Genomic DNA, 57,671 nt, shown 5'->3' with positions numbered 1-57,671 from the left:
CCGCTGAGGGTGCCGCCGCCGAGGGGGAAGAACATCGGGGGCTGGCGCATGCTGTACGACTTGTCGTAGCCGCCGTTGTGGGAGGCGGGCACCGAGCCGGAGATCTCGAAGACCCAGACGAACCGGCCGTCGTACTCCTCGCCCCAGCGGATGTCATGCAGTGTGGTGGCCGGGTCGAGGCCCATCGCGGTCCAGATGCGGTTGGTGACCAGGGAGTCGACGGCGACGCCCTCGTCCACCTCGTTGAAGTGCGGCAGCGGCGCGCCGGGGTAGAGCTCGCGGGCGCCGTCACGGCTGCGCACCGGCGGGCGCTGGACGTTGTTGAGCAGGCCCTCGGCGAGGTCGCTCGCCGGGACGGTGTCCTTCAGGCCCTGCTGGTACTGGATGCCGACCGCGTCGAGCCCGAAGTCGTCGGCGATGCGCACCGCGGCGATGTACATCGTGAACTGGCTGAGCAGCTGTGCGTCGGTGAGTTCGGTGGCCTCGTCGGTGCCGGTGTGGAAGGTCATCCCGGCCCGGTCGAGCCAGCCGCGTACCTCCCGGGCCTCCTCGTCGGACACGTTCCTCATCTCGGCGACCAGGGCGCTCTGCGACAGCCGCTCCTTGTAGATGCCGAGCGGGTTGAGGAACTCGTCGTCGATGATGGCGTTGTACATGCCCATGCAGCCCTCGTCGAAGACACCGATGATCGCCTTCTCCGCGCGCAGTTGGCGGGCGAGTGCCGTGCCCAGTTCGGTCTCGGGGTCCTCGCGCGGCAGGGGCGGCAGGGGCCGGACATGGCTGGTGTCGTGGGTGAGCGTGCCGGTCTCCAGCCAGGTGCGCAAGGACTCGCGCGCCCAGTCGTCGGTGAAGTCGGCGCTCCACAGCACCGAGTAGTCACATCCCGCCTTGGTGAGGCTGCCGGCGAGGTTCAGCAGGCCGACCAGCCCGGGGAACTCACCGCTCCAGTTGGCCACGACCAGGATCGGGCCCCGGTGGTCGCGCAGACCGGAGAGTACGTGGTGGCTGTACTGCCAGACGGCCTCGACGACGATGAGCGGGGCGTCCTCGGGTATCCGCTTGAAGATCTCGATCCCGGCGCGCTGGCTGTCGATGAACCCGTGCCCCTTGGCCTGGTCGACCGGGTGGCCGCGGCGCACCTTCCGCCCGAGGTCGGTGAGGGCCGCGGCGAGGTCGCCCTCCAGCTTCTCCTGGGTGGGCCAGCAGGTGACGTTGGCGGCGGGGCGCAGATCGCCGCTGGCCACGGTGTAGACGGTGTTGGGCTCGGCGGCGGGCGGCCGGTGGAGCTCGGGCAGGGTGTACGCGGTCATGCGGTCTCCGTTGGTGGTGCGTCGATGGTGCGTGCGGTCCGTGGCGGGGCCGACGCGGGTCGAGCGGAGTCGGTCACCGGTGTCACGCTCGGCGGGAAGGCGGCTGTGGCCTCCGGCCGGGGCGCATCGGGGTGTGGCCTCTCGGGTGGCGCCCTTCTGGAGGGCACCATTCGAAAGGGGGGCGCTCGGCGCTCCTGAAGTGCGAGTGCTTCAACGCTCCTGAAGTACGAGTGCTTCAGCGCTCCTGGAGTGCGGCCAGGGCGTGGACGGTGGCGGCGGTGTCCGGGTACAGCCGCCGGTAGAGGGTGTACAGCTCGTCGTAGCGCCCGGTGTGCTCGGCGCGGGGCATCACCGTCTCGCGCACTGGATTCCAGTCCTCGATGGAGGCGTCGCCGACGAGTTGGGCGGCCAGCAGAGCGTCGCCGTAGCCGGCGCCGATGGTGATGGTGCGCAACTCCTGTGGGCGGCCGGTGATATCGGAGACGATCTGTGTCCACAGGGCGCCCTGGGTGCCGCCGCCCACGGCGACCACGCGGCGGATGTCGCCGCCGACCGCCTCGATGACCTCGATGTTCTGGCGGACCGCGAACCCGGTGGCTTCGAGTGCGGCCCGGTAGAGGTCTCCGCGGGTGTGGGACAGGGTCAGTCCGGCGATCACTCCACGGGCGTCCGGGTCCATGATCGGGGTGCGCTCGCCGGAGAAGTACGGGAGCATCAGCAGGCCATTGGCTCCGGGGCCCGACTCGGCGGCCAGCGCGGTGAGTCGGGCGTGGTCGCCGTCGGCGAACAGGTCCCGCAGCCAGTTGGCGACCGCGCCGGAAGTGGCCATGCCGCCGGCCAGGTTGCGGGTCCCGGGCAGGGCGCCGACCGTGCCCCACAACGACGGGCTGGTCAGCGGCTCGGGCACGGTGTGGATGAGGAACATGGTGGTGCCGTACATCAGCATCAGATCGCCGATGTTCTGCGCACCCACGCTCAGCGCCTCGGCCCAGGCGTCGACGGTGCCGGTGGTGACGGGGATACCGGCGGGCAGACCGGTCGCCCTCGCGGCCTCGGGGGTGAGGGTTCCGGCCGCCTCGCCGGGCCAGCGCAGTGGCGGCAGTTCGATACCGGGGGCGACGTCGGCGGCCCAGGGGGCGTACCACTCGCGGGTGTGCGTGTCGTACAGCGGGGTGCACTGGCTGGCCGAGTGGTGGTCCAGGACGTAGTTGCCGGTGAGCTGCCTGACCAGCCAGGAGCTCGGCATGTACAGCCGCCGGGCCCGCGCGTAGAGCTCGGGCTCCTCCTCGGCGATCCAGGCGATCTTGGGCCCCGCTGCCTGTGTGGTCAGGGCGGAGCCGCCACGGCGCATGATCTCATCGGCGCCCAGCCGTGCCTCGATGCGCTGGATCTGGTGGACGGAGCGGGTGTCCACACCGTAGAGAACGGCGGGGCGCAGTGGGGTGTCCCGCTCATCGGCCAGCAGGACACACGGCCCCATGCCGCTGACCCCGACGGCGACCACGGTGGTGTCATCCGCGGCGGCCAGCTCCCGCGCGAGTTCGATGAACTCGCGCCACCAGATGGAGGCGTCCATTTCGAAGCGTCCGGGGCCGGGCCGTGCGGGGGTGTGCTCCCGTGCGGCCGAGCGGATCAGCGTGCCATCGAGACCGACGAGGACGCCCTTGCTGCTCGAAGTGCCGATGTCCACACCGATGACTGCGTTGCGAGGCATGGCGAGCACGCTGACAGAAAACGATTTCATCGTCAAGGGAGCCCGCACAAATGGCCTTTGCCCTGGCCAAAAGCCATATCAGCGGTGCACGTCGACACCCCGGGACCGGCCATACGTCTCACCCCTTGACACCCCCTGGACCCCGCTCTACGTTGCGGTGAAATGGATTTCAGACGTGCTGCGCCGCACTGCCGGTGACGCCGTTCCCCGCGCGCCACGGCGCCTCTTTCAGGTCCGCCGCACGCACCCCGTACCCCACCCATGAGGGCAACACACGATGACGACCTTTGGACTCGACGGCATCTCCCGCAGGACGCGTGCCGTGAGCCGTTCCATCAGCGCCGAGAACGTCACCGGCGCCAAGTCCGGCGGCGGCCGCGCCACGGAGGGCACCGGGGCCGTGGCGGCGAGCAGGCTGGGGCCGGGCTGGAAGATCTCCCCCAGCATCGACATCGACCCCGGCACCACGGCCGTGCTCGCCGATATCGAGGGTCCGGGCACCATCCGCCACCTGTGGTGCACCACCGACCCGCACCGGGCCTGGCGGGGCACCCTGCTGCGGATGTACTGGGAGGGCGAGGAGGACCCGGCCGTCGAGGTGCCGCTCGGTGACTTCTTCTGCAACGGCTGGAACACCTTCAGCCAGGTCTCGTCCGTGCCCATCGCCGCGAACCCCAACGGCGGCTTCAACGCGTACTGGCCGATGCCGTTCCACCGCAAGGCGCTGATCACCCTGGAGAACCTGACCGCCGAGAAGGTCACGCTCTACTACCAGGTGGACTACGAGCTGGACGAGGTCGGCGACGACGCCATCTGGTTCCACGCCCAGTGGCGCCGCAGCCACCCGGTGCCGTACGGCGAGGTGCACACCCTGCTGGACACGGTCACCGGCGCCGGCAGCTATGTCGGCACCTATCTGGCCTGGGGCGTCAACAGCCCCGGCTGGTGGGGCGAGGGCGAGCTGAAGTTCTACCTCGACGGCGACGACGAATTCCCGACGCTCTGCGGCACCGGCACCGAGGACTACTTCGGCGGCGCCTGGAACTTCGACGTCCCCGGCCGGGGCTACACCGCCTACACCACGCCGTATCTGGGCCTGAACCAGATCCTGCGCCCGGACGGGCTGTACAGCAGCCAGCAGCGGTTCGGGATGTATCGCTGGCACGTCCTGGACCCCATCCACTTCTCCGAGGACCTGCGCGTCACCGTGCAGAGCCTCGGCATCGGCCCGGGACAGGGCAACGGTCTGCCGCACCGCTACCGGCACACCAGCGACGACATCGCCAGCACCTCGCTGTTCTACCTGGACACCCCGTCGTCCACGTCCCGTCCGGCCTCACCGGATCTGCTCACCCTCGAAGTCGACTGACGCGAAGCCGGCTTACGAGAGCCCCGGGGCCCGCCCCGTACGCCCCCCACGATCCGCACGTCCCAGCCCCATCCCACTCCGACAGGAGCGCACGCATGCTCCAGCACGGCAATGAAGCCGGGCGCCCGGCCACCTTCTCCCCCGGCACCTCACGCCGCCGTTTCCTCACCGCGATGGCGGGCGCGGGGTCGGCGGTGACGGCCCCGGCGCTGCTCACCGGTTGCGGTACGGCCCGGGCGAAGGGGGGCAACCTCCAGTTCTGGAACTTCTACGGGCCCCAGCGCTCGCCGGACCCCGCGGTCAACGCACAGTCCAAGTGGTTCGTCGACATGGTCGCCCGGTGGAACGCCACCCACAAGGCGCGGATCGACCTCGTCCATCTGCCGCAGCCCACCTATCTCAACGGATTCAAGCTGCCGTCCGCCTTCGCCACCGGCGAGGGCCCGGACATCTTCCTGCTCTCCCCCGGCGACTTCCTGCGCTACTACAACGGCGGTGTCCTGGCCGACCTCACGCCGTACATGGAGAAGGCGGCCATCGAGGACTTCGGCTCCGCGCTCGACAGCCGCAGGGTGGACGGCAAGGTCTACGCCCTTCCCATGGAGATCGAGCCGCTGGCCATGTTCTACGCCCAGGACGTCTGGGAGAAGGCCGGTCTGTCGGAGGCCGACATCCCCGCCACCTGGGACCAGATGCTCGACATCGGCGACAAGCTGCGCACCGGGACACGGGCGGGGCTGGTCTTCGAGACCAACCCGGGCTACTACCAGAACTTCACCTGGTACCCGTGGTTGTGGCAGGGCGGCGGCGAGGTCCTGGACGAACACGGGAACGTGGCCTTCGACTCCAAGGCCACCCGCCAGGCCCTGCGGCTCTGGCAGGACGCGGTGGGCCACGGCATCGCCCCGCGCACCCTGCCCGCCGCGGGCGATGTGATCGGCGGTTTCAAGGGCGGCAACGTCGCCATGTGGCAGCAGGGCATCTGGAACGTATCCAGCTTCAAGGCGTTCGCGCCCAAGTACAAGTACGGCGTCTTCAAACTGCCCACGCCCCCGGGCGGCCGGTATGTCACCGCGCTGGGCGGCTGGTCCTTCTGCGCCAACGCCCAGGGCCGCGACCCCGAGGCGGCGGCCGAGTTCTGCGTCTGGGCGCTGGGCTCCATGAAGGACCACTCCATCAACCGGATGGTCGAGTGGTGCGTCGGCACCAAATCCGATGTGGCGCCCCGCGACAGCGCCCTGGAACGCGGCTCCGCCAAGGGCGGCTACGACTCGGAGATCATGAAGCGGTTCAAGGACGAGATCTTCCCGGGCGGCCGTGCCGAACCGCGCTATCCCCCGGTCGTCTACAAGGCGATCTCCGACGCCATCCAGGGCACCATGCTCGCCGGTCACGGCGTGGCGGATGAGGCCGAAAGAGCCGCCCGGTCCATCGCGGCCTACACCAAGAGCTACAAGGGGGCGAGCCTGATATGAGCAGCGTCGCCGCACAGGAGCGCCGCCGGGCCACCGCCGCCCCGGCGCGGACACCCGCCTCGACCGGCCGGCCGAGGCTGAGCCGCAAGCACCGCGAGTGGCTGGCCGCCGGACTGTTCCTCGCGCCCGATGTGCTCGGGCTGCTGGTGTTCGTCGCGATCCCGATGGTGCTCTCCATCGTGCTGAGCTTCTTCCAGGTCAGCGGCTTCGGCAGCTATGAGTGGATCGGGCTCGGCAACTACCGGCGGATGGTGAACGACCCGCTGTTCTGGGACTCGATGGAGATCACGGGGCTGTATGTGGTGTTCCTCGTCCCCGTGCTGTTCTGTGTGAGCCTCGGATTGGGTCTGCTGGTCAAGCAGAAGCTGCCCGGCGTCGGCGTCTACCGCACCGTGCTCTTCCTGCCGTACGTCATCAGCCTCGTGGTGGTCGGCGTGTTGTGGAAGTTCCTGCTGGACGAGCAGACGGGGGTGGTCAACCGGGCCATGCGCGCCGCCGGTTTCGACGGCGAGTCCTGGCTCGGCAGTCCGTCCCTCGCGCTCGGCTGTGTCATCGCCGTCATGGTGTGGGTGATGATGGGTTACTACATGATCATCTTCCTGGCCGGGCTCCAGGAGATCCCCCAGGAGTTCTACGAGGCAGCGAAGCTGGACGGCGCGGGGCCGTGGACCACCTTCCGCACCATCACCTGGCCGCTGCTGCGGCCCACCAGCTTCTTCGTCCTGCTGATGGCCACGGTCGCCGCCATCACCGGCGGACTCGACCTGATCTTCGTCCTGACCAACGGCGGCCCCGCCAACGGCACTTCGCTCGCGATCTTCTACATCTATCAGCAGGCGTTCGGATTCGGGGAGTACGGCTATGCCTCGGCCATGGGCTCGTTCCTGGTGCTGATCATGGTGCTCGTCTCCGCGGTGATCTTCAAGTTCACGAGAGGCGGGAGGTTCGACGATGGCGAGTGACACCATGGCGGCACGGGCCCACACCACCACCCCCACAGCCGGCCGACGCCGGGCGCCCTCCGCACGTGCCGGACTGACTGTCCTGGCCGTCGTCCTGTCGCTGATCAGCCTCTTTCCGGTGCTGTGGATGGTCACGTCGTCCTTCAAGACGCGTGCCACCGTCACCGACGGGCGGCTGATCCCGCGGGACTTCACCTTCCAGAACTTCGTCTACGTCTTCACCGAGGTGCCGTTCGGCCGCTATCTGTGGAACAGCTTCTTCATCTCCTCGGTGATCACCGTGGCGGCGCTGTTCTTCCACTCGATGGCCGCCTACGCACTGGCCCGGCTGCGCTTCCCCGGGCGCGAGAAGCTCTTCGGCGCGATCTTCGCAACCCTCCTGGTCACCGCGCCGGTGGTGCTGATCCCGCTGTTCCTGGTCGCCCGCGAGCTGGGTCTGCTCGACAGCTACGCCGGGCTGATCATCCCGGCGATCTTCAACGCGTTCGGCATCTTCCTGCTGCGCCAGTTCTATCTGGGGCTGCCGAAGGAGTTGGAGGAAGCGGCGGTCATCGACGGCTGCGGCCACTGGCGGGTCTACTGGAACATCGTCCTGCCGATGTCCCGGCCGATCCTCTCGGCCCTGGCGATCTTCTTCTTCCTCGCCAACTGGAACGCCTTCGTCTGGCCGCTGGTCGCCACGAGCGATCAGGATCTGACCGTGGTTCAGCTGGGCATCTCCTCGTTCCAGACGCAGTACACATCCAACTGGAACTACATCCTGGCGGCGTCGACGGTGGCCGCGCTGCCCATGCTGATCCTGTTCTTCGTCTTCCAGCGGCAGATTGTGGAGTCGGTCAAGACATCGGGCTTGAAGTGACCTGGTGACGGGCTCGCGGGCGCGTGCGTCCGCGGGCGCGTGGGCTTACGGGAGGCGGTGTCGCACCGGGCGAGTGGCCGGTGCGGGGCCGCTCTTCTCGTGACGCCTAGGGTCTGTCAGGACCCGGCGGGCCCGGCCGTGCTCTCGCGGACCTGGAGCTTTGTGCGCAGCACCACGGTCTGCACCGGGGACAGGCTGCCGTCCCTGCGCTGTAGCAGCAGGTCGGCGGCGGTGCGCCCCAGCTCGTACGAGGGCAGTTCGACGGCCGTGAGCGACGGCCGCACCAGCGACGCCCAGGGGACGTCGCCGAAGGAGAGCACACCGACGCCGGGCGGGGTGCGGCCCGCCTCGCCGAGGGCGTCGAGGACACCGATGGTCATGAGGTTGTTGGCGACGAAGACGGCATCGGGCGGCTCGGGCAACGCCAGCAGTTCACGCATCGCCACCCGGCCGCCCTCCACCCGGAAGTCGGCGTGGCGTATGTAGGTGTTGTCGGCCGCGGCCGCGCCGCCCTGGGCGGCGCTCAACGCCGCGCGGTGGCCCGCGAGTCGTTCCTCGGAGGTGGAGGCCCCTTCGGGCCCGGTGATGCAGGCGATCCTGCGGTATCCGGCCTGGAGGAGGTGGCGGGTGGCCACCTCGCCGCCGTGGTGGTTGTCGACCCGGACCGCGTCCACCTCGGCGTCGCGCGGCCGGCGGTCGACGGCGACGACGGGCACACCGCGGTCGGTCAGCGGTCCCAGGTCCGTCTCGTCCTGGGACGCCGCCGCCACGATGACCCCCGCCATCTGCTCACCGAGCGCGACCTCCAGATAGCGGCGCTCCTTCTCGGTGTCCTCGTCGGAGTTGCACAGGACCACCGAAAGGCTGGTGCGCTGCGCGGCGTCCTCGACACCGCGGGCGAGCGAGGTGAAAAACGGGTTCTCGATGTCCGGGATGATCAGCGCGATCACACTGGACCGCTGCTTGCGCAGCGACCGCGCCACCCGGTTGGGCGCGAACCCGAGGGCCGCCGCCGCCTCTTGCACGGACAGGGCGCGTGCCGGTGTGACCTTGCCGCCGTTGAAGACACGCGAGACGGTCGCCGGGGAGACTCCGGCGGCTCGCGCCACGTCATGGATCGTCACCAACTGTGTCCGCATCCCTTCACCGTGTACGGTCGCCCTTCAGCCTACCGTGCGGGTGAAAAGGATTTCACCCCGGTATTTGAGGGCTCTCACGGGCTACGGGGCGGGCGCGATCCGTCCGGACGTCAGGGCCGGGGTCTCGCAGGTGGGTCCGACAGCCTCCGGGCGGCCGGTGCCGGGCCCACCGCGAGCGCCAGGTGTCCCGGACGAACACTCAGGCGAACACTCAGACGAACACCGACAGCAGCAGGGCCATCGCCAGGCCGAGCACGCTGACCAGGGTCTGTACGACGGTCTGGGTCTTGGTGGCCTGGGTGAGGTCCATCCCGAACGACTCCTTCACCAGCCAGAACCCGGCGTGGTTGACGTAGTTGAGGCCGAGGGAACCGGCCCCGATCGCGACCACGAGCAGCGATGCCTCCAGGCCCCCGCCGTCACCGATCAGCGGGGCCACGATGCCGGTGGCGGAGACGATGCCGACGGTGGCGGAGCCCGTGGTCAGGGACAGCAGCAGGGCGATGAGCCAGCCCAGCAGGATCACATTGATGTGGGCGCCCTCGGCGGCCGAGGCGATGGCATCGCCGATGCCCGAGTCCTGGAGGACCTGTTTGAACGCCCCGCCGCCACCGATGATGAGCAGGATCGCGGCGATGGACTTCAGGCTGTCGGTCAGGGAGGCGCGGGTCTCCTCACCGGAGCGCCCGGAGCCGACGAACGTCACCACGAGGGCGAAGACGAAACCGGCGAGCATCGCCACCAGCGGTTCTCCGGCGAACACAAGCGCCGCGCCCAACCTGCTCGACTCGTCCAGCACCGTCTCGGCCAGGGTGCGCAGCAGCATCAGGACGACGGGCACCAGCACGGCCGCCACGGCCAGGCCCGTGGGCACACCGGTCCGGCGGGGCACCTCCGTGCTCGCCGGTGCGCCGGGCCCTGAGGTGGCGGCCGCGGCGGGCCGGCGCTCGGCGCCCGTGAACTGGGCCACCAGTTCGGCGTCCGGGACGACGTCGGGAAGCCGGGGCGCGATCCAGCGAGCGTAGACGGGACCGGCCAGGATGACGGTGGGCACGGCGCAGACGATGCCGACGCCGAGGGTGAGACCGAGGTCGGCGTGGAGTCCGGTCATCGCGGTCAGCGGTCCGGGGTGGGGCGGCAGCATGCCGTGCAGGGTGGACAGCGAGGCGATGGCGGGCACACCGAGGAGTACGTACGGGCTGCCCTTCGTACCGCCGTGGCCCTCCAGTCTGCGGGCCACGCTGAAGATCAACGGCAGCAGCACGATCAGGCCCACTTCGAAGAACATCGGGACGCCGATGACGAACGCGGCGGCGCCGACCAGCCAGGGCAGCCTGCGGGGCTCGGCGCGGGCGACGAGGGCGCGGGCTATGGTGTCGGTCGCGCCGGAGTCGGACAGCAGACGGCCGAGCATGGCGCCGAGGGCGAGCGTGACGCCCACGTCGCCGAGGGTGCCGCCGGCGCCCTCCTCGATCGAGCCGGCGAGTTTCGCGGCGGGTTCCCCGGCCGCGATGCCCGTGCCCACGCTGACCAGGATCAGCGCGACGAACGGATGGACCCGCAGCCGGGAGTTGATGAGGTAGATCAGTGCTGCGATCGCCACCGTGAGGATGAGCAGCAGCCACCAGGTGTGTGCGGTCATGCGACGCCTTTCCGGGACATATGGGATTGCATCAGGGCATGGGTGAGTCAGGGGATGGTGGGGATCACATGCGATGAGGGCGTGGGGCGGGCGCCGGTCAGTCCAGTCCGAGGTGTCCGACCAGCTCGGCCACGGCCTTGTCCTGCCGGGCCAGATAAGTGGCGAAGGCGCCACCGGTGATGAAGGCGTCGGTCCAGCCGTGGCGGGTGAGCTCGGCCTTCCACTGCCGGGAGCCGTGCAGTGCGGTCAGCACCGCGATCCAGCGTTTGCGGTCCGCCGGGCTGATGCCCGGCGGGGCGACGATCCCGCGCCAGTTGTCGAAGACCAGGTCGATCCCGGCCGCCTTCAGCGTCGGCACCCCGGGCAGCGCGGCCACGGGCCGGTCGCTGGTGACCGCGAGCACCCTGAGCTGCCCGGCGGCGATCTGGTCGAGGAACTCGCCGATACCGCTGGTGGCGAAGTCGACCCGGCCGTCAAGCAGGGCGGGGAGCAGCTCACCGCCACCGCCGTCGTAGGCGGCGTACCGCACCTTCTTCGGCTGGATGCCGACGGCGCCGGCCAGCGCCATGGGCAGCAGGTGGTCCGGGCCGCCCAGTGAGGAGCCACCGCCGACCGTGACGTCCCCAGGGCTCTCGCGCCATCCGGTGACCAGGTCCGCGATGGTGCGGTACGGCGAGTCCTTGCGGACCACCACCGCCTCGGGCTCCTCGATCAGACGGGCGATCGGGGTGGTCCGGGCCACGGTCACCTTCGTGTGGGCGACATGGGAGGCGCCGAGGACACCGAGGCCCATCTGGAGGGCGAGCCGTCCGTTGCCCCGTTCGTCCACGGTGCGCCGCAGACCGACCGTGCCACCGGCTCCGGGCAGGTTGAACACCTCCATGTCCGAGGTGGCCCCGGTCTCCTCCAGCACCCGGGCCACGGTGCGTGCCGTGGTGTCGTATCCGCCGCCGGGTGTGTTGGGCACCAGGATCCGCAGACCGCCGTCCGCGGTGTCCCCGGTGCCCGGCCAGGTGCCGCAGGCCGTGACGAGCAGGGACAGCAGTACGGCCAGGGCGCCGGACAGTGCGCGGGTGCGGGTACGGGTGCCGGACAGGGCGCGGAGGCCGGTGCGGGTGCGGGTGGCGATTCGGGGGCGGGTGCCGGTTCGGCTGCCGGTGCGGCCTCTCATGGCACCTCCCTTTCGCTTCCCATACGGCGGACGCCATGATTGTGCGGCCTGGTGAAAGACGTGCCCAGGTTGTGTCAGCAGGAGAGATTGAGTTCATTGTGGTCGCCGCGATCCGTCGCCGAGCGCTCGCGGGCTTCCGTCGCCAAACGCTCGCGGGCGAGATGCTGGTGCTCCAGCTCGCCATCGTCGTGGTGGTGCTGATGGCGGTCGCGGCGGTCTCGCTCGCGCAGTCGGAGGCCACCTTCAACCGGGTGGAGGGCCGCCGGGTCGGTGCGCTCGCCGAGCAGCTGGCCGCCCAGCCACTGGTGCGCAGCCGGCTGGTGGGCCCCTCGCCGGGGGAGGCGCTGGCCCCGCTGGTGTACTCGGCCCGGGTGCAGTCGCGGGTGACATCCGTCACGGTGGCCGACGGTCGCGGGCGCATCGTGAGCTCGACGAATCCCACGGTGCTCGGCGACCGGCTGCCGCTGGGCGAGGGGGTCGGCGAGGGCCGCGGCTGGTCCGGCACGCTGGACTGGGACGGCAGCCGGGAGCTGGTGGCGCAGGTGCCGGTCCTCGGCGCGACGGGGGACGACCTGGGGCGGCACCTGGGCACCGTCATGATCGGCGAGGTGTCTCCCACGGTGTGGCAGCGGCTGAGCGGCGCCTCCTCGTATCTGCCGGTCTATCTCGGCGTGGCCAGCGCGCTCGGCGTCGTCGGCTCCTGGCTGCTCGCCCGGCGGGTCAAACGGCAGACGCTGGGCCTGGAGCCGCGTGAGATCACCGGGCTGGCCGAGCACCGGGAGGCGATGCTGTACGGCATCGCCGAGGGCGTCGTCGCCCTCGATCCGCAGCACCGGGTGACCCTCGTCAACGACATGGGCAGGCGGCTGCTGGACCTCCCGGAGGACTGTGTGGGCCGCGACCTCGCCGAGCTCGGCATCGAGGGGCGACTGCTGGACGTACTGGCCGGTACGCGCAAGGAGTCCCCCGACCCGAAGGACGAGGTGGTGGTCCGGCACGGCCGCGTCCTGGTCATGAACCGGATGACCGTCGTCAAGGACGGACGCCCGCTCGGCTCCGTCACCACCCTGCGGGACCGCACCGAGCTGGCCAGGCTGGAGCGCGAGATCGGCTCCTTCCGCGGCACCTCCGAGCTGCTGCGCGCGCAGACCCACGAATTCGCCAACCAGCTGCACACCATCTCCGGGCTGATCCAGATCGGTGAGCAGGAGGAAGTGGTGCGCTACATCCGGGCGCTGAACCAGCGCCGCCAGTCGCTCGACATGTCCATCGGCCGCCGGGTCCGGGACACCGCCGTCGCCGCGCTGCTGATGGCGAAGGCGTCCCAGGCCGCCGAGCGGAAGGTGACCCTGCGCCTTTCGGACCGCACCGCGCTGGACCGGCTGACACCCGAGGACGCCGCCGATGTGGCGACCGTGGTCGGCAATCTGGTCGACAACGCCATCGACGCCGCCACGTCCGAGCCCGCCGACGGCAACAGCAACCGCCATGGAGGCGGTGGTGCGCACGGGGGCCGGGACGGCGACGAGCCATGGGTGGAGGTCGAGCTGCGCCAGGACAACGCCAGTGTGGAGATCGTGGTGCGCGACTCCGGCCCCGGCGTCGCCCCCGGACTCGCCCAGGAGGTCTTCGCCCACGGCTTCACCACCAAGGCCGCCCGCGAGGGCGAGCGCGGTATCGGACTCGCCCTCACCCGGCTCGTCTGCGAGCGCCGCGGCGGCGAGATCGCGGTGACCAACACCCCTCAGGGCGCGATGTTCAGCGCCCGCATGTCCGTCAGCCACCCCGCCGACGCGGTGGCGGAAGGAGCGACCCGATGACCGAGTCGGCCGGCACGATCGATGTGCTCGTCGTGGACGACGACTTCATGGTGGCCCGCGTCCACCGCACCTTCGTGGAGCGCGTGGCGCCGTTCCGCGTCGTCGGCACCGCCCACACCGGCGAGCAGGCGATCGAGGCGGTCGAGGCACTCCGCCCCGACCTGGTCCTGCTCGACCTCTATCTGCCGGACCTCTTCGGCCTGGACGTCATCCCCCGGCTGCGCACCGCGGGGCACGACTGCGACGTCATGGTGATCACGGCGGCCCGGGAAGCCGACGCGGTGCGCGGCGCCGTCCGTCAGGGCGTGGTCGACTACCTCCTCAAGCCCTTCGACTACGAGGATCTCCAGCCGCGCCTGGAACGCTATGCGACCCAGCGCGGGCGGCTGCTCACCACGGTCGTCCGCGGTCAGGCGGATGTGGACCGCTTCCTGGCCGGGGCGTTCGCGCCCCCGGCGGGCGGCACCCTGCCGAAGGGCCTGAGCGTGGAGACCGCCCAGCTCGTCGAGCGCGCCCTCCGCGAGGCGGACGGCACCGTCTCGGCCGCCGAGACGGCCACCGACATCGGTATCTCCCGGGTCAGCGCCCGCCGCTACCTGGAGTACTTCCACGCCACCGGCAACGCCGACGTGTCCCTGCGCTACGGCACCGCGGGCCGCCCCGAGCGCCGCTACAGCTGGCGGGTGTAGCGGCCCCGGACGGTTCCGCGCCTCCCCACCGAGGGGACGAAGCCGGGCCCGCAGGCCGGGCCCGGCTTCGTATGAGAACGCCGTACGAAGCGCCTCAGGGCTTTCGGGCGACCGCCCCGTACATGGCGATGTCCTCGTCCTTGATGGTTTCGGTGACGGTGCCGTCCGGGCGCCACTTGTGGACCTGGGTGAGGCCCGGCTCGACCATCTCGAGGCCGTCGAAGAACCGGTTGGCCTCGTCCTCGGTGCGCAGCCGCATGGGCATGTCGCGGGCCGCGTACTCACGGGCGACCCGGGCCACCTCCGCCGGTGCGAAGTCGGCGGTGCCGATGGACATCGCCAGATAGCTTCCGGAGGGCAGCGGCTCCAGGAGGCGGTTGACGATGCCGTTGGCGTCGTCCTTGTCCAGGACGAAGTGCACGATGGCGATCACCGTCAGGGCGACCGGCCGGCTCAGGTCGAGGGTTTCGCGGAGTTCGGGGGCGTCGAGGATGGTGGCGGGCTCGCACATGTCCGCCTCGACATAGGCCGTCCTGCCCTCGGGCGTGCTGGCGAGCAGGCCCTGGGAGAGGGTGAGGACGATGGGGTCGTTGTCCACGTAGACGACCCGGGAGTCCGGGGCGACCGCCTGGGCGATCTCATGGAGGTTGGGGGATGTGGGAATGCCGGTGCCGATGTCGAGGAACTGCCGGATCCCCGCCTCTTCGGCGAGATAGCGCACGGCCCGGTTCATGAAGTCGCGGTTGGCCCGCATATGGATCGGCAGGGCGGGCCACTCGCGGGACATGGCGATGCCCGCTTCCTTGTCGGCCGGGTAGTAGTCCTTCCCGCCGAGGATGTAGTCGTAGATACGTGCCGAATGCGCGCTCTCGGTGTCGATACGGTCGGCCGACCATCCGTTGTCGCTCAAGGCGTCCCCTCCCGGTGGGTCGTCAGTTCGCTGTTGGGTGTGCCCCCGGTCGCGCGGGGCCGGGAAGGACCCGCGCGGCCGGGAAGGATGGATACGGTGCCGTCGGCGCTAGCAGAGGAAGTCGGCGTCGCCGGCCTTCACACCCGCCAGGAACCGGGTCATCTCGTGTGTGCTGAAAACCAGTGCGGGGCCGTCGGGGTCGGTCGACTGACGCAGCGCCACCCGCCCGTCGTACAGCTTCTTGGCTTCGACGCAGGCGCCTCCGGCGTCGTCGCTCCACGGCTTGGACCAGCCCCGGTTGCCGAGGTCATGGGAGGGTATGCCGCTGCGGATGTGGTGGTGCACTTCAGAGCTCCTTGCGTATTGCGCCGAGGACGGCCTCGGTTTTCCTGGCGGGCACCGACTGGGCACCCATCCGGTCCAGGACCTCGCGATACACCACCACGTCTTCCTCTTTGTCCAGATACACCGCGCCGACCAGGCCGCTGAGGTAGACGATGTCGGGCAACTCCCGGGCCCTGAACCGGAAAACATGGAACGCACCGGCCCGCATCGCCGGATGCGGACCGCTTCCGAACGGCATGATCTGCACGGTCACCTGGGGAAGCGCGCTGATCTCGATCAGGTGGTCGATCTGGGCGCGCATCACGGCCGCGCCCCCGACCGGCCACCTCAGCACCGTCTCGTCCATCACGACCCACAGCCGGGGAGGGGATTCCCGGGACAGCAGCTCCTGGCGCTGCATGCGCAGGGCGACCCTGCGCTCGGTGGCCTCCGCCGGAGCGTGCGGGTTGCCGGCGCTGAGCAGCGCACGCGCGTAGTCCTCGGTCTGGAGCAGCCCATGGACGAACTGCGCCTCATAGGCGCGGATCTGAAGCGCCGCCTGCTCCAGATTCAGATACGCCGCGAACCAGTCCGGCATCACATCGCGGTAGGTGTGCCACCAGCCGCGCTTGTTGGCCTCGCGGACCGACTTCAGGAAGGTGTCGACCTCGCGCCGGTCGGTGACGCCGTAGGTCTGGAGCAGCTTCTCCACGTCAGCGAGCCTGAGCCGGGCCACCTTGGCGGCTTCCATCCGGCGGATGGTGGAGTGGCTGACTCCGATCGCCGCGCCCGCCTGGTCGAAGGTCAGGCCGGCGCGCGTCCGGAGCTCCTCCAGCTGCCTGCCGAGGATCATGCGGAGGACGGAGGGCGCACCGCCCCATGCGGTTTCCGCCGCCACGCTCTACCTCCCCACACCGGGCTTCACGGGTGCAGTCTGTCACGGCCATCGATTCGGGTAAGCGGAACCCCCGATGGCAACTTGCAATTTTCAAAGTACCGCTTGCAACCCGTTCGTTGCACCTGTCACAGTGGGCACACCGTCCGATCACGGTGGGAACGCTTGCGTGGGTACGTCCGTGGGCACTGCGCAGTGCGGGAACGGCACGGTCCATGACGCGCAGGCAGACGAAAGGCGGCCGCTCGTGGCTCCCCTCGCCCTCCCCCTGACTCCGCTTCGGACGTCCCGGGAGCAGGACACGCACCCGGCATACGCCTTACAGCTGCCGGCCGTCGCCTCCTCGGTGTGCACGGTGCGCGCTGCCGTGCGCGAGCGGCTGCACGCCCTGGGCGTCGGTGCCCAGGTGTGCGACGACGCCCTCCTCGTGATCTCCGAGCTGGTCACCAACGTGATCGCGCACACCGTCAGCGACCGTGTGGAGTGCAGGCTGTACATCGGCGCGGGACATCTGCGCCTGGAGGTCGAGGACCAGATCCGGGCCCACACCCTCCCCGCGCCGCGGACACCGGACCCCGAGAGCCAAGGGGGACGAGGGCTTCTGCTGGTCGGCGCGGTGAGCAGCGCCTGGGGCGTCAAGGACGCCCCGCACGGACCGGGACGGATCGTATGGGCCGAGCTGCCATCGCGCACGGAAGAGTGTCACTGACTCATGGACCGACAGTACGTTGCCCCTGAGGCGCCGTCACTCGGCGCCGCCGGCCTCCGGCATGGCCACCGCGGGCGGCTGCGCATACCGGAAGACCTGCCCACCCGGCTGGGATACGACGCGGTGGGCATGCCCGCGGACATCGGCAGGCGGGTCATGAAGTGCCTGCCCCGCATCGGCTGTGTCTTCGCCGACGATCAGCGGTGGTGGTGGATCGTGCCTTCGGGGTCGCATATCGACGTCACCTGGCCGGCGTTCACCAGCTACGCGGTCGGCGCCCACATGGCCGACCTGGGCGGCGGGTGCACCACTCGCTTCCGGCACCCGCGTCTGATCCATCACCCGCAGGGCGACTCGCCGTACACGCCGCCGATCCCGCTGTACTTCATGACCTGCCATATCGCGGGCATCCGGCCGCTCTGGTCACCGGGGGACACCGCCGGGCCGCCCCCCATGGCGTAGGACCTCCCCTCCCGCACACTGCCGCTCGTCTGGGACCGGGTCTCTTCGACAACGTTGTCCGCAAGTATGGACAAACACTGAAGTGAGTGCTCTGGTAATGCGTGCAGCAAGTGTTCCCTGTGGAAGAGTTCCGCCGCTCTCCGGGCGGCGGCGCCAACCGGACCATGGAGCAGCAGCGTGCTGAGACACTTGTTCCTCCGCTTCCCGTCCCTTCGTCGTCCAAGACGGACCTGGCGGCGGCGCGTGGCCGCCGCCGTGGTCCCCGCGCTGGCCGCCACCACCCTGCTCGTCTCCGGCGCCGGCCCCTCCCACGCCGCACCCGCCTGGGAGCCCAAACCCTCCCCGATGACCGGCCCGTTGACGAACCAGGCGCACCAGGTCCCGGTCGACGACCCCCTGCCGGAGTATCCGCGGCCGCAGCTCACCCGGCCCGACTGGGCGGATCTCAACGGCATCTGGGACTTCGCGGTCACCTCCCGCGACGCCGGACAGCCGGCCACGTTCGGCGAGCGCATCCGAGTGCCGTTCGTCCCCGAATCCTCGCTCTCCGGCATCCAGCGCAAGATCACCCAGAATGACAAGCTCTGGTACAAGCGCACCTTCACGGTGCCCTCCAACTGGAGCGGCCGTCACATCCAGCTCAACTTCGGCGCCTCCGACTGGGAAACCACGGTCTGGGTCAACGGCCGGCAGGCCGGCGACGCCCACCGCGGCGGCTACGACTCCTTCTCGTACGACATCACATCCCTGCTGAACGGCGGCACCAACACCATCGTCATCTCCGTGTACGACCCCACGGAGGCCGGCGGTCAGGCCATCGGCAAGCAGCGCGTCCAGGACGTCACCCCGCACCCCGGCAAGAGCATCGTCTACACCGCCTCCTCGGGGATCTGGCAGACCGTCTGGCTCGAGCCCACCGCCCCCGCGCACATCACCCGCCTGGACATGGTCCCGCGGCTGGAGGACAACACCCTGCGCGTCACGGTGCGCGGCGCCGGCGGAGCGGACGGCGCGGGCGTCAAGGTCACCGTCTCCAGCGGCGGCACGGCGGTCGGCAGCGCCACGGGCACGGTGGGCGACGAGCTCTCCGTACCGGTGCCGGGCGCCCGTCTGTGGACGCCGGAGGACCCGTTCCTGTACGACGTCACGGCCGAGCTGACCGGTGGCGCCGGAGCCGACAAGGTCGGCGGCTACACCGGCATGCGGTCGATCGTGGTGAAGGACGTGGGCGGGGTCCGGCGGCCCGTGCTCAACGGGAACTTCGTCTTCCAGACCGGCACCCTGGACCAGGGCTACTGGCCGGACGGCATCTACACCGCGCCCACCGACGAGGCCCTCAAATACGATCTGCAAAAACACAAGGATCTGGGCTTCAACATGGTCCGCAAGCACATCAAGGTGGAACCGCAGCGGTGGTTCTACTGGGCGGACCGGCTCGGGCTGCTGGTGTGGCAGGACATGCCCTCGATGGACAGCGGCAAGACCCCGGACACCGCGGCCCGCGCCCAGTGGGAGAGCGAGTACCGCGCCATCATCGACCAGCACCGCAGCTCGCCCTCGCTCATCCAGTGGGTGGACCAGAACGAGGGCTGGGGCCAGTACGACCAGGCCCGCATCGCCGACATGGTCAAGGCGTACGACCCCTCGCGCCTCGTCGACAACATGAGCGGCGTCAACTGCTGCGCCGCCAAGGACGGCGGCAACGGCGACGTCATCGACAACCACAACTACGTCGGGCCCGGCAACACCCCGACGGAGCCGGTGCGCGCCTCGGTGCTCGGGGAGTACGGCGGGCTCGGCTACCGGGTGCCCGGCCATGAGTGGTACCCGGGCGGCGGGTTCAGCTACGAGGACCAGCCCACCACGGCAGCGCTCAACGACCGGCTCGTCGGCCTGCTCGACGGGATACGCGAGAACACCATGCCCGCCGGCGGCCTCTCGGCCTCGGTCTACACACAGATCACCGACGTGGAGAACGAAGCCAACGGGCTCATGTCCTACGACCGCCAGGTGGTCAAGGTCGACCAGGCCCGGGTCCGGGCCGCCAACCAGGCCCTCATCGCGGCCTCCCGGTCGGTCGGCGCGGCGGTGAAACTGCCCGTCGGGCAGAACGTGTCCATCCGGGTCACCACCCCCGGCTACACAGACCGCTACATCCGCCACTACGACGGGCTGGGCTTCACCGAGGTGGTCGACGCCGCCAGCGGCGATCTGCTGAAGAAGGACGCCACCTGGACGGTCAGGCAGGGTCTCGCGAACAAGCTCTGCTACTCCTTCGAGTCCCGCAACTACCCCGGTGAGTATCTGCGCCACCGCGAATTCCGCGTCCGGCGCGAGGCGGGCGACAACTCCACGGTGTACAAGGAGGACGCGACCTGGTGCCCGGTCCAGGGCAGCGGTGGCGTCCGGATGTCGGCCGCCAACTTCCCCGGGCAGTATCTGCGGCATATCAACGCCGAGCTGTGGCTGGCCCAGTCCGGCGGCGGCCACGCCTGGGACAACCCGGCCAGTTTCACCGAGGACACCACCTGGGCGATCGAGCCACCCTGGGCTCCCTGAACCACCGCCGCGGGCCCGCGCCGAAGGGCCCGCACCCTCCGGCGGCCGTCCCTCCGCACGGGCGGCCGCCGCCTCTCTCCTCCCCCACGCTCATGCGCACGGCCCCCCATGGAAAGGCGGGTACGTCATGTCAGCGCGGCTCCACCGTTTCCTCCGCGGACTCCTGACCCTGGCCATCGCCCTGGCCGGCCTCGTCGTCCTCCCCACCCCGTCCCGCGCCGCGACCCCGGTCTGCGCGCTGGCGTGTGACACCCTCGACCCCTCGAAGGCGCAGCGCGACACCTTCCCCGTGCCGGATGTGAACCTCAACGGCCGGATCCTCAGGCTGCATATGTCCGACCCCGACTCCATGGCCTGGGCCAGCGTCGACAACGGTGTGAGCGGCGACGCGGTCTGGCTCGACCGCTCCTGGGACCGCGGCGCCACCTGGGAGGGACTGCTCGGCAAGGCGACCATCCCCGGCTCCTGGACCGGCACCCGCACCCTGATGTACAACCTCACCGACCCGGTGGGGCACCGGCGCGGCTGGCTCCGGGCGTGTGCCGACGCCGCCGGTGTCACCTGCACCGACTGGGTCCGCCCGACGGTGTGCGACGGCACGTCCTGCGACGGCGCCGACCCGGCCACCGCCGCGGGCGACGACCGCCCGGTGCCGTCCACCACCCTGTTCGGGCGCACGATCAGCCTCCATGTCGACCAGAAGAACGCGATGGCGTGGGGCGTCATCGAGAACGGCGGCGCGGGCGACGAGATCTGGCTCGACCGCTCCTGGGACGGCGGCGCCACCTGGCCCGAGGGCTCCTCCCTCGGCCGTACCGGCGTGCCCTCGGGCAGGACCACGACCCGGACGGCCATGTTCGCCACCCGGGATCCGGGCGGGCTGATGTTCGGCGGCGCCGTCCGGGCCTGCGGCCGCGAGGCCACCCACCAGGAAGGCAGCTGTACGGCCTGGGCGCGGCCCGCGCCGACCCGGGCGCGCGCCGCGGCGGACGCGCTGATGGCGTCGTACCACACCTACGAGGGCTGGTGGCGCAGCAGTTGGTGGAACTCGGCCGTCGCCCTCACCTCGCTCATCGACTTCGCCGAGCGCACCGGACGGCAGGACGACGGCTGGGCCTGGGTCATCGCCCGCACCTTCGAGCAGAACCGCGGCACCTTCCCCGCGGGCGCACGCAGCTCCGACCCGGTGGAGGGCCACTTCATCAGCCGTGCCATCGACGACGCGGCCTGGTGGGGGGTGGCCTGGCTGGCCGCGTACGACCACACCCACGACCGGCGCTATCTGGACGAGGCGATCACCATCACCAGTTACGTCCACCAGTACTGGGACACCGGTAGCTGCGGCGGCGGGGTGTGGTGGGACCGCGAGCGCACCTACAAGAACGCCGTGACCAACGGGCTGTACCTGTGGCTGACGACGTCACTGCACCAGCGGATCTCCGGCGACACCGTATGGGGCGACCGGGCGGCCACGGCCGCGACCTGGTACCTGGGCAGTGGGCTGATCAACGGCGCGGGGCTGGTCAACGACGGGCTGACCGGCGACTGCCGCAACAACTCCCAGACCGTGTGGAGTTACAACCAGGGCCTCGCCATCGGCGCCTTCACCCAGCTGTGGCGGTCCACGGGCAACGGCCAGTACCTGGACACCGCCCGCCGCCTGGCCGACGCCGCGATCACCTCGACGGCGCTGACCCGCGACGGCGTCCTCACCGAGTCCTGCGACACCGGCAGCGGTGCCTGCGACGACAACCAGAAGCAGTTCAAGGGCATCTTCATACGCCATCTCGCCGATCTCGCGGACGCCACCGGATCCACCACGTACCGGGCCTACCTCAAGAAGCAGGCCGACTCCATCTGGAGCACCGACCGCGACCCGCTCAACCGGCTCGGCCAGCGCTGGGCGGGCACCACCCCCAACCAGGTGGACTGGCGCACCCAGGCCAGTGCGCTCGGCGCGCTCACGGCCGCGGACCGCCTCTGACCCATCGCGCCGGCGGCAGACCCATCCGCCCCGGCGCCATGAGCCGTACTCGTATCGACGCAAGGAGGCGCCCATGCGCCCTCGCACGGCCCACCGCCACGCCGCACTGCTCACCGCACTGCTGGCCACCCTGTGGGGCCTGCTCTCGGCCCCGCACGCCGCCGGTGCGGCACCGTCCACCGCCGCCGCGGCACCGCACGCCGCCGCCGCGGGCACCTTCCGCAACCCCCTGAACACCGGCCCCGACCCGTATGTGACCTCCTGGAACGGGGCCTACTACCTGACCACCACCCAGGGCGACAGCATCCGCATGTGGCGCTCCTCCTCCCTGGGCACCCTGCTCGACGCCGACCCCATCACCGTGTGGACGGACACCGACGGCTCCCGGAACCAGCACATCTGGGCGCCGGAGTTCTACCGCTTCGGCGACCGCTGGTACCTCTACTACACCGCCGACGACGGGGTGGACGACCACCACCGGCTCTATGTGCTGGAGTCCGACCGCGACGACCCGGCCGGCCCCTACCACTTCAAGTCCCGGCTGACACCGCCCAACCACACGGCCGACTTCGCCATCGACCCCGGCATCCTCCAGCACAACGGACGCCTCTACCTCGCCTATTCGGGCATCAACCAGTACCAGCACAACGGCCTCAACATCGCCCCGATGTCCAACCCGTACACCGTCTCGGGCAACGCGGTCGCCATCAACGCGGCCGGCGGCTGCCCCGAGGTGCGCGAGGGCCCCGAGTTCCTCTACCGCAACGGCCGCACCTGGATGACGTACTCCACCTGCGACACCGGCAAACCGGACTACCAGGTCTGGATGATGTCCCTGCCGTCCGGCGCCGATCCGCTCGTGCCCGGCAACTGGACCCAGCACTCCGGTGCGGTGTTCTCCCGCGCCGACGACCACGGCGTCTACGGCCCCGGCCACCACGCGTTCTTCCGCTCCCCCGACGGCACGGAGGACTGGATCGTCTACCACGCCAAGACCACGTCGACCAACACCTACAGCGACCGCACCACACGCGCCCAGAAGATCACCTGGCGCGCCGACGGCAGCCCCGACCTGGGCCGTCCGCTCGCCATGGGGGCCACCCAGGACCTGCCTTCAGGGGACCCCGGAGCGGGCACCTACTGGATCAACGACGACGGCCGCTCCAGCGGCGACGGAAGCCTGGCGTACACGGGCAGCTGGAACTCGGGAACGGGCTGTGCCGTCCAGTGCTTCTGGAGCGATGACCACTGGAGCGACCAGGCGGGCAACACCGCCACCTTCTCCTTCACCGGCACCCGGATCGCCCTGCTGTCGGTCCGCGACACCGGCAACGGCATCGCCGCCCTCAGCGTCGACGGCGGCGCCGAGCAGCGCGTCGACTTCTACGGCGCGATCCGCACCGGTGAAACCCTCCAGTACCGCAGCCCGCGGCTCCCGTATGGCCGGCACACCCTGCGCATCCGGGTGACCGGCGAGCACAACGCCCAGTCGGGGGCCTCGTTCGTGAGCGTGGACCGCGCCGAGGTGTACACCCGCTGACCTCCGGCACATCCGCGGCCCCCGCCCGGCGGCGGGGGCCGTACGCATCGCCGGATCGGGCCGTGACCTGACGCCCGGCGCAATCCGGCCCGGCCATCCCTTACCGTGGCGCATGTGGATCTCAACCTGCTCGTGGCGCTCGACGCGCTGCTGGAGGAGAACAGCGTGACCGCCGCGGCGGACCGGCTGCATCTCACACCACCGGCGATGAGCCGGACGCTGGCCCGGATCCGCCGCGCGACCGGCGACGACATCCTGGTGCGCGCCGGACGCAGCATGGTCCCGACCCCGCGCGCCCTCGAACTGCGCGAGGAGACACGTGACCTGGTCCGGCGGGCCACCGCCGTGCTCACTCCCGTACGCCGGCTCGACCTGGCCCGGCTGAACCGGCACTTCACGGTGCGCGGCCATGACGCGCTGCTGGCGGCCCTCGCCGCCCCGCTGATCGCCAGGGTCGGCGCCACGGCCCCGAACATCCGCCTGAGCCTGCTGGCCGAGTCCGTCGACCAGCCCCATCTCACCCGTGGCCAGGTCGACCTGGAGATCGGCGCGAACGAGCCGGGCCGCCCTGAGCTCTCCTGTGAGGTGGTGGGCACCGACCGGATGGTCCTGGCGCTGCGGCGGGGCCATCCGCTCGCCAAGGGACGGGTCGGCGTCGACCGGCTCGTCCGGATGGCCTTCGTGACCGTCTCGCGCCGGGGCCGTCTGCACGATGCCGTCGACGACGCCCTGGCCGAACGCGGTCTGCGGCGGCGGGTGATCGCGTCCCTGCCGACGAGCGCCGCGGCGCTGGACGTGGTGTCCCGTTCGGACGCCGTGGCCGTCGTCGCCGAACGGGTCTGCCGGCCCGCGTCGGCCAGGCTGGGCCTCGTCACCCGGCGGCTCCCGCTGGAGCTGCCACCGACCCCGGTGGTCGTCACCTGGCATCACCGGCACGACAGCGACCCCGCGCACGCATGGCTCCGGGGCGAGGTGCGGAGTGTGCTCCGCGAGGTGACCGACGGCGCGGGCCGGCCCGCGACCGGGCCCGGCCACCGGAGCGGATCCGCGTAGCCGAGCCCGGGGGCCGGGGCTTATCCCTGCGTCATCGGTCGCTTGGCACACTATTATTCATATTGTCAGCTACCGAGCGTGGCACGCAGCGCGGGCTGGAGCCGGTCGGCGTGTGCCCGGACCATGTCGTCGCACAGCTCCCAGATCTGCTCGACCCGCAGCGCCGCGGCGGTCGCCGGGTCGGTCATGGCCGCGTGTCGGATATGGCGCGGCTCGTCCTCCAGGGCGGCGCGCACCACGAGGTCGTTCATGCTGAGGTAGGTGCGGTTGAGCGCGGCGAGCTGCGGGGGCAGCGCACCGGCGCTGGTCGGCCGGACACCGGACCGGTCGACCAGACACGGCACCTCGACCACGCCGTGGGCCGGCAGATTCTCGATGAGGCCGTGGTTGGGCACATTGCCGTAGACGGTCCTGGGGGTGCCGGTCACCATGGAGTGGACGATCTGCGGGGCGTACTCCATGGTGCCCTCGACATCGATACAGGCGCCGGTCGCGAGGGCGTCGCGGGTGCGCTCGTACGCGGCCACGTTCTCCTCGACGATGCCGAGATAGGCGCCGATGGGCAGCCGCAGCCGCTCGATCTCGCTGTCGTGGCCCAGATACCACGGCACATACTCGGAGGAGTGCTCGCTGGTCTCGGTCGGGTAGTAGCCGAGCCGCCGGTACATGTCGACGCGGACCCGCCGCCGCAGCTGCTCGTTCTCGGCGATCAGCGCGTCAAGACGGGGGTACAGATCGGTGCCGTCGTGCTCGAAACGGAGCACCCACGCCTGGTGGTTGACCCCGGCGGCGCGGTAGGTGACCTCGTCGAAGGGGACCTTCAGCAGGTCGCACAGGTCGTGCATGGTCCAGTGCACCGAATGGCACAGGCCGACCACCCGGGTCAGCCCGGTGGCCGCCACCAGGTACTGCACGTTCATCGCCATCGGGTTGGTGTAGTTGAGCAGCCATGCCTCGGGGCATACGGCGGCGATGTCCTCGCCCAGCGCCTTGAGGAACGGGAAGGTGCGCAGCGCGCGGAAGATGCCGCCCACGCCGAGGGTGTCGCCGATGGTCTGCCGTACGCCGTGGCGCGCGGGGATCTCGAAGTCGATACGGGTGGCCTCGCCCATGCCGATCTGGACGAGGTTGATGACGAAGTCGGCGCCGTCGAGCGCCGCGCGCCGGTCGGCGTGTGCGGTGATCCGCGCGTCGGCGCCCCGCCGCTCGGCGATGTACCGCGCGGCGGCCTCGGCGGTGGCCAGGCGTTCGGCGTCGATGTCGTGCAGGGCGATCCGTGCGGTCCGCAGCTCCGGGAAGGCGAAGAGATCCGCCAGCAGGCCCTGGGTGAAGACGACGCTGCCGGCGCCGATCAGCACGATCTTGGGGTTGATCATGAGGGGGTGTCTCCGTTGGCGGTGAGGTGGGTGAGGACTTCGTCCCAGGTGGGCTGGGCGGGGGTGCCGCCCGCGGCGCGGGTCGACAGCGCACCGCAGGCGGCGGCGAGGTCGAGCGCCTCGGCGATGGGCCGGCCCGCCAGCCGTGCGGCGAGGAAGCCCGCGTTGAAACTGTCGCCCGCGCCGACGGCGTCCACGGGTGTCACCCGGACTCCGGCGGTGGTGAGCAGGGTCCGGCCGTCGTGGCACAGGGCGCCGTCCGCCCCGTTCTTGACGGCCACCAGCGGGACCCGGTGCGCGAGGAGTTCGGCGGCGGCCGCGACGGATGTGCCGTCGGTACCGGCCAGCCGGTGTGCCTCGGCGGCGTTGGGCAGCAGGAGGTCGGTGTCGGCGAGGACGGGCGCCAGCGCCGTACGGTCCCATCGGCCCGAGGGGTCGTCGTTGGTGTCGAGCGAGGTGGTGGCGCCGGCCGCGCGGGCGGTGGAGAAGAGGCCCGGCAGATCGGCGGCGAGCCGTGGCATGAGGAAGAAGGACGCGGCGTGGATGTGCCGGGCCGAGGTCAGCAGGTGTGGGGGCACATCGCGCCCCGAGGTGGCGGCGAGTGTGCCCGGCGAGGTGAGGATGGCCCGGTCCGCGCCGCGGGTGACGATGACCGTGAGCGGTGTCGGCAGGCTCTTGTCCAGGTGCAGCGCGCCGACGTCGACGCCGTGTGCCGCGAGCCGGTCGCGCATGTAGTGGCCGGCGCCGTCGTCCCCGACACGTCCGGCGAAGGCCACGCGCAGCCCCAGCCGGGCGGCGCCGCACGCGGTGATCGCGGCGGATCCGCCGAGGGTGAGCGCGCCGCTGTCGATGAGCTGTTCGCGCTGGCCGAAGGCGAGTGGGGAGTCGAGCGGTCCGACGATGACGTCCGGGTTGGCGTCCCCGATGACGAGCAGGTCGAAGGTGGGCGGCATACGGGTTCCTGAGGGGTGAGGGAGGAGGGGCGGTGCCGGGCCGTGATCAGCCCTTGAGCCCGGTGGAGGTGATGGACCGGACGAAGGTCTTCTGGGCCGCGAGGAACGCGAGCAGCACCGGCAGGACGGTGATCACGTTGCCCGCCATCACGGCCGACCACTGGGTGTGGTGCTGCCCCCGGAAGGTGGTCAGGCCCAGCTGGAGGGTGTAGTTGGCGTCGTGGTTCAGGGCGATGAGCGGCCACGACAGATCGTTCCAGGTGGTCAGGAAGGTGAGGACGGCGACGGTGCTCAGCGCGGGGCGGGACAGCGGAACGACGATCTGGAACAGCACCCGCAGCCGTGAACATCCGTCGATCCAGGCGGCCTCCTCCAGCTCCCTGGGCAGGGAGAGGAAGAACTGCCGCAGCAGGAACACCGCGAACGGCGTCACCAGCGACGGCACGATCAGCGCCCCGAGGGTGTCGATGAGCCCCAGCCTCCGCATCACCAGGAAGGTCGGGATCATCGTCAGCTGGAACGGGATGGCCATGGTGGCCAGCATCAGCACCAGCAGCACCCGGGACCCGCCGAACCGCATCCGGGCGAAGGCGTATCCGCCCAGCGTCCCCAGCAGCAGGTTGGAGACGACCGCGACGGCCGAGACGATCAGGGAGTTGGCGAACCAGCGCGGGAACATCGCGTTGCCGAGCACGTACCGGTAGCCGTCCAGGTGGATCCCGGAGGGCCACAGCGCCGGCGGGAACCGGTTGATCTCCGCGTCGCTCATCACCGAGCTGAGCGCCAGCCAGATCAGCGGTACGGCGAAGAGCAGCGCCAGCGGCGCGAGCAGCAGATGCCAGGGGTTGAAGGGCAGCCGGAGCCGGCGCCGTGGGCGGGCCATGGGCTCCCCGGTGGTCCGGCCGACCGGCCGGAGCCGCTCGGTGGCTCTCCCGGGGAGGTGGGACAGGTCCGTCATGATGGGGCTCCCTCGAGGCGGCGGTCGTCGCGGCGCCGGACCAGCCGCAGCACGGCGGCGGCCACGAGCAGGGCGACGCCGAGGACGTAGGCCGCCGCGGCCCCGTAGCCGGCGGTGAAGTTCCGGAACGCCTGCTCCCAGACGAAGTAGACGATCACGGTGGTGGATCCGAGCGGACCGCCCTTCGTCGTCACATACACCAGGTCGAAGACCTGGAGGGCGCTGATCGTCTGCCACAGCAGCAGGAACACGCTGACCGGCGCGATCGTGGGCAGGGTGACATGGCGCAGCACATGACGGCGTTCCGCGCCGTCCAGGGTGGCGGCCTCGGTGAGCTCCTGGGGGACGTCCTGGAGGGCCGCGAGGTAGATCACCACACAGAAGCCGGTGCCGCTCCACAGCGAGATGGCCACCAGGACCAGCAGCGCCTGGCCCGGATCGGACAGAAACCCCTGAGGGGAGACTCCGAGGCGGTGCAGCAGCGAGTTGGCCGCGCCGAACTCCGGGTCGAGGATGAAGGAGAACAGCACGCCCTGGGCGGCGGCCGACACCACGAACGGCACGAAGAGCAGGGTGCGGTACAGCCCGGCGAACCGGATGCGGCGGTTGAGGACCAGCGCGAGCAGCAGCCCCAGACCGATGCTCAGCGGCACATACAGCGCCGTGTACTCCAGTGTGTTGCGCACGGCCTGGGCGAACTGCGGATCGTCGGCCAGCTGGCGGTAGTTGTCCCAGCCCACCCAGACGCTGGGGGTGAGGAGGTCGCTGTACTGGAACGACAGCAGCAGGGACCACAGGACGGGGATGACGCTCAGGCCCAGGATGACCAGGACGGAGGGCAGGACGAACGCCCAGGCCGTGGCGGCCTCCCGGCGGCCACGGCGGCGCGCCGGACCGGCCGGTGCGCGCGGTGCGGGACGGGTGATGGGGGTGGGCAGACGGGACATATGAGGCTCCTCAACGCACCTTGGCCATGGCGGCGTTGGCCTCGTCCGCGCATCGCCGCAGCGCCTTCGCCGGGGTGCTCTTCCCGAGCAGGACGGCGGTGATGGCCTCGCCGAACGGGATCGAGATCTTGGGGTAGGCCCGGTCGACGGGCCGTACCCGGGCGGTCTCCAGCGCCTCGGTGAACACCGGAAGACCGGGCACCTCGGCCGCGTACTTCCGCCACCGTGGACCGCGCTCGGCCGGCCGGCTCTGCGGCAGGCTGCCCGCCTCGGTGTCCCACAGATACGCCTGGTCGGGCTCCATGAGCCAGCCCACGAAGGTACGGGCGGCCTTCAGCCGCGCCGAGCCGTTGTCGAACACGCTCCAGGTGTCGGGGCCGGAGATGGTCACCGACGTGCCGTGGAAGCTGGGCAGCGGTACCACCTGGTAGTCGATCTTCGCCTGGCGGATATCGGGCAGCTGCCAGGGGCCGGTCGCGACCATCCCCACCCGGCCGGAGGCGAATGCCTGGTACATCTGCTCGCCGCCGGGTTTGGGATCGACGTAGACACTTCTGTCCCTGGCGAGCGCCGCGAGCACATCGAGGGCCCGGACCCCGGGTTCGCCCGCGAATCCGATCTCCCGCTTGCCCTCGGCGATGACCTCTCCGCCCAGATCCCAGATCATGGGCCACATGCGCCACACCGTGTCCTCGTCGCCCGCGGCGGGCCAGCCGGTGCCGAAGGTGCCCCTGCCACGGTCGGTCAGCTTCCTGGCCGTCTCGATGAAGTCCGGCCAGGTCCAGCCGGGGCCGGGCAGTTCGAGACCGGCCCGGTGGAAGAGGGTCTTGTTGCACACCACGGCGAGCGAGTCCAGCACCGCGGGCACCGCGCGGACCACACCGTCCACCGTGACCCCCTCCCGGGCGGCGGGCCAGTACTGCTTCCAGGGCACCTGCCCGGAGTCCACGACCGTCGTCAGATCCGCCAGCTGGGGGCTTCTCGCGACATTGGCCAGATCGGAGCCGAAGATATAGGCGACATCGGGCGGGGATCCGGCGACGAGACCGGCCATCACCTTCTGCAACATGTCGTCCGCCAGCACTCCCCCGCCCAGGTCGATCCGTATCGAGGGGTGGCTCCGGTGGAAGTCGGCCACCAGCCGTTTGACCGCTTTCAGTGCGGTGCTGGTCTGCCCGTGCCACACCTCGATGTGGACCACTCCATGGGAATCCACCCCCAGGCCCGTCCCGCATCCCGCCATGGCGCCGGTGAGCGCCAGCGCACTGCCGCCGCGCAGCACTCCGCGCCGGGAAGGGCCGCCGCGCATGCGATGGACCTCGTCCATGTCCGCCTCCGGAGGTCAGCAGGTCTTGCGGAGGTATCCGCCGTGGCCCTCGGGGACGACATCGCGATCACGCTGTACGACGCTCACCCGGTCGCCGTACCGGCAGGCGTTCGCCATACCGGCGGCGGTGTACTCGATGAAGATGGCGTGGTCCCCGAACGCGGAGAGGTACTGGGAGCACTCGTTCCACTCGGGGTCGCCGCACTCCTCCGCGATGGCGAAGTCGAGACCGTTGGCGGCGTGGTTCGGGGCCAGTTCCACGGTGTTCTTCTGGCCGACGGCCAGGCCCTTGCCGTGGCCGTAGGAGGAGAGGATCCGCATATAGGTCTGGGCGTGCGAGTCGGTGATCGCGCCCTTGACGACATCCCGGGTGTAGGTGTCGAAGTTGTCGAGCTCCAGGGCGTTGAAGCCCTTGGCGGCGCATTCGTCGATCTGGGCCTCGATCTTGTGCGCGATGCTCTGCCGCTTGGCGTCGGTGGTGATGTCCAGGATCGCCTCGTCCCAGTCCGGGTCGATGACGACCTCGCCGTTGCCGTCCTTCAGCAGCAGGTCCCGGTCCCAGTCGTCCGGACCGCCCGGGTCGCCGATCCGCTGGGTCTGGAAGGCGTTGACGTAACAGATGTTGTACAGGCCGGGAGCCGGGGAGGCGCTGTGGTCACGGCTGACCACCCCCACTCCGCTCGGCGGGGTGTACGCCCCGCCGATCTGGTAGTCGAAGCCCGCGTGGACCGGGGGAAGGGCGACCGAGGCGGCCGAGGCGGGGGCGGGGGCGAGAACACCGGCCGCGGCGGCCGAGGCGCAGGCCACGGCGGTGCCCACCGTGGTACGGATGCGCGAACGGTTCAGGCTCATCGCAGAGCTCCATGATCCGGGGGCACGGCCCCGCCTCGGTCGCGGACGGCGACCTGGCGACTCGGGCCGGACTCGCGGTGGCACCGCATACCGGCTGGGCGTACCTCTGCCGCCGAAAACTCCACATCGGCGTGCCAGGGAGTAAACCGATCAGGCCGAGCCACGTCAAGAGCTTGAAACTGCTCAGTGTCGGCTTGGAACGCGCACAAGCAATCAGCGCGCCGGGATATCACGGCGGACATCGCACGTGAAGGCGGACATAAAGGCGCGCGAGGACCTGTTCGATCCTCGCGCGCCGAACCGCAGCCGGCTTCCCCAGCCAGCCCCTAGATCCGCCGAAGCCCCACCAGCACCCGCTCCATCAGGGAGACGTCCGGTGTTTCGCCGTCCGCGGAGGCCGTGCGGTGGACGGTGATCAGCCCGCGCTCCGCCATGTCGCCGAGCAGGACCTTGGCCACGCCCAGCGGCACCGAGAGCATGGCCGCCACCTCCGCCACCGACCTCGGCTCCTGGCACAGCGCGATCACCGGGCGGTGGTCCGCCTGGAGGGTGGCGGCGGAGCGGTGGCCCAGATCGGTGGTGGTGACCAGGGTCTCCACCTCGAAGTGATGGTCGGACCTGGTCCGGCCGCCGGTCCAGGAGTAGGCGCGCACCAGCGAGGCCGGGCCCTGGCTCTCCTCGTGCTCGGACTCCCAGACGGCCGGCTGGTCGGGGTCCGACGACGCCCCCGGGAAGGCTCCCGTGGGGTCGCCGGGCCCGGCGTCCGCGGCCTCATGGCGAGACCGGGGCTCCTGCTTCCCGTCGGATCGAGGCGTCTTCCGCCCGCGTCGGCCTTTGCCGAAGCTGAAGGCGTTGAGCACGTCGGCGAAGGTCTGTTCGTCCTCCGCCCCCTGTTCTCTCCCAGGTCCCTGCCCGGAAGGGCCTTCACCGGTGCTCATGATCTCCCCGTTCGGCCTATTGGGCTGCTGTCCGCTTCACGGCTTGCAGGTTCAATTCCTGCAATTCGGCGCGGAGTTCCGGGGTCAGCATCTCGCCGACCTGGTCGACCAGTACGGTCATCTCGTATGCCACCTGGCCGATCTCGCAGTCCGGCGCCGCCAGTACCACGAGGCACGAGCCGTCCTTGATCGACATCAGCAGCATGTTTCCATGCTCCATCTGGACCACGGACGAGCGCACATCACCGGTTTCCAGGCACTGGGCGGCGCCCTGGATGAGGCTGACGGCCCCCGCCGCAATGGTGGCCACCTGCTCGGCTCGATCCGCCGCCAGCCCGTCCGACGCGGTGAGCAACAATCCGTCGGCCGAGACCACCACGGCATGCGCCACATTGGGCACACGCTCGGTGAAGTTGGTGACCAGCCATCCGAACTGGCTCACCTCCCGCAGCTGGGGTGAGGTCATGGGTTCTTCCTGTCCATCTTCGCTGAGACCTTATGTCTCGTCGCGTCCGTCGGGCTGAGCCCGGCGGATGCCCGACTGGTAATTGCTGAGGAACGTATGGGTGCGCCCGGCGTTGCGCCGCGCGCTCTCCTGGTCTCCGGTGGCACGCGGCGTGGGCCGGTCTCCGGTGGCACGGGGCTTGTCCTGGTCCGGGACCGGGCGCTGGCGCGGCATCCGCCGGGGCAGCCCGGCCGGGGTGGTTCCGCCCGCCTCCGCGACGCCCGGCCGGTCGTGGACGATCCGGCCCGGCTCCGCCGCGGCGTCCGGCCCGCTGTCATCGGGGGCTCTGGACTCGGCGGGGGCGGGGCCCCGGGGGGCCGGGGCCGCCGGGAGGTCCACCGGCCCGCGGCCGTTCGGCCGCTCCTCGCCGGGAGGGCCTTGCGGTGTGTTCTCGGACGCGGCCGAGGCGAACCATGGCGAGGGGGCGTCGTCCTGGGCGGGCGGACGCGAACGCTGGGGTGGCACCGTGGGCTGCCCCGGCGGCCGTTGGGCACGGCGGTCCGCGGGGGCCGCGCCGTTGCCGGACCCGGCACCGGTCCGCTCGGGTGCGCCCTCGCCGACCGGTGCGCCCTCGCCGACCGGGCCGGGGTGGCCCGACTTGGCGGGGTGGCCCGTCCTGCCGGGAGGTGTCCTGCGCGGCAGTCCGCCGCCGTCCTGCTGGGGATCGGCGAACGCCCGCGGACGGGCCGGCAGGGAGCGGCCCGTATGTCCGGAAGCGGCCGGGGAGTCACCGGCGCGCAGCGAGCGGGCGGCGTCGGGCGTGCGGCGCGGCAGAGGTGCCGCGGTGACGCCGCCGACCTCCCGGTGCGCCCGCGCCGGCTCGGCGGTCCTGGCGGAGGCCCGCCGGACGGGCAGTGCGGACTCCCGGCCGCCGGTGAGGGCGGGCCGGTCCCCGAGCATCAGCTTGGCCGGTACCAGCACACCCGCCCGCAGTCCGCCACCGGTGTCCCGCTCCGAGATCAGCTCCACGCCGAGGCCGTGGCGACGGGCCAGCCGGCCGACGACGGTCAGACCCATCTGCCGGGACGTCGGTACCTCCACGGATGCGTCCCCCGCTACGCGACGATGAGCCTTGGCCAGTTCGGCGCCGCTCATCCCGAATCCCTCGTCGCGGACCTCGATCAGTGCGGAACCGTCAAGCCGTAGTGTATTGCTGATGATCACCTGGGTCTCCGGCGGGGAGAACGCGGTGGCATTGTCCAGCAGCTCAGCGATCATTCGCGCCAGGTCACCGGCAGCGTACCCGATCACTTCGGCCTCGGGAACGGGCTGCACCACCACCCGCCGGTAGTGCTCGATCTCGGAGACCGCGGCCCGCAGCACACTGTCGAGCGGGACGCGTTGCTCGGAGGGGCGGACCGGGGTGCTGCCGCAGAGCACCATCAGGTTCTCGTTGTTGCGCCGCATCCGGGTCGCCAGGTGGTCCAGCTTGAAGAGGCTGGCCAGCTGGTCCGGGTCCTCTTCATGCGATTCGAGCTGCTCCATCAGGCGCAGCAGCCGGTCCACCAGGCTCTGGCTGCGCCGGGAGAGGTTGACCAGGGTGTCCCGCAGGTCGCCGCGGAGCGCGGCCTGCTCGGCGGCCAGACGTACGGCCTGGCCGTGCACCGCGTCGAACGCCCGCGCCAGCTGCCCGAACTCCTCGGTGGTGTGGACCGGCACGGCGCTGATCGACGTACTCGACACCTCGCCCTCGCGGATGCTCGACACCGCCTCCGGGAGCCGCCGTTCGGCCACGTCGAGCGCGGTGGAGCGCAGTACGGTCAGCGACCGCAGCAGATGCCGGGCGATGGCGATCCCGATGGCGAGGGCGAGCAGGAGCACGGCGAAGAGCAGCACGGACTCCGCACCGGCCCGGTCGCTCGTCTCGTCCTGCAATTTGGCGGAGGTCACGCGGAGCCGGTCGGCGAGCCTCTTCTCCACCGTGTGGATCAGGGTTCCGGTCGCCTCCGAACTGCGGTTCCAGTCGCGGACGGAGAACGGCGGCGATGTGTCGGCGGCGTTCTGCCCGGCGCTCGGCGCTGCCGGCCGGGACATCACGGCATCGAGCAGCTCAGTGCGCCGTTCGACCTCCGGGCCGGTGACGGTGCGCTGGTAGGCGCGTTCGTCCGACGCGGCGGCCACGGCCCGGAAGTCACTGAGGTTGTCCCGCATCCGGATGTCGGACTCCACGAGCGCCCTGATGAGCTTGGGGTCCTCCAGCCTGCCGGGCTCGGGGGCCTGGGTGACGATCACATGCTGGAGGTGGACCTGCTCCTGGACCAGCTCCAGGTCGTACAGCGCGGTCGCAGGTCCGGACAGCTGGGGTTCACCGAACCGGCTGCCCAGTGCCTGGTCCAGGTCGAGCAGACTGTTGATGATCTTGCTGTACCGGGTCACCGCGGTCCACGAGCCGATGCCCTTGGACGTCACCTGCGCACGCAGCGCGGGCAGCTGGTCCAGCAGCTCGAACGCGTCGCGGTAGCGGTTCGCCGTCACCCCTTGGAGCCCGTGGGCCCGCTCCGTGGTGTGTGCGACGGCGGCCTGGGCGCGGTCCACGCGCTGGTTCTGCCGTCGGAGCATGGCCGGATCGGCGGAGCCACCGCCGCGCAGCCGCTCGGCCGACATGGTCCGCTCCATCTGGAGATCGCCGATCAACGGCATCAGCCCATCGCGCAGCTTGACCAGCCGCTGTACGTCCGCGTACGAGTTGGCGCGCTGGACGTCGCGCTGGATCTGCACGACGCCCAGGGCGACGGCGAGCAGAGCGGGCACCACCAGTACGGCGCCCATCTTCACCGGCAGCCGCCAGTTCCGCCATTCCACGACGCCGGCCCACCACGACGGCGAGCGATCGCGCGCGGCCGCATGCCTGCCCGGGGTCATGAGGCGCCCTCCGCGCTCGGACCGGCTTGCCCACTGGGATGTATCACGATGCCGTTTCTCCTGGGATTTCCCCGGACGGGGAAAGTCGAACGCCCGGCAGGCGCCCCGGCACATCGCTGCGGCGATGCGCCGACGCGCCTGCCTTTACTCGAACAACTTGCTGCTTTTCTCGGCGAGTTGATAGAGGCCGTATAGAAACGGCACAGCCACCCGCAGCCATGCCACGGCCATGACGACGGGAGAACCACCCGCCTCGGCCGTGTTCGACGATGGACTGTCTGCGTCGGCCACCGGTCTACCGCCTCTCTGCCGGAATGGGATCGGGGGTCTTCTCTTGGGACACCGGCTCCTCGCGGGCCGCCGGCTCCGGTTCATGGAACTTCGGATTCACCGGGCGCACCAGCTCGTTCGCGATGAAGCCGATGATGAGCAGCCCCATCATGAGGGAGAACGAGAAGGTGTAGAGGGACGGGCCGGTGCGCCCGTCCCGCTGCGCGGCATCCGCGATGGAATCGACGATGAGCGGTCCGGCGACTCCGGCGATCGACCACGCGGTCAGCAGCCGGCCGTGGATCGCGCCGACCTGGTAGGTGCCGAACAGATCCTTGAGGTAGGCCGGCACGGTGGCGAATCCACCGCCGTAGAACGACAGGATCGCCATGGTCGAGGCGACGAACAGCGCGGTGCTGCTGTCCTTTTCGAGCATGAGGGTGAGGTAGAGCAGGGCGCCGGCGCCGAGGTACAGACGGTAGATGTTCTTCCGGCCGACCACGTCGGAGACCGAGGACCATACGAAGCGACCGGCCATATTGGCCAGGGACAGCAGCGCGACGAACCCGGTGGCGGCGCTCGCGCTCACCGGACTCGCCGTGTCGTGGAAGAAGTCCTGGATCATCGGGGCGGCCTTCTCCAGGACCCCGATACCAGCAGTAACGTTCATGCACAGGACGACCCAGAGCAACCAGAACTGCGGTGTCCGCACCGCGTTCCTGGCCGATACGTTCGCGGTGGTGACGAGCCTCTTCCCCGTGTCGTCACGGGGCGTCCAGCCGGCCGGCCGCCAGCCCTCGGGCGGCACCCGCACCAGCACCACGCCCAGCGACATGAACACGGCGTAGGCCAGGCCGTGCACCAGGAACGTCCGGGCGATGCCACTGGTGTCACCGCCGAACGCCTCGAGCATCTCCGTCGACCAGGGAGAGGCGATCAGCGCGCCACCGCCGAAGCCCATGATGGCCGTACCGGTGGCCATGCCCGGCCGGTCCGGGAACCACTTCATCAAGGTGGACACCGGCGCGATGTACCCGATACCGAGGCCGACTCCGCCGATACCGCCGTACCCGAGAACGACCAGCCAGTAATTGCGCGTCGCGACGCCGAGCGCGGCGACCAGGAAGCCGGAGGAGAAGGTCACCAGCGACACGAACATGGCCCAGCGCGGCCCTTTTCTCTCGACCAGCGTTCCACCGAACGCGGCGGAGAGCCCCAGCACCAGAATGCCGATCTGGAAGGGGAGGGCACTGGCCGTTCCCGAGATGTCTAGGGAATCTTCCAGGGGTATCTTAAAGACGCTCCAGGCGTAGGCCTGACCGATGGAGAAGTGGATCGCAAGCGCCGCCGGCGGAATCAGCCAACGATTCCAGCCCGCCCCTGCGATGATGCGCGAGCGATCGAGGAAACCCACAGATCAACCTACCTCCGGCTTCTCGGGAGCACCCCCGCAGACTGCTTTCCTGGACCTATCCAAACATGCCGGGGGAGGGCGTGGCGAGGGCGGAGCTGTCGTCATATGCCAATGGCAGACTCGCTGCACAGCGGCATACTCAACCGCACTCACACTCGCGCACGATGGGCCGTCCTACCCGGGGTGAGGTTCTACCAGTGGCGACAGTTGGGACACAACGCCGCGCCCCGAAACGTCCTCAAGGCGCAACCCTGAGCGGGCGCCGCCAACCTGACACCACGTCAAAATGGACAACACGGGAAGGAGAGACAAAGTATTGGTTCAGCGACCAGTCCCGCCATATTCGAGAGGGCACCGAAGCCGCACGCACAGGGTGACATGCCGCCACGTGCGCCGCTGACGAGCCGTGCGGGCGTTGACTGCATCCGGCGCCTTACTACACTTGCCGCGTCAGGGGCCCGCCGGTTGCCCCTCCCCTGCCGCCCGAGCGCGGGCGCCCCGAACCGACGTTCTCGTCAGAAAAACCCCGGAGAAACCATGAATAAATCGGTGCGACCACCCGCTTCCTTGCCATCAGAGCGGGCCACCGGAACGGGGTTCGCCGAGTACGCCGACGACACGGGCGAGCCCGACTTCGAGGCGATTCAGCAGAGCCCGGAGTTCAAACTTCTCCGCAAGCGGCTGCTCTGGTTCATCTTCCCCATGAGCACCTTCTTCTTGTGCTGGTACATGACCTTCGTTCTCTTCTCGGCCTATGACCACGACTTCATGAGCCGCAAGCTGTTCGGAGCGGTCAACACCGGCACCGTTTTCGGCCTGCTCCAATTCATATCGACGATCACGATCGTCCTCACATACCGGCGCTTCGCGCGCAAGAAACTTGATCCACAGGTGGACACGATCCACGAGCTGGCGGGGGTCGGCAAGGAATGACAGTGCAGATCGCAGCCCGCACGACCGGCAGCCCGATCATCAACCTGAGCGTATTCTTCGCTTTTGTCGTCATCACGCTGTTCGTCGTCTACAAGGCCACCAACCGGAATTCGACCACATCCGACTATTACGCCGCGGGCAGCGCCTTCACCGGCGTCCAGAACGGCATCGCCCTGTCCGGCGACTTCCTCTCCGCGGCTTCCTTCCTCGGCATCTCGGGAGCGATCGCCGTCCACGGCTACGACGGGTTCCTCTACTCCGTGGGATGGCTGGTGGCCTGGCTGGTCGCCCTTCTGCTGGTCGGCGAGCGGCTGCGCAACACCGGACGGTTCACGGTCGGCGATGTGATGGCCTTCCGTATGAAGCAGCGACCGGTGCGCGCCGCGGCGGCCAACTCCACACTGGTCATCACGTTCTTCTACATGCTCGCCCAAATGGCCGGCGCGGGCGGGCTTATCGCCCTGCTGCTCAATGTGCACAGCAAGAGCGGGCAGGCCCTCATCATCACCGGCGTCGGCCTCGTGATGGTCTTCTACGTCCTGGTGGGCGGCATGAAGGGCACCACCTGGGTGCAGATCATCAAAGCGGGCCTGCTGCTGATCTGCGTGACCTTCATGAGCGTGTTCCTCCTGGGCAAGTTCGGGTTCAGCTTCTCGGCGATCCTCGACCAGGCGGCGCAGAACAGCCCGCTGGGCGGGGATCTGCTCAACCCCGGTGGCTGGTACGGCGAGAACGCGATGGACCAGCTCGACTTCGTCTCGCTGGCCCTGTCGCTGGTCCTCGGCATCTCCAGCCTGCCGCATGTGCTGATGCGCTTCTACACCGTGCCCGACGCCAAGGAGGCCCGGCGTTCGGTGGTCTGGTGCTCATGGTCGATGTTCATCTTCTATCTGTCGATCCTGATCGTCGGATACGGCGCCACCGCCCTGGTCGGTTCGGACCGGATCGAGAGCGCCCCGGGCGGCGAGAATTCCGCGGCCCCGCTGCTCGCCTTCGAGATCGGCGGCGCGATGCTGCTGGGCATCGTCTCCGCGGTGGCCTTCGCGACGATCCTGGCGGTCGTGGCCGGGCTGACCCTGGCCGCCTCGGCGTCGTTCGCCCATGACGTGTACGCCAATGTGATCCGGCGCGGCAAGGCCGACCCGCGGTCGGAGATCCGGGTGGCGCGTCTGACGGCGCTGGTGATCGGTTTCCTGGCCATCCTCGGCGGCATCGTCACCAACGGCCAGAACGTGGCCTTCCTGGTGTCACTGGCCCTGGCGCTCGCGGCGTCCGCCAATCTGCCGACGATTCTCTACACGCTGTTCTGGAAGCGTTTCAACACGACCGGGACGCTGTGGAGCATCTATGGCGGTCTGGTGTCCGGCCTGGTGCTCATCATCTTCTCACCGGCCATCTCGGGCAGTCCCACGTCGGTCATCAAGGGCGTGGACTTCCACTGGTTCCCCCTCACCAACCCCGGCCTGGTGTCGATTCCGCTCTCCTTCCTCTGCGGATTCCTCGGCACGATCTTCAGCAAGGAGCCCGCGGATCCCAAGAAGCAGGCGGAGATGGAAGTACGGTCGCTGACCGGCATCGGTTCGCAGGCGTAGCGGGACGGACCGGCCGTAAGGGGCCCCGCCGGGGGCCGCCTTACGGCCGACGCGTCTTTTCGGGGGCGGGGACGCCGTCCCCGCGGCGCTCCGACGGCACGGCCCGCGCCGGGGAGCTCGGGGCCGTCGACCGTTCGCGGGTGGGGGCCGTCGCGCCGTCCTCGGGGCGGGCGGTCTGGCGGGGCCCGCGGGTGCGGCGCTGCCCTGGGGACTCGGAGGGCGCCGACGGGCTGGGCGACACCGATGGACCGGTGGGTGCCGACGGGAGCCGGGGCGCCGTAGGCCCGGTCGTGGGCGGGGCCAGCGGGACCGTCGGGCGCGCGGGTGTCTCGGGTGCCGTCATGCGCAGCGGCAGCGCGATGAGCGCCGCCACGGCGCAGGAGACGCCGACCCCGGCCGCGGTGCGCAGCAGCTTGCGCCGGGCCGCGGCGCGGCGGATCGCCTCGTACCGGCCGGGGGGCGGGCCGAGGTGGTCGGAGGTGGGCCGCAGGATCACCGCGAGGGGGTCCTCGGGCGAGGGCTCCAGCCCGTCGTGCTCCGGGCCGTCGTGCTCCGGGCCGTCGTCAAATCGTGGAGTCAAGGCTTCTCCTCAGGTGGACGCGGAGCAGTTCCCGGGCCGCGTGGAGATCGGCCTTGACGGTTCCTTCCTTGCGCCCGGTCAGTACGGACACCTCCCGGATCGGCATATCAGCGTAGTAGTGCAGCAGGATCGGAACGCGCAGCCGTTCCGGCAGCGACTGCACGAGCAGGCGCACCGAGGGGTCGGACTGTTCGGCATGGGGGCGGATGGCGGCTTCCGAGGTGGCGCGGCGCATGGCCCTGCGCTCGCGCTCCACCTTGCGCCAGTGGTCCCGGACGAGGTTGGCCGCGGTGACGTAGAGGAAGCCACGGGGCTCCTCCACGGCCGTCCAGCGGGCCCAGAGCCGGGTGAACGCCTCGGAGGCGATCTCGTGCGCCGTCTCGTCGTCGTCGACGAGACGGCGGCACCAGCCGGCGAGGCGCGGGTAGAGGGCGGCGAACAGCTCGGACGCCGCCCTGTCACGGGACCGTTTCAACGCGCTCCATGGTCGTGATGGCACTCGGAGGAAAGGATCCCGGGCCGCCGTCGATGGTTCCGCGGGCCCGGGATCCAGCGGTGGGTCAGGGGCCGGCGGAGGTCAGCGCGGCGAAGACGATCACGTTGTCGAGGTAGCCGTCGCCGGAGCGGGGGCCGCCACAGGTGATCAGCCGCAGCTCCGGACGGTCCACGTCACCGTAGACGTCGTCCGCCGGGAAGTCCGCCTTGGCCACCGTCCGTACGGCGGTGACGGCGAACTCCGCCGCCGTGCCGTTCTCCAGGCGCGCCACGACCCGGTCGCTCCGGCGCAGCCCCGTCAGATGACGGAAGACCCCGTCGCCGAAGGAGCCGACCGTGACATGGCCGAGGATGACCGCCGGGCCGACCTGCCCCGGTGTCGGCGAGTGCCGGTACCAGCCCGCGCGGTCGTGCGCGGTGACCGGGGGCACCTGCACCCGTCCGTCCGGTGCCAGCCCCAGCCGGATGACCGGCGTGTCGACGCCGATGGCCGGGATCAGCAGCCTGACCGGGACCGAACGCCCCAGGGGACGCGCCGCCTTCGCAGGGGAGGGCGAGGACGGTGGCCTCCCCCCGGTGGGCGATGCGGTCGTGGTCCGCCCGGCGGGGTGGCCGCCGCAGCCGGCCAGCAGCGAGGCCGCCGCCGCGGCGGTGAAGGCGCGCCTGGAGAACGGGGTCATGCCCCGGTCGCCCGGCGGCGGCGGACGACGAGGACCGCCGCACCGCCCGCGGCGAGCACCGCGGCGGCGCCCCCGCCGATCAGCGCGCCCTCGGACCCGGACCCGGATCCGGCGGACGTGGCGGTCACTCCGGTGTCCGGCGCGCCCTCCGGCACGACGGCGACCTGGCCGCGGTCCCGCTTCTGGGCCGGTTCCTCCCTCGGGACCGGGACGGCCCTGGCCGGTCCGCGGGTCGGTTCCGCGCGCGGCGCCGGGGTGGCTTCGGCGGCGGGGGCGCTGGGGACCGGGGACGCCTCGTCGGCGAACGCGGGCGCGGTGCTCGCCAGTACGGCGGTGCACGCGAGGGTCATCGCGCTGAGAACAGTGCGGCGCATGGAATCGCTCTCTTTCGTCGGTCCGCCCGGTGGTCGGCGGGCTGAATTACGGATCGAGCGGAGAGACGAGGCAGCGCCGCGGCGCGTTGTAAAGAGATGGCAAAGCGTGTCCGCGGGCCCGGTGGGGCCCGGAACGGCGTCCAGGCCGGTCCTCGCGGACCGGCCTGGACGGTGTGTTCGGTACGGATCAGACGAGGTCGAACCGGTCGAGGTTCATGACCTTGACCCACGCCGCGACGAAGTCGTTCACGAACTTCTCCTTGGCGTCGTCGCTCGCGTAGACCTCCGCGAGGGCGCGCAGTTCGGAGTTGGAGCCGAAGACGAGGTCGGCACGGGTGCCGGTCCACTTGACCTCGCCCGAGGAGTCACGGCCCTCGAACGTGTTCTGGTCCTCGGAAGTGGACTTCCAGGTCGTGTCCAGGTCGAGCAGGTTGACGAAGAAGTCGTTGGTCAGCCTGCCCGGGGTCTCGGTGAGGACACCGTGCTTCGAACCGTTGTGGTTGGCGCCCAGCACGCGCAGGCCACCGACCAGGACGGTCGTCTCGGGGGCGCTGAGGGTGAGCAGGTTGGCCCGGTCCAGCAGCAGGTACTCGGCCGGCAGCCGGTTGCCCTTGCCGAGGTAGTTGCGGAACCCGTCGTACGTCGGCTCCAGCGCGGCGAACGACTCGGCGTCGGTGTGCTCCTCGGTCGCATCCACACGCCCGGGGGAGAAGGCCACCTCGACGTCGAAGCCGGCGTCCTTGGCGGCCTTCTCCACGGCGGCGGAGCCACCGAGGACGATCAGGTCGGCCAGGGAGACCTTCTTGGCGCCGGAGTTGAACTCGCCCTGGATGCCCTCGAGGGTCCGCAGGACCTGCGCGAGCTCGTCGGGGTTGTTGACCTCCCAGCCGCGCTGCGGCTCCAGGCGGATCCGGGCGCCGCTGGCGCCACCGCGCTTGTCGCTGCCGCGGAAGGTGGCGGCCGAGGCCCATGCGGCGCCGACCAGCTGCGAGACGCTCAGACCGGAGTCGAGGATCTTGGCCTTGAGCGCCGTGACATCGGCGGCGTCGACGGCCTCGCCCTCGGCCTGGGGCAGCGGGTCCTGCCACAGCAGGGTCTCCTCCGGGACCTCCGGGCCCAGGTACAGCGACTTCGGACCCATGTCGCGGTGGGTCAGCTTGTACCAGGCGCGGGCGAAGGCGTCCGCGAACTCCTCCGGGTTCTCGTAGAACCGGCGGGAGATCGGCTCGTAGATCGGGTCGAAGCGCAGCGACAGGTCGGTGGTGAGCATCGTCGGGCGCTGCTTCTTGTCCGCGTCGAAGGCGTGCGGAACGATCTCCGGGGCGTCCTTGGCCACCCACTGGTTGGCACCGGCCGGGCTCTGGGTGAGCTCGTACTCGTACTCGAAGAGGTTCTTGAAGAACCCGTTGCTCCACTGGGTCGGGGTGGTGGTCCAGGTGACCTCGAGGCCACTGGTGATGGCGTCCTTGCCCACACCCGTGCCGTGGCTGCTCTTCCAGCCCAGGCCCAGCTGCTCCATCGGGGCGGCCTCCGGGTCCGGGCCGACGGCGTCCGCGGGGCCGGCGCCGTGGGTCTTGCCGAAGGTGTGGCCACCGGCGATGAGGGCCACGGTCTCCTCGTCGTTCATCGCCATCCGGCGGAACGTCTCACGGATGTCGCGGGCCGCGGCGATCGGGTCCGGGTTGCCGTTGGGGCCCTCCGGGTTGACGTAGATCAGGCCCATCTGGACCGCGCCGAGCGGGTTCTCCAGCTCGCGGTCGCCGGTGTAGCGCTGGTCGTCGAGCCAGATGGTCTCCGGACCCCAGTAGACGTCCTCCTCGGCCTCCCAGACGTCCTCACGGCCACCGCCGAAGCCGAAGGTCGTAAAGCCCATCTGCTCCAGGGCGACATTGCCGGTGAGGACCATCAGGTCGGCCCAGGAGATGCTCTGGCCGTACTTCTTCTTGACCGGCCACAGCAGCCGGCGGGCCTTGTCCAGGCTGGCGTTGTCCGGCCAGCTGTTGAGCGGGGCGAAACGCTGCTGACCGGCACCGGCGCCGCCGCGGCCGTCGCTGATGCGGTAGGTGCCGGCGCTGTGCCAGGCCATACGGATCATCAGCGGGCCGTAGTTGCCGAAGTCGGCGGGCCACCAGTCCTGCGAGGTGGTCAGCACCTCGGCGATGTCCTGCTTGACCGCCGCGAGGTCGAGCGCCTTGAACGCCTCGGCGTAGTCGAACCCCTCATTGAGCGGGTTCGCCACGGCGGGATTCTTGGCAAGGATCTTCAGATTGAGCCGATCCGGCCACCACTGACGGTTGCCGCCCCCCTGAGTCGGATGCGGAGCGCGGCCATGCGCGACCGGGCAGCCCCCCGCCTCCCCCGTCTTCGCGTCTACAACGATTGCCTCATGGTTCTCGGACATGGGAATCCTTCCAAGCTGGGCGGATCATGGTGCTCAGGAACTCGTGGTGGCGGTGGAACAGTCGGGGCACAGGCCCCAGTAGATGACCTCGGCCTCGTCGACGGAGAAGCCGCGGTCATCGGACGCGGTGAGACAGGGCGCCTCACCGGCGGCGCAGTCGACATCGGCGACGGCACCACACGACCTGCACACGAGGTGGTGGTGGTTGTCCCCGACGCGTCCCTCGAACCGGACGGGGTGGCCGGCCGGTTCGATGCGGCGTACGAGCCCCGCGGCGGTCAGCGCGTGGAGGGCCTCGTACACGGCCTGGAGGGAGATATGGCCGACGCGATCGCGTACCCCGGAGGCGATCGCCTCGACGCCGAGGTGATCACCGCCCCGGACGGTTTCGAGCAGCGCGACACGGGCGGCCGTCACCCGCAGGCCGACACCGCGCAGCTCCTCGGCAGTGGTCGGAGTCTGGGATGCGGTCATGGCGCCGAACCTACCCGCATAAACACGAACGCTACAAGGAAACGAGCCGTTAAAGTCTAACGCCACGCGGAAAACTTTTGCCCGGATTCAGTCCGATTTTTCCACTAGGCGCCTCAGAGGCGCTTGGCGCTGCGGAAGAGCCCCGCGTAGAAGCCGTTGCCGTCGATCCGGGAGACACCGCCGTTGTCACCGATGGTGGGGCCGTTCTGCTCCTTGCGGCTGGAGACGAACACCCGGTGGCCGTCGGTGTCCAGCCCCAGGTACAGGGCGACATGGTCCATATGGTTGCCCGTGCGGTGGTCCATCTTGAAGAACAGCAGGTCGCCCGGTTGGAGAACGTCGATCTTGGTGGGCCGGGTGTACCAGGGGTCCGGGCCCTGGATCTTGATGATGTCGACGCCGACCTTGGAACGGGCCATGCCGTCGGCGGTGCGCGGCAGGCCGTCGCCGAGGGCGTTGCTGGCCATCAGGGGGTAGCGGGCACGGTAGCCGAAGACCATGCGGATGAATCCGGAGCAGTCCAGCGCCCGGTAGCGCTCCTTGCGTGCGGCCATTGTGGTGCCGTCGCGGAAGGTGTAGGAGATGCCGAGGTAGTCGAAGAAGTCGTTCTGCTCCAGCCGGTCCACGCCGTCCGGTTTGAACGGTCCGAAGACCGCGTCCCCCGCGTACGGGATGCCCTGGGCGTCCTTCTTGACCGGCGCGCCCTGCACATACTGGAAGGCGATCGCGAAGAGGTCCTCCTTCTTGCTGCCGTAGTTCTCCTTGAACCAGTCCTTGAACCACTGCTCCTTCTCGGCGCCCTTGGTCCACGGCTCCGGCATCAGCCGCACCCAGTCCTCGGTGATCACCTTGGACTTGGTGTTGGCGGGCTCGCCGAAGGTGCGGGAGGGGCCGCGCAGGGTGGCGGTGCGGGCGTGGTCGGTGAAGGTGGCGAGGATCTGGCCGTTGTCGCCGCGCAGGATGGTGCGGTCGGGGTTCTTCAGACGCTCCCAGGTCTGCTTGCCGCTCTGCTGGCCGGTGCCGTTCTCCAGATTGGGCTCGTCGATGACGGCCTGTGTGGCGGGCGTCTTGTCCTGCTCGTCCTTCCGCAGCTCCACGGTCAGATAGCCGCTGGCGCCGAGCAGCGCGAGCACGGTGACGGCGTGGAGGACGGGACGTTTCTTCTTGGGTGGCATGCGATCGGCTCCGGTGGTGGGTCAGGCGGACGGCATGACGCCGAGGAGGATTCCGGCGGTGAGGACGACATAGGCCATCAGCGTCACCGAGCCGGTGGACAGCAGGGTGGCCCCCCGGGGCTGGCGGACCAGCTGGTAGGCGATCAGGCCGGGCACGATGAAGCCGAGGGTCTGGTTCGCGTACATCAGCGGGAACTCCAGCGACAGGATGATCATCACCGTCGCCTGGAGCGTCACCCCGAGCAGCACGACCGCGGCGAAGAGCCGCTTGCCGTAGAGGATCACGAACTTCTGCATCAGCAGCGTGCCCACGTAGGTGAGCACCGTCACGCCGACCACCATCGCGGCCCGCTGAAGGTCCTCGACGAGGGTCAGCGCCAGCCAGCCCGGGGTGATCATGCCGCCGGGCGAGAGGTTGGTGGTCAGGTAGCAGACCAGCGAGAAGAGCAGCCCGATCGCGATGCCGATGGCCGCGATCTCGGGGGTGAGGACGGAGGGGATCAACGGTGCTGCTCTCCTGGGTTCTGCCACTGCTGGGAGTCGTCGGCGGGCGGGGCGGGCGGGACGCGCGGCTCGAACAGGCCGCGGGGCTGCGGGGAGTCGGGGGCCGGTACCACCGCGGGCCAGGGGTCCTGGGAGCCCTGGTCGGGTGCCTGCCGCGGGCGCGGCCGCTCGAGGGTGCGCTGCTGCTGGGGCACGTGCACCGGGGGCGCGTACCGGGTCTCGTACGCCTCCGGATAGCCCTGGTAGGGGTCCAGACGGGGCGCGTACAGCTGGACCGTGTCCACGTGCCCGGCATACCCGGCGCGCTCGGCATACCCGGCGTCGCCCTCGTCCGGCGCCGCCGCCACCGGTGCCGCCGGTGTGTCATCGGCGCTGTCGTCGGCCGGCAGCTCGGCGAGGTGCTCCAGGAGGATCTCGCCCTGGCCGTGGATGTTGCCGATGGCGACCAAGGAGGAGTCGGGGCCGAGGCGGCCCAGCAGTTCGGCCATGAACTCCTCGGGGTCTCGGCGGTCGCCGCCCAGGTCGACCGCGCGGCCCCGGTACTCGGCCGGGATGGCGTCGATGGCGGACTTGGCCGGGTGCCCGATGACGAAGACCCGCTCGGGGTCGAGGTCCGGGATGATCTCGCCCATCTGGCCGTTGCGCTCGACGCGGTCGGGCCGGCAGTTGATGACGACGTTGAGCGGGCGGTGGATGGCGCCGAGGTCGAGCAGCTGGTTGATGTTCATCAGCGTCGACTCGGGGTCGTTGGCCGCGAAGACGTTGGCGAACCGCAGCTTCTTGCCGTCCTCGGTGGCGTACCGCTCGACGGAGAGCACACCGGGGTCCGGCGGGGCGTCGTACATGCCCTGGAGTGCGGTCGCGCGGTCGACGCCCACCAGCTCGGCGACGGTGAGCGCGATGGCCACGTTCTCCTTGAAGGTGAACCAGCTGAAGCCGCGCAGCTCCTCGTCGCTGACCGTCGTGGGGTCGGCGTAGATCAACTGGCAGTTCCTGGCGTCCGCCTCCTCCTGGAGGATGTGGAAACGATCCTGCTCGGCGGTGACGCAGATGCCGTTCTCCGGCATGGACCGGCACAGTGAGCGCGCCACGTCGTCGAGCGTGGGGCCCATCTCGGCCAGGTGGTCCTCGCGGACGTTGCACAGCACGCCGATCGTGGAGCGGATCAGCTTGGACTGGTTGATCTCCTGGAGCGCCGGCATGACCGCCATGCACTCGATGACGAGCGCGTCCGGGCCGTAGGCCGCGGCGCGGCGCACGATGCCGATCTGCTCGACGACGTTGGCGATGCCGAACTTGCGGTAGACGGGTTCCTCGGTGGCGTCCGGGTGGATGAAGCGGGCCGCCGTACCGGTGGTCTTGGCCACGGTGGTCAGCCCGCCGCCGCGCAGGGCGCCCGCGCACAGCCGGGTGATGGAGGACTTGCCGCGGATGCCGTTGACCAGGACCCGGGTGGGGATCATGTCGAGGTTGGTCTGGTGCCGCCGCTGTTCGACGATGCCGGCGATCAGCAGGACGGCCTCGCACACCACGAGCACGGTGTAGAGGAAGAGCACGGTGGGGCCTCAGTTCCTTCCGACTCCGGCGGGGGTCCGGCTGCCGCCGTCCCGTTTGCGGGGCTGCTCCTGGAGCTGCTGCCGGATCAGCTCCAGGCTGCGGACCACGGCACCGACCTCGTCATGGTGGCGCGGGAACAGCACGGTCTTGCGGTCGCCGGCGGCGAGCGCCTCGGCCTGTCCGGCCAGCGCGCGCAGCGGTCGTACGACGACGATGTGCAGCCAGCCCAGACAGGCGGCCGCGGCGGTCAGCCCCAGCAGCCCGGCCAGTACGGTCCGGTTCTGGAGGCTGTACTCCGGGATCGCCAGGGCCGAGGCGGGCTGCCAGCTGGCCAGGCTCCACTCGAGTGACTTGGCCGCGCCGCCGCCGCTGAACGGCGCGACGGCCGCGACCCTGACGGTGCCACCGCGCTGGACGGTGGCCTGAGGCTGCTTCGCGGCCAGCATCGAGGTCAGGTACGAGGGCGCCTTCTCGAAGGCGAGGTAGCCGGAGTCGCCGCCGATGACCCGGCCCTTGGCGTCCACGACACGGACCTCGCCCATGCCCTGGCGGCCCAGCAGCGCGTTGACGAACTCGATGCGGAACTCGCCGACCACGGCGGCGCCGCCCCGGCCGGGGGCCCCGGCGGTGGCGGTGACCACGGGCTTCTTACCGCCCTCGCCGGTCACCTCGATGGCCTGCTTCGAGGGGGCCTCGCCGTCCTTGTGGTGCGGACTGTCACCGGCCCTGGCGAGGATCTCGCCGTCGGCGCCCAGGACGTACACCGACTCGTAGCGGTCGTGCTCCTGCATGGTGCGCTCCAGGACCTTCTCCATGTCCTCGGGCGTGGTGCGGTCCCCGATCAGGGCGGCGACGGCGGACAGGTCCGCGTGGCCCTCGTTGAGCGCACGGCGGACCCGGTCGCTGAGGGTGACGGTGCGGGACTTCTGGTCGTGGACGAACTGGGCCGGGACCTTCACGGAGGAGTCGGCGCGGTTGAGCACCAGCATCAGCGGGACCGACCAGACGAGCAGCAGGACGGCGCAGACGGCCACCAGGGCGCGGGCGCCCAGGCCCTTGCGCACGGCGGGGCCCTCGACATCGGCGGGCTCGCCCTGGAGCTGCCGGCGCAGCCGCTCGAGGGCGGCGCCCACGCGGGCGGCCTCGCCGGCCCTCGGCACGCTCACCGGGCGGGCGAGATCGCCGCGGGTGAGGCGGCGGCTCTCCAGGAACAGCCGGATCAGCGGGCGCTGCACGGTGCCCAGCAGCACCAGCACCGCGAGCGCGCCGATGAGCAGCAAGGCTCCGGCCGCGGCCAGACCGAAGGCGGGACGGGTGATCTGGGAGACCTTGGCGGTGACACCGACCTCGGTGACGACGGTCAGGCCGAGGCTGCTGGCGGTGGTCGCCTCACCGGGCCGGGGCGGGGTGAGCGTGGCGTAGCCGCCGACGGTGCGGACGTCCTTGGCGGCGCCCCCGGTGAGGTGGCCGCTGACGCCGGTGTAGCCGCCCGCGCCGGGCTCCTTGGCCTTGATGGGGTGCTGGCGGCCCTTGCGCGCGGCGGTCTTGGCGAAGGCGGCGAGCTGCTTCTTGGCCGCCTCGCTGTCCAGGGCGCCGTGGCTGGACAGCAGCCGGCCGGTGGAGTCGACGACGCCGATGGCGCGGCCCGGACCGAGGTCGACGCCGGGGAAGCTGAGGGTGCTGGAGGCGACGAGCAGCTGCTGCGGCTGGCCCTTCCAGGACAGCAGGGCGAGGATGATCAGCCGGGTCTGGCCGTTCTCCAGGCGCACCATGCGCGGGGCCAGCCCGTCGTCGCGGGAGAGCTTGGCGAGTTCGATCGCGGTCAGCGGGACGTTCTCGCCGCGGGCGGCGAGCATCTTGCCCGACTTGATCTCGATGACGGCGGTGCCCCGCCACTTCTGGTAGACCTGTCCGACCTTGTCGAGGACGGTGTCGGCGGCGACCGGCCGGCCCTCGTTGAAGAGGGTCGCGGTGCCGGTGAGATCGGTGACCGACTCGTCCAGCGACGCCCGCAGCGCGATGGCGCCGTCTTCGGCGACGTACTGCTGCGAGGTCAGGACCGCCTTGGGGACCAGGGCGTTGTCCGGTTTGCCCAGGGTGAGGGCGGTGATTCCCGCGAGGGAGAGAAGCAGAACCGACAGTACGGCTATAGGGGGTCGAATACCCCCCAAGAGCGACATGTCGGCCCTTCGGCGGACCTTGTGCCGCCGCTTCGAACGCGAAGCGGCCACGAACGTGCTCCTCTCATGCAACTCACACCACAGAGCGCACTCGAGTGCGATCCGGACCGTCAGACCGTCAGACGGATCAAAGGGTTGCACATCTTAAAGAAAAAACGAGAAAACCTGTTTGGTCCTGACCAAGGCTGGGCAAACGGCGGTCTTGCATTCTTTGCCGGGCGTTCACCCAGAGGTCATTCTTCGCCCGTCTCATCCAGATATGCCCCTATAAAGAAGGCGGTTACGATGAGGCGGTCATGGCGGAGATGCGAAGGAAATCGGTCACCGTGGCAGCAGTCACGGTCGCGTTCGGCCTGCTTCTGGCGGGATTGAGCGCGTACACGATCGGTTGGTCAAGCGGAGGCGACCGTACCGCAGAGCGCGCGGACGCCCCCAAGGTCTCGCTGGAGCGCAGGATCACCGACTTCACCGCCGGATTCGGCCCCGACTCCGGCTACCGCGAGCCACGCCGTGCCGAACGCCGGGCCGTCGCCGACGCGGTGGGCCTGATCCTCGACGGACACCCCGACCGCGCCCGACCGCCGCTCGCCGACGCCGGTTTCCGGCTCCGTACGCTCACCGACAGCGGCACCGGCCGCCGCTACGCCGAACTGTCCGACCGCACCGAGGACACAGACGCCCCACGCGGCTGGGGCCGGGTCTATGTGGACCTCTCCGCGCCCGCCCGCTGGTCGGTCCAGGTGCCGCACCCGGTCTCCGACGAGGACACCGAACGGCTCGGCGCGCGTGTGCTCCTGGGCTCCCCCGGCGGTGTCCTGGTGCTCGCGGGCGCCCACCGCAGGGCCGGGGACGGCGACGCCGCCGACGCCGCCCACCGCACCGACTCCGTCTTCGACGCGGTCTGCGACGAACTCGTCCGGCGCGGGCTGCCCGGCGTCCAGCTCCACGGCTTCGCCGACGACTCCGCGCCGGGCCGGGACGTCGTCGCCTCCACCGGCAAGGGCTCGGCGGGCCGCGCCGACGCCCGCCGCCTCGCGGCCGCCCTGACCGCGCGGCACTTCTCCGTCTGCCGCGCCTGGGTCCGCAACTGCCCCCTGGAAGGCCGCGACAACGTCCAGGGGCGCAGGGCGGCCGCAGGGCATGTGACGTTCCTGCATGTCGAGTTCGCCCGGTCGGTGCGCACGAGCGACACCCGGATCCGGCGCGCGGCGACGGCCGTCGGCACGGTGACCGCGCGCTGGGCGAAGGACGCCCCGGCAACGGGTCCGTGACCCCGGACAGGCCCTAACCCCGGTCCGCGGCCACGGTGAACGCGGCCTTCACCGTCTGCGTCACGGCGTTGCCGTCCGCGTCGGTCCCGGTGACGCGCAGCGACGCGTCCCGGCCCGCCGCGGCGTCCGGAGTGGTCCAGTCCGCGCGGAACCGGCCCTCGCCGAGCGCGGTGACCGACGCCTCGGTCCACCGCTCGCCACCGTCGAAGGACACCTCGACCGCCGCCTCGGTGACCGCGGGCGGGGCCACTACGCCCGGCACATGCCCGAAGCCGACGACGAGGTGGGCGTCACCGGCCGGGCTGGTGCCGTCCGGCGCGGTGTCCAGCTGGTAGCGCGGCACCACGACGGGCAGCGCCGAGCACTGTGCGGGCCCGTCGTACTCGCCCGCCTCGGACACACACGTCCAGTTGTCCGGCACGGTCCGGCCGCCCGAGTGGCCCGAGGCGAAGGTCCACTCGGTGTGGGTGGTCAGCGACTGGCGGAAGTCGTCGTTCGTCCTGGTCTGGTCGTACACCACGGTGTACGGGGCTTTGTCAGGCGGCACGGTCAGGGCGCCGCCGGAGACGCCGTCGCCCTCGTACAGGGTCGTGTCACCGGAGACCACCGCGAAGTGCGAGGAGGTGATGTCGGACGGGAGCGCGAGGACGTGGTGGCCGGCGGAGTCCAGGACCGTGGTCAGGGAGAAGGTGAGGGCATCGCCCTTGCGGCACGCCGCGCAGTACCACGTCTCATCGGCGGCGGCGCCCCCGGCGGGCTCGGTGAAGCCGGGGACCAGCGGACCGCGCAGCCAGTCGGCGGAAGTGGTCCGGCCGGGCCGAGGGGTCTGCTCCTGGGACACGAAGCGCCGCTCCCCCGCCTTGAGCCAGTCCTGGTAAGAGGCGCCTGCGGAGCCGCCGACGTACTCGATCCGCCGTGCCGGTGCCTTGAAGGGCTCGGACAGCGCCTCGCCGCTGCTCTCGTACGGCAGGTACATCAGGCGCGCCACCTCTTGGGCGCGGCCCGGCGTATCGCTGTGGTAGTCGGTCCGCACCGTGGTCAGTTGGCGTCCGGTGACCGTGTAGTGCTGGTTCTTCGCGATGGTGCCCGCGGGGTTGGCCAGTTTGAGGTCGTAGGAGTAGGGCGTGGCCGCGTCCGCGGGCGCCTTGCGGTGGGTGTAGACGTTGAAGCGCAGATCGCCGGTGGTGACGGGCCGGCCGGAGGGCTGTACGTAGACGGGCGCGCCGCCGGAGACGCCCACACCGCCGTTGACCGCCACCGCGCCCCTGGTGTCCTGGCGCAGGTAGTGGAGGATCAGCTGGTGCTCCTCGGCCGGCCTCGGGGTCGAGAAGGTGATCCGCTCGGTCGCCTTGCGCAGGTCGAGCACGACATCGGTGGCGGTGGCGGCGTCGGTTCGGCTGTCGGTTCCGCCGTGGGTTCCGCCGTGGGTCCCGCTGTGGGTTCCGCCGACGGGGACGGTGAACTCGGCGGTGGCCATCCGTACACCGGTCGGCTCCCCGGCGCTGTCGAAGGTTCCGGCGGAGACCATGGCGGTGTAGTGGCCCGCGGGCACCTCGGCACGCGCCTCGCCGTCGACGGCCTGGAGGGACGGCTCCTGGTAGCGGGCCGCGTCGTCGACGTTGGCCAGGGCGAGCGATGTGGTGCCCGGGAGGGGTTTGCCGTCCGTACCGAGCACGGTGACCTTCACCGTGTGGTCAGCCCGCGCCGCCGGGCGCGGGGCGGCCCGCTCACCGGATGTGGCGACCGCCGGTGTTACGGAGGTGACGCCGCCGAACAGCGGGCCGCCGCCGACGGAGCCCTCCGCCGCCTCGGCGCCGACCTGCTTCGCCAGCGCCGCGCCGAAGGCGGGGCCCGAGGGCGGTGCCGTGACGCCTCCGGTGGCCTCGATCCGCACCGGGGTGGTGGTCACTCCGGCCTCGGCGAGGGCGGAGACGTTGAACAGCGCGGGGTCCAGGGTGCGGCCGAGGTAGGGCAGCGCGGTCATCGGAATGACGAAGACATCGTTGTCCAACCGCCGGGTGACATAGTCCGCCTCGGCTCCCGGCCGCGGCGCCACCACAACGCTCCCGTCCGCGTGGAGCGTGACGCGCTCGCCGGTGACCAGGGTGACGGTGTGGGCCGTCGCATCGGGGGCGGCCGTGCCGTGGACCGTCGTGCCGGGGGCCGCCGTGCCGTGGACGGCGGCCGCGGACGTGGCGGGGCGCTCCATCGGCGCGGGGGCGGCCAGGGCGCCCGGAGCCGGGCCCGCCGCCAGCCCGATGACGGCCAGGGCACAGCCGGTCGCGAGGGCGCGGGCGCCGCGTATACCGGCTCTCCGCCGCACTGTGGTCTGTCTGATCGGTCGGTACCGCATGAGGCCGAGGTCCTTCCCTGACGGGGGATCAAGGGTGTACGTCCCACAGGTTCGTCCTCGGAAGAGATCACTTACAGGTACGGACCAAAGCTGGCCGAGAACCGCCGCTCTGCGGCGTCAACCGTGCGCCCGCCCCCGGTAGGGAGCGGCTGCCACGGTGAATTCGGCCGTCCTCCAGGCGGAATTCACTCATCCGCCAAGGGCAACGGAAAGGATCTTTCCCCTTTCCCCAGGCAGGAGGAGCCGGTGACCGCGGAAAGATCCAATGCGGAGGAGCCACGCTTAACCATCCGAGGCCCCTCGCGCCGCCTCTCCCTGCGGAGCCGCGCCCTCCGTTCGCTGCTGACCGCGCTCGCCTTCCCCGTGGCCGGGCTGCTGGCGCTCACCGCGGGGGGCCATCTGCTGCTCCCCTTCGACGGGGTCACCACGCTCGAAGGGAAGATCGCCTCCAAATCGGAGTTCTTCGAGGACGAGAAGGTCCAGCGCATCCTGATGAAACACGGCATCAGGGTGCACATCACCCGCATGGGTTCCCGAGACATCGCCACCACCGGCTTCGACGGTTACGACTTCGCCTTTCCGTCCGGCCAGCCCGCGGCGGACATGATCAAGAATGACCGCAGGGACGACTACGCCAAGTCCCACCAGCCGTTCGTCAGCCCCATCGTCCTCGCCACCTACCGCGAATACGCCGAAACCCTGCGGGACAACGGGCTCGCCACTCCGCGGGAGGGCGTCGGCGCGGACGGGAGGAGCCCGCTCTACTACACGCTCAATATGAAGGGGTTCATCGATCTGAGCGCGCGCGGGCGGAAATGGAGCGATATCGGGATCGAGGAGCACCGGACGCGGAACGGCAACAGGATTCTGGCCCAGACCTCGAATGTCTGCGAGGCGAACCACGCCGGGACATATCTGGGACTGGTCGCCTTCGTCGAGAACGGAAACACCGTCCCGACGGACAACTCGGCGGCGGACCGGGTGGCGGCGAAGATCAAGCCGACGCTCGTCTCGCAGGGGCTCGCCTCCGAGCAGATGTTCAAGACGTACGAGGTGCCAGAGGGAAAGGGCGTCGCCCCGATCGTGGTGGTCTATGAGCACCAGTACTTCGCTTACCAGATCCGGCAGCGGCAGCAGACCGGAAAGCCCGACTCACAGCGGGTGCTGCTCTACCCCTCGACACAGTTCCTGACCGAGCCCGAGTACATCGCGCTCACCCCCAAGGGCGACCGGCTCGGCGAACTGCTCGCCAGTGATGAGCAACTCCAGCGCCGGGCGATGGAACTGGGCTTCCGCGTCCTCGACTCCAGCAACAAGGCGACCAGCACCGAGCTGTACCGGTTCCTGGAGGACCAGGGCATTCCGGCGCCCGCCTCGGCGGCCAACGACACCAAGGCGACGCTGCCGAGCCTGCCGCTGCTGGAACGGATGATCACCTCCGTCGGCGACTGCCCGCCGCCGAAGCAGAGCCCGGAGAGCTCCTCATGAGGCGGCCTTCGCACCACCCGGCTCCGCACCGCCGGGCTCCCCGCCACCTCGTGATCCTCGCGCTCTGTCTGGCCCTGCTCGCCACGGCCACCGCCTGCGGTTCCGGCGACAAGGACACCACCACCCTGCGGGTGCTGGCCAGTTCGGAGCTGAGGGACATGGAGCCGCTCCTGGACGACCTCCGCCGGGACACGGGGGTGGAGCTGGACATGGAGTACAAGGCCACCGTGGACGCCGGGGACGGGCTGACGCCCGGGAACTACCGCCACGACCTCGCCTGGCTCTCCTCCGACCGGTACTTCCAGCTCAGGCTCAAGGAGTCCAAGAGCACCGCCAAACCGCTCGCCACCACGACCATGCTCTCCCCGGTGGTCGTCGGCGTGAAGCCGGACACGGCGAAGGCCCTGCGCACACGGGCCAAGGGCGGGCAGGTGTCCTGGGCGGACATCGCCGACGCCGCGGCGGCGGGCTCGGTGCGCTTCGGCATGGCCGACCCGAAGCACACCAACAGCGGTCTGTCCGCGCTCGTCGGCGTCGCGACCGCCGCGGCCGGGACCGGCAGCGCGCTGCGCGCCGAGGACGTCTCCTGCGACCGGCTGCGCGGTTTCCGCACCGGCCAGAAGCTCACCGCGGACAGCAGCGCGGACCTGCGCGAGCGGTATATCGCCCACCAGGACCGGCTCGACGCCCTGATCACCTATGAATCCGAACTGCTCTCGCTCAACGCCGGCGGCAAGCTCCACCAGAAGCTGGAGATCATCTACCCGAAGGACGGCATGGTGCTGTCCGACTACCCGCTGCTCCTCCTCGACCCGGCCAAGCGCGACGCGTACGACAAGGTGGTGGACTGGCTCAAGAGCCCGTCCACGCAGAAGAAGATCATGGAGCGTACGCTGCGCCGGCCGATCGGCGCGGAGGTGCGCAGGGACCCCCGGCTGCGGGCGGACATCGGCAACGCGCTGTACTTCCCGGACCAGCGGGCGGTGGTGGACCAACTGGTCGAGGACTACGGCGATCCCCGGCTGCCCACCGCCCACCATGTGATCTTCCTGCTGGACTTCTCCACCTCGATGCGGGGCCCGCGAGTGGCCTCGCTGCGCGCGGCGTTCGCCGGACTCAGCGGCGCCGACACCTCCGCCACGGGGAAGTTCGTGCGGTTCTACCAGGGCGAGAGGATCAGCGTGATGCGCTTCGGCGGCAGCGTGCTCGGCGAGCGCGACATCACCGTGGGCGGGCGGAAGGAGCTGGACTCGGTACGGTCCTTCGTCGCGACCGACGACTTCGACGACTCCACCGCCATCTGGTCCGCGCTCGACCACGCCTACCGCAAGGCGTCCGACATCGCGCGCGACCACCCCGGTCAGCCCATTTCCATCGTCCTCATGACGGACGGTGAGAACACCTCCGGTATCACCCGCCAGGAGTTCGAGCGCCGGTACGCGGCACGTGCGGAGGCGGTCCGCGGCGTTCCCACCTTCCCGCTCCGGTTCGGTGAGGCGGACACCGCCGAGCTGACCCGGGCGGCGCGTACGACCGGCGGGCGCATGGTGGACGCGGGCGCCCGCTCCCTCCCCGACGCCTTCAAGGAGATCCGTGGCTGTTGACAACGGAATGTGGTGGAGCGTCTGGTGGCCCTGGATGCTCGTGTGGACCGCGACCGCCGTAAGCCTGATCGCCGTGCTGATCTGGCTGGCGGCCCGGGTGCACCGGTACCGCAGACGCCTCAGACCGGGCCGTGAGAAGCCCACCGAGGGCATATGCCTCTACCTCCACGACCGCGCCATCATGAACCTGTACGAGATGGGCCGTTACGAGAAGGCGCTGGAGCGGGAGGTCCAGCAGCGGATCACGCGCACCGCGGACGGCTCGCTGCGGGCCCGGCTCTTCGGGGTGGGCGTCAGCGGCGGCCGGAACGTCAGCCGCGAGGAAATCAGCATGTACATCGAGAGCGCCAAGCCCATCACGGCCATCGGCCTCATCGTGGACACCCTCGAACGGGCCGATGCCATCGTCCACGGCGACCTCAGGACCGGCAGCATCACCTGGAACCACGCCCTGGCCCGCGCCCTGGACACCGTCGACCGCCCCGGTCCGGGGGGTGCGGACAGCGTCCGGCTGCGCGACATCGAGGACTTCGTCTCCATCAGGGGCCGGTTCCGCAAGGCCGGGCAGACCTCCTCGCGCACCGTCTTCCTCGCCCCGTACGGCGACCCGGAGGACCCGGCCCAGGGGCCACAGGTCCGGGTCGTATGCACCACGGACGGGCTGCGCAACGACGACAGCCATGAGGGCACGTTCCCGGCGCGCTGCCTGGGCAAGGTGCGGGACTGGAACCCGGGGACGAGTGAGCTGACCGTCGAGGCCATCGCGATCTTCAGCTGAGCGTTCAGCTGGAAGTGCCCCGACCTGCCGTCGATCGTCTGCGGCGCCGTCGTGGCCGGCCGCGCCCGCGCGGCGGAGCCGCAGATCGACACGGCCCCGCGCCCCTTCGGGGCGCCACCGAACCACAGCCGACTTCCGCCGATCCGCTTAGGGGTCCTTGCACTATGAGCGCCCGATGAGGTCGCGTGGTCTGGTGCCGTGCATCGCAAGGCGCCGGAGAGCCCTCGTAGCGGAGCTACTAGGG

General features: G+C 70.4%; 48 protein-coding genes (1 of these 48 running past the window's edge). 18 read left to right on the top strand and 30 right to left on the bottom strand.

From position 1 onward, the window contains the following. Both AB0E24_RS38645 and AB0E24_RS38640 read right to left on the bottom strand, forming a co-directional pair. A protein-coding gene (locus tag AB0E24_RS38645; protein WP_359384274.1) for a fucose isomerase crosses the window boundary here: on the bottom strand, positions 1-1,310 show its 5' portion. It extends 334 nt beyond the left edge of the window; 1,310 of the gene's 1,644 nt are visible here — the first part of the coding sequence; it begins with the start codon at positions 1,308-1,310; the stop codon falls past the left edge of the window. 235 nt (positions 1,311-1,545) lie between these two features. Beyond that, positions 1,546-3,024, bottom strand: coding sequence for an FGGY-family carbohydrate kinase (locus AB0E24_RS38640; RefSeq protein ID WP_359384272.1), 1,479 nt, complete (start codon positions 3,022-3,024; stop codon positions 1,546-1,548). A 277-nt stretch (positions 3,025-3,301) separates the two neighbouring features. Here AB0E24_RS38640 and AB0E24_RS38635 point away from each other — a divergent pair, with 277 nt between their 5' ends. The 4 genes from AB0E24_RS38635 (at position 3,302) to AB0E24_RS38620 (ending at position 7,689) form a co-directional block, all read left to right on the top strand. Next, on the top strand, positions 3,302-4,393 hold the full coding sequence (locus AB0E24_RS38635; protein WP_359384270.1) for a glycoside hydrolase family 172 protein: 1,092 nt from the start codon (positions 3,302-3,304) through the stop codon (positions 4,391-4,393). A 95-nt stretch (positions 4,394-4,488) separates the two neighbouring features. Next, the gene (locus tag AB0E24_RS38630; RefSeq protein WP_359384268.1) at positions 4,489-5,868 is read left to right on the top strand and encodes an ABC transporter substrate-binding protein; all 1,380 of its coding nucleotides are present in this window, start codon (positions 4,489-4,491) and stop codon (positions 5,866-5,868) included. Continuing rightward, positions 5,865-6,830 (top strand): carbohydrate ABC transporter permease, encoded by a 966-nt coding sequence (locus AB0E24_RS38625; protein ID WP_359384266.1) that lies wholly within the window; start codon positions 5,865-5,867, stop codon positions 6,828-6,830. The genes AB0E24_RS38630 and AB0E24_RS38625 overlap by 4 nt, the downstream gene beginning before the upstream one ends. Next, positions 6,820-7,689: a carbohydrate ABC transporter permease gene (locus tag AB0E24_RS38620; protein WP_069867402.1), complete on the top strand. Its 870-nt coding sequence runs from the start codon at positions 6,820-6,822 to the stop codon at positions 7,687-7,689. The genes AB0E24_RS38625 and AB0E24_RS38620 overlap by 11 nt, the downstream gene beginning before the upstream one ends. 116 nt (positions 7,690-7,805) lie before the next feature. Here AB0E24_RS38620 and AB0E24_RS38615 read toward each other — a convergent pair whose 3' ends face one another. The 3 genes from AB0E24_RS38615 to AB0E24_RS38605 form a co-directional block, all read right to left on the bottom strand. Next, on the bottom strand, positions 7,806-8,828 hold the full coding sequence (locus AB0E24_RS38615; RefSeq protein WP_232564850.1) for a LacI family DNA-binding transcriptional regulator: 1,023 nt from the start codon (positions 8,826-8,828) through the stop codon (positions 7,806-7,808). 211 nt (positions 8,829-9,039) lie between these two features. Beyond that, positions 9,040-10,470, bottom strand: coding sequence for a GntP family permease (locus AB0E24_RS38610; RefSeq protein WP_147966057.1), 1,431 nt, complete (start codon positions 10,468-10,470; stop codon positions 9,040-9,042). A gap of 97 nt (positions 10,471-10,567) precedes the next feature. After that, complete coding sequence (locus AB0E24_RS38605; protein ID WP_069867563.1) at positions 10,568-11,566, bottom strand: Bug family tripartite tricarboxylate transporter substrate binding protein; 999 nt, start codon at positions 11,564-11,566, stop codon at positions 10,568-10,570. Positions 11,567-11,802: 236 nt separating this feature from the next. On the opposite strand from AB0E24_RS38605, the gene AB0E24_RS38600 reads away from it, so the two are divergent. Both AB0E24_RS38600 and AB0E24_RS38595 read left to right on the top strand, forming a co-directional pair. Then, positions 11,803-13,461, top strand: coding sequence for a sensor histidine kinase (locus tag AB0E24_RS38600; protein WP_359150627.1), 1,659 nt, complete (start codon positions 11,803-11,805; stop codon positions 13,459-13,461). Beyond that, entirely contained in the window at positions 13,458-14,150 is a 693-nt protein-coding gene (locus tag AB0E24_RS38595; protein WP_102936711.1) for a response regulator, read from the top strand. The genes AB0E24_RS38600 and AB0E24_RS38595 overlap by 4 nt, the downstream gene beginning before the upstream one ends. 94 nt (positions 14,151-14,244) lie before the next feature. Here AB0E24_RS38595 and AB0E24_RS38590 read toward each other — a convergent pair whose 3' ends face one another. The 3 genes from AB0E24_RS38590 to AB0E24_RS38580 all read right to left on the bottom strand — a co-directional run bounded on the left by AB0E24_RS38590 (position 14,245) and on the right by AB0E24_RS38580 (position 16,282). Continuing rightward, positions 14,245-15,060, bottom strand: a complete 816-nt coding sequence (locus AB0E24_RS38590) for an SAM-dependent methyltransferase (protein WP_093701486.1) — start codon at positions 15,058-15,060, stop codon at positions 14,245-14,247. A 108-nt stretch (positions 15,061-15,168) separates the two neighbouring features. Continuing rightward, complete coding sequence (locus AB0E24_RS38585; RefSeq protein ID WP_069867406.1) at positions 15,169-15,405, bottom strand: DUF397 domain-containing protein; 237 nt, start codon at positions 15,403-15,405, stop codon at positions 15,169-15,171. A gap of 1 nt (position 15,406) precedes the next feature. After that, on the bottom strand, positions 15,407-16,282 hold the full coding sequence (locus AB0E24_RS38580) for a Sco1979 family transcriptional regulator (RefSeq protein ID WP_069867407.1): 876 nt from the start codon (positions 16,280-16,282) through the stop codon (positions 15,407-15,409). A 244-nt stretch (positions 16,283-16,526) separates the two neighbouring features. Here AB0E24_RS38580 and AB0E24_RS38575 point away from each other — a divergent pair, with 244 nt between their 5' ends. The 6 genes from AB0E24_RS38575 to AB0E24_RS38550 all read left to right on the top strand — a co-directional run bounded on the left by AB0E24_RS38575 (position 16,527) and on the right by AB0E24_RS38550 (position 24,586). Next, entirely contained in the window at positions 16,527-16,988 is a 462-nt protein-coding gene (locus tag AB0E24_RS38575) for an ATP-binding protein (protein ID WP_231981196.1), read from the top strand. A 3-nt stretch (positions 16,989-16,991) separates the two neighbouring features. Then, positions 16,992-17,450, top strand: a complete 459-nt coding sequence (locus AB0E24_RS38570) for a hypothetical protein (protein WP_069867408.1) — start codon at positions 16,992-16,994, stop codon at positions 17,448-17,450. A 243-nt stretch (positions 17,451-17,693) separates the two neighbouring features. Then, complete coding sequence (locus AB0E24_RS38565; RefSeq protein WP_435865372.1) at positions 17,694-20,009, top strand: AbfB domain-containing protein; 2,316 nt, start codon at positions 17,694-17,696, stop codon at positions 20,007-20,009. 127 nt (positions 20,010-20,136) lie between these two features. After that, positions 20,137-21,993, top strand: coding sequence for a glycoside hydrolase family 76 protein (locus tag AB0E24_RS38560; RefSeq protein ID WP_359384263.1), 1,857 nt, complete (start codon positions 20,137-20,139; stop codon positions 21,991-21,993). 73 nt (positions 21,994-22,066) lie between these two features. Beyond that, entirely contained in the window at positions 22,067-23,533 is a 1,467-nt protein-coding gene (locus tag AB0E24_RS38555) for a glycoside hydrolase family 43 protein (protein ID WP_359384261.1), read from the top strand. Between the two features lie 114 nt (positions 23,534-23,647). Beyond that, positions 23,648-24,586, top strand: a complete 939-nt coding sequence (locus tag AB0E24_RS38550) for a LysR family transcriptional regulator (protein ID WP_251770418.1) — start codon at positions 23,648-23,650, stop codon at positions 24,584-24,586. Between the two features lie 65 nt (positions 24,587-24,651). Here AB0E24_RS38550 and AB0E24_RS38545 read toward each other — a convergent pair whose 3' ends face one another. From AB0E24_RS38545 to AB0E24_RS38495, 11 genes are all read right to left on the bottom strand, one after another. Further along, positions 24,652-25,962 (bottom strand): alpha-glucosidase/alpha-galactosidase, encoded by a 1,311-nt coding sequence (locus AB0E24_RS38545; protein WP_099015672.1) that lies wholly within the window; start codon positions 25,960-25,962, stop codon positions 24,652-24,654. Further along, complete coding sequence (locus AB0E24_RS38540; protein WP_069867413.1) at positions 25,959-26,915, bottom strand: carbohydrate kinase family protein; 957 nt, start codon at positions 26,913-26,915, stop codon at positions 25,959-25,961. Before AB0E24_RS38540 ends, AB0E24_RS38545 begins: the two co-directional genes overlap by 4 nt. A 46-nt stretch (positions 26,916-26,961) precedes the next feature. Further along, positions 26,962-27,798, bottom strand: a complete 837-nt coding sequence (locus AB0E24_RS38535; protein ID WP_069867567.1) for a carbohydrate ABC transporter permease — start codon at positions 27,796-27,798, stop codon at positions 26,962-26,964. Positions 27,799-27,869: 71 nt separating this feature from the next. After that, on the bottom strand, positions 27,870-28,820 hold the full coding sequence (locus AB0E24_RS38530; RefSeq protein ID WP_359384258.1) for a carbohydrate ABC transporter permease: 951 nt from the start codon (positions 28,818-28,820) through the stop codon (positions 27,870-27,872). Between the two features lie 10 nt (positions 28,821-28,830). After that, complete coding sequence (locus tag AB0E24_RS38525) at positions 28,831-30,147, bottom strand: ABC transporter substrate-binding protein (RefSeq protein WP_359384255.1); 1,317 nt, start codon at positions 30,145-30,147, stop codon at positions 28,831-28,833. Positions 30,148-30,162: 15 nt separating this feature from the next. Then, entirely contained in the window at positions 30,163-30,999 is an 837-nt protein-coding gene (locus AB0E24_RS38520; RefSeq protein ID WP_102936716.1) for an endo alpha-1,4 polygalactosaminidase, read from the bottom strand. Positions 31,000-31,325: 326 nt separating this feature from the next. After that, positions 31,326-31,937: a DUF742 domain-containing protein gene (locus AB0E24_RS38515; RefSeq protein WP_174885443.1), complete on the bottom strand. Its 612-nt coding sequence runs from the start codon at positions 31,935-31,937 to the stop codon at positions 31,326-31,328. A gap of 16 nt (positions 31,938-31,953) precedes the next feature. Further along, on the bottom strand, positions 31,954-32,403 hold the full coding sequence (locus AB0E24_RS38510) for a roadblock/LC7 domain-containing protein (protein WP_069867416.1): 450 nt from the start codon (positions 32,401-32,403) through the stop codon (positions 31,954-31,956). A gap of 30 nt (positions 32,404-32,433) precedes the next feature. Further along, a complete protein-coding gene (locus AB0E24_RS38505; protein WP_359384253.1) occupies positions 32,434-35,304 on the bottom strand; it encodes a nitrate- and nitrite sensing domain-containing protein in 2,871 nt (956 codons plus the stop codon). Between the two features lie 144 nt (positions 35,305-35,448). Then, positions 35,449-35,595, bottom strand: coding sequence for an MFS transporter small subunit (locus AB0E24_RS38500; protein ID WP_359384251.1), 147 nt, complete (start codon positions 35,593-35,595; stop codon positions 35,449-35,451). Between the two features lie 4 nt (positions 35,596-35,599). Next, a complete protein-coding gene (locus AB0E24_RS38495) occupies positions 35,600-36,988 on the bottom strand; it encodes an L-lactate MFS transporter (protein ID WP_359384249.1) in 1,389 nt (462 codons plus the stop codon). Positions 36,989-37,525: 537 nt separating this feature from the next. Between AB0E24_RS38495 and AB0E24_RS38490 the strand changes: the two genes are divergently transcribed. Together AB0E24_RS38490 and AB0E24_RS38485 are read left to right on the top strand one after the other, a co-directional pair. Then, entirely contained in the window at positions 37,526-37,921 is a 396-nt protein-coding gene (locus tag AB0E24_RS38490) for a DUF485 domain-containing protein (protein ID WP_359384248.1), read from the top strand. Next, positions 37,918-39,513 (top strand): monocarboxylic acid transporter, encoded by a 1,596-nt coding sequence (locus AB0E24_RS38485; protein WP_079259762.1) that lies wholly within the window; start codon positions 37,918-37,920, stop codon positions 39,511-39,513. Before AB0E24_RS38490 ends, AB0E24_RS38485 begins: the two co-directional genes overlap by 4 nt. Before the next feature lie 40 nt (positions 39,514-39,553). On the opposite strand, the gene AB0E24_RS38480 is transcribed toward AB0E24_RS38485, so the two are convergent. The 10 genes from AB0E24_RS38480 to AB0E24_RS38435 form a co-directional block, all read right to left on the bottom strand. Beyond that, entirely contained in the window at positions 39,554-40,093 is a 540-nt protein-coding gene (locus AB0E24_RS38480; RefSeq protein ID WP_102936721.1) for a hypothetical protein, read from the bottom strand. Further along, positions 40,077-40,568 (bottom strand): RNA polymerase sigma factor, encoded by a 492-nt coding sequence (locus tag AB0E24_RS38475; RefSeq protein ID WP_069867421.1) that lies wholly within the window; start codon positions 40,566-40,568, stop codon positions 40,077-40,079. Before AB0E24_RS38475 ends, AB0E24_RS38480 begins: the two co-directional genes overlap by 17 nt. A gap of 85 nt (positions 40,569-40,653) precedes the next feature. Further along, positions 40,654-41,268 (bottom strand): class F sortase, encoded by a 615-nt coding sequence (locus AB0E24_RS38470; protein ID WP_069867422.1) that lies wholly within the window; start codon positions 41,266-41,268, stop codon positions 40,654-40,656. Then, a complete protein-coding gene (locus AB0E24_RS38465; RefSeq protein ID WP_079259760.1) occupies positions 41,265-41,642 on the bottom strand; it encodes a Tat pathway signal sequence domain protein in 378 nt (125 codons plus the stop codon). Before AB0E24_RS38465 ends, AB0E24_RS38470 begins: the two co-directional genes overlap by 4 nt. Before the next feature lie 187 nt (positions 41,643-41,829). Beyond that, positions 41,830-44,043, bottom strand: coding sequence for a catalase/peroxidase HPI (gene katG / locus AB0E24_RS38460; protein ID WP_359384245.1), 2,214 nt, complete (start codon positions 44,041-44,043; stop codon positions 41,830-41,832). Positions 44,044-44,076: 33 nt separating this feature from the next. Beyond that, positions 44,077-44,517 carry a Fur family transcriptional regulator gene (locus tag AB0E24_RS38455; protein ID WP_069867425.1) on the bottom strand — a complete coding sequence of 147 codons (441 nt, stop codon included), beginning with the start codon at positions 44,515-44,517 and terminating at the stop codon, positions 44,077-44,079. A gap of 113 nt (positions 44,518-44,630) precedes the next feature. After that, a complete protein-coding gene (locus AB0E24_RS38450; RefSeq protein ID WP_069867426.1) occupies positions 44,631-45,692 on the bottom strand; it encodes an NlpC/P60 family protein in 1,062 nt (353 codons plus the stop codon). A gap of 21 nt (positions 45,693-45,713) precedes the next feature. Beyond that, on the bottom strand, positions 45,714-46,196 hold the full coding sequence (locus AB0E24_RS38445; RefSeq protein ID WP_079259757.1) for a poly-gamma-glutamate biosynthesis protein PgsC/CapC: 483 nt from the start codon (positions 46,194-46,196) through the stop codon (positions 45,714-45,716). Then, positions 46,193-47,752, bottom strand: a complete 1,560-nt coding sequence (gene pgsB / locus AB0E24_RS38440) for a poly-gamma-glutamate synthase PgsB (RefSeq protein ID WP_359384243.1) — start codon at positions 47,750-47,752, stop codon at positions 46,193-46,195. The genes AB0E24_RS38445 and pgsB overlap by 4 nt, the downstream gene beginning before the upstream one ends. Before the next feature lie 9 nt (positions 47,753-47,761). Further along, positions 47,762-49,933, bottom strand: a complete 2,172-nt coding sequence (locus AB0E24_RS38435) for a HAMP domain-containing protein (RefSeq protein ID WP_069867429.1) — start codon at positions 49,931-49,933, stop codon at positions 47,762-47,764. Positions 49,934-50,259: 326 nt separating this feature from the next. On the opposite strand from AB0E24_RS38435, the gene AB0E24_RS38430 reads away from it, so the two are divergent. Beyond that, positions 50,260-51,204 carry a hypothetical protein gene (locus AB0E24_RS38430; protein ID WP_359384242.1) on the top strand — a complete coding sequence of 315 codons (945 nt, stop codon included), beginning with the start codon at positions 50,260-50,262 and terminating at the stop codon, positions 51,202-51,204. A 13-nt stretch (positions 51,205-51,217) separates the two neighbouring features. Here the strand turns inward: AB0E24_RS38430 and AB0E24_RS38425 are convergent, their stop codons facing one another. Beyond that, positions 51,218-53,557 (bottom strand): molybdopterin-binding protein, encoded by a 2,340-nt coding sequence (locus tag AB0E24_RS38425; RefSeq protein ID WP_359384240.1) that lies wholly within the window; start codon positions 53,555-53,557, stop codon positions 51,218-51,220. Between the two features lie 246 nt (positions 53,558-53,803). On the opposite strand from AB0E24_RS38425, the gene AB0E24_RS38420 reads away from it, so the two are divergent. Genes AB0E24_RS38420 through AB0E24_RS38410 form a run of 3 tightly spaced genes read left to right on the top strand, consistent with a single transcriptional unit; the run spans position 53,804 to position 57,427 of the window. Beyond that, positions 53,804-55,045, top strand: coding sequence for a hypothetical protein (locus AB0E24_RS38420; RefSeq protein WP_232564845.1), 1,242 nt, complete (start codon positions 53,804-53,806; stop codon positions 55,043-55,045). Further along, a complete protein-coding gene (locus AB0E24_RS38415; RefSeq protein ID WP_359384238.1) occupies positions 55,042-56,649 on the top strand; it encodes a vWA domain-containing protein in 1,608 nt (535 codons plus the stop codon). The genes AB0E24_RS38420 and AB0E24_RS38415 overlap by 4 nt, the downstream gene beginning before the upstream one ends. Beyond that, the gene (locus tag AB0E24_RS38410) at positions 56,639-57,427 is read left to right on the top strand and encodes a hypothetical protein (RefSeq protein ID WP_359384236.1); all 789 of its coding nucleotides are present in this window, start codon (positions 56,639-56,641) and stop codon (positions 57,425-57,427) included. The genes AB0E24_RS38415 and AB0E24_RS38410 overlap by 11 nt, the downstream gene beginning before the upstream one ends. The last annotated feature ends 244 nt before the right edge of the window (positions 57,428-57,671 follow it).

This window comes from Streptomyces malaysiensis subsp. malaysiensis (assembly GCF_040653035.1).
Lineage (GTDB): Bacteria > Actinomycetota > Actinomycetes > Streptomycetales > Streptomycetaceae > Streptomyces > Streptomyces malaysiensis.
Note: the sequence above shows the minus strand (reverse complement) of the source record. Positions and strands in the feature narration are given on the sequence as shown.

Coding starts and splice junctions, on each gene's coding strand:
- AB0E24_RS38640 (WP_359384272.1), bottom strand. CDS start 3,024: ATGCCTCGCAACGCAGTCATCGGTGTGGACATCGGCACTTCGAGCAGC.
- AB0E24_RS38635 (WP_359384270.1), top strand. CDS start 3,302: ATGACGACCTTTGGACTCGACGGCATCTCCCGCAGGACGCGTGCCGTG.
- AB0E24_RS38630 (WP_359384268.1), top strand. CDS start 4,489: ATGCTCCAGCACGGCAATGAAGCCGGGCGCCCGGCCACCTTCTCCCCC.
- AB0E24_RS38625 (WP_359384266.1), top strand. CDS start 5,865: ATGAGCAGCGTCGCCGCACAGGAGCGCCGCCGGGCCACCGCCGCCCCG.
- AB0E24_RS38620 (WP_069867402.1), top strand. CDS start 6,820: ATGGCGAGTGACACCATGGCGGCACGGGCCCACACCACCACCCCCACA.
- AB0E24_RS38615 (WP_232564850.1), bottom strand. CDS start 8,828: ATGCGGACACAGTTGGTGACGATCCATGACGTGGCGCGAGCCGCCGGA.
- AB0E24_RS38610 (WP_147966057.1), bottom strand. CDS start 10,470: ATGACCGCACACACCTGGTGGCTGCTGCTCATCCTCACGGTGGCGATC.
- AB0E24_RS38600 (WP_359150627.1), top strand. CDS start 11,803: ATGCTGGTGCTCCAGCTCGCCATCGTCGTGGTGGTGCTGATGGCGGTC.
- AB0E24_RS38595 (WP_102936711.1), top strand. CDS start 13,458: ATGACCGAGTCGGCCGGCACGATCGATGTGCTCGTCGTGGACGACGAC.
- AB0E24_RS38570 (WP_069867408.1), top strand. CDS start 16,992: ATGGACCGACAGTACGTTGCCCCTGAGGCGCCGTCACTCGGCGCCGCC.
- AB0E24_RS38560 (WP_359384263.1), top strand. CDS start 20,137: ATGTCAGCGCGGCTCCACCGTTTCCTCCGCGGACTCCTGACCCTGGCC.
- AB0E24_RS38555 (WP_359384261.1), top strand. CDS start 22,067: ATGCGCCCTCGCACGGCCCACCGCCACGCCGCACTGCTCACCGCACTG.
- AB0E24_RS38545 (WP_099015672.1), bottom strand. CDS start 25,962: ATGATCAACCCCAAGATCGTGCTGATCGGCGCCGGCAGCGTCGTCTTC.
- AB0E24_RS38540 (WP_069867413.1), bottom strand. CDS start 26,915: ATGCCGCCCACCTTCGACCTGCTCGTCATCGGGGACGCCAACCCGGAC.
- AB0E24_RS38535 (WP_069867567.1), bottom strand. CDS start 27,798: ATGGCCCGCCCACGGCGCCGGCTCCGGCTGCCCTTCAACCCCTGGCAT.
- AB0E24_RS38530 (WP_359384258.1), bottom strand. CDS start 28,820: ATGTCCCGTCTGCCCACCCCCATCACCCGTCCCGCACCGCGCGCACCG.
- AB0E24_RS38525 (WP_359384255.1), bottom strand. CDS start 30,147: ATGGACGAGGTCCATCGCATGCGCGGCGGCCCTTCCCGGCGCGGAGTG.
- AB0E24_RS38520 (WP_102936716.1), bottom strand. CDS start 30,999: ATGAGCCTGAACCGTTCGCGCATCCGTACCACGGTGGGCACCGCCGTG.
- AB0E24_RS38515 (WP_174885443.1), bottom strand. CDS start 31,937: ATGAGCACCGGTGAAGGCCCTTCCGGGCAGGGACCTGGGAGAGAACAG.
- AB0E24_RS38510 (WP_069867416.1), bottom strand. CDS start 32,403: ATGACCTCACCCCAGCTGCGGGAGGTGAGCCAGTTCGGATGGCTGGTC.
- AB0E24_RS38505 (WP_359384253.1), bottom strand. CDS start 35,304: ATGACCCCGGGCAGGCATGCGGCCGCGCGCGATCGCTCGCCGTCGTGG.
- AB0E24_RS38490 (WP_359384248.1), top strand. CDS start 37,526: ATGAATAAATCGGTGCGACCACCCGCTTCCTTGCCATCAGAGCGGGCC.
- AB0E24_RS38485 (WP_079259762.1), top strand. CDS start 37,918: ATGACAGTGCAGATCGCAGCCCGCACGACCGGCAGCCCGATCATCAAC.
- AB0E24_RS38470 (WP_069867422.1), bottom strand. CDS start 41,268: ATGACCCCGTTCTCCAGGCGCGCCTTCACCGCCGCGGCGGCGGCCTCG.
- AB0E24_RS38465 (WP_079259760.1), bottom strand. CDS start 41,642: ATGCGCCGCACTGTTCTCAGCGCGATGACCCTCGCGTGCACCGCCGTA.
- katG (WP_359384245.1), bottom strand. CDS start 44,043: ATGTCCGAGAACCATGAGGCAATCGTTGTAGACGCGAAGACGGGGGAG.
- AB0E24_RS38455 (WP_069867425.1), bottom strand. CDS start 44,517: ATGACCGCATCCCAGACTCCGACCACTGCCGAGGAGCTGCGCGGTGTC.
- AB0E24_RS38450 (WP_069867426.1), bottom strand. CDS start 45,692: ATGCCACCCAAGAAGAAACGTCCCGTCCTCCACGCCGTCACCGTGCTC.
- AB0E24_RS38435 (WP_069867429.1), bottom strand. CDS start 49,933: ATGTCGCTCTTGGGGGGTATTCGACCCCCTATAGCCGTACTGTCGGTT.
- AB0E24_RS38425 (WP_359384240.1), bottom strand. CDS start 53,557: ATGCGGTACCGACCGATCAGACAGACCACAGTGCGGCGGAGAGCCGGT.
- AB0E24_RS38415 (WP_359384238.1), top strand. CDS start 55,042: ATGAGGCGGCCTTCGCACCACCCGGCTCCGCACCGCCGGGCTCCCCGC.